Source organism: Bacillus sp. J41TS8 (genome assembly GCF_018333035.1).
Lineage (GTDB): Bacteria > Bacillota > Bacilli > Bacillales > Bacillaceae > Bacillus > Bacillus paralicheniformis.
The window spans coordinates 1-55887 of record NZ_BORF01000022.1; the positions used below are offsets into that span (position 1 = coordinate 1).

Below are 55887 nucleotides of genomic sequence, written 5' to 3' on the forward strand. Positions count from 1 at the left end.
CCGTTCCCATGCCGAACACGGAAGTTAAGCTCTTCAGCGCCGATGGTAGTTGGGGGCTTCCCCCTGTGAGAGTAGGACGCCGCCAAGCACTTAAAAAGACCAGCTGATATCAGCTGGTCTTTTTTGTCGGAACTTCATTGATACAAACACCTAACCTTTCCTGACTACATATACTAATCTAACCTTCAAAAACATTCTTAATTTTGTATACAAATGTTGTTCTTTGGGCATACTGAAACCCATGGAGGTGGAATGGATGAGTAAGTCTAATCATGGGGAAACGTGTATCATTTGTGAGGAAAATAAAACCGAAGGCATTCACCTTTATACGAAATTTTTATGTTCGGATTGTGAGAAAAAGATTATATCTACATCAACATCAGATCCTGAGTACTCTGACTATGTCAAAAAATTAAAGAGTCTCCGGACACCGCCATTATATTCTTAGACCGTTTTAGGTCTTTTTTTTAAGCCTTTAAGTCTGTATGGATCAAAGGTATAATGAAAGTGATGAAGACACGGTTAAGGTGTCTTTTTTGCTATACACCATGATTTTCGAGCTGAAACTTTGTTTAGCCGATATCCGTATAAGAAAGTAGTATAAAGAAACGACCGATTTATCATAAAAAAAGAAATTTATATATTAGGAGTAGTGGTGTAATGAAACCGATTCTTCATTTTATGCTTCGTGCAACTGCTGCAAGTGCATTGTCCGTGCTCCTTTGGTTCACCAGCTTCTTCGCGCTTAACCAGACTTTTCTGCTGTCTTCCGCTTATGCAGCCGGAACCTGGGTTGCCGTTTATCTTGGCGGGAAATGGTACGGAACCTATTTGTTTTTAAAAGAAAACCAGCTTACACGGCGGGAATATACCTATATAAAGCAAAATCTGCGGGAAGCTAAGCTGAAAATCGCCCGGTTAAGAAAAGCCTTGTTCGCAGTCAAAAACATTCAAACGATTAAACAAAATATAGAAATTCTCCGTATCGTCAGAAAAATTTACAGCATCACAAAGAACGAACCAAAGCGTTTTTACCAGGTTGAACGCTTTTATTATCAAAGCCTTGATTCAATTGTTGAACTGACGGAAAAGCATGCGTTTTTGGCGTCACAGCCAAAACGTAATGCGAAGCTTGAAGTTTCTTTAAGCGAAACACGCATGATGATCGATAAGCTTGCCAAGCAATTGGAAGACGACCTTTATGACTTGCTGAAAACAGACATTGACCACTTGGAGTTTGAACTGGACGTCGCAAAGCATTCAATGAAAAAAGGCTGACGGAGGAAAGCTGAAAATGAGCGAATATAAACCATCGTTACACAAAACTGGCGCACAGCTTAAAATTGATGATTTGCTTTCCGATCCTTTTGGACAAGGAGAAAAGTCTGTTTCCGGCATGGAGGAAGAACACCGCGGGCAGCAAGTAAATCTGGTTGATACGTTATCCGAAGAAAAACGCCGGCAAGCATTCCAACTGGCCGAACAGATCGATCCAAAACAACATGACAGCATGACTCTGTATGGAACGCAAGCTCAATCCAAACTCTTGAATTTTTCACACGAGATGCTTGAGCACGTCCAAAAAAAAGATATTGGTGAAATTGGGCAGGTCTTAAGCGACCTAATGAAAAAGCTTGAACAGGTCAGCCCTGATGAATTGAAAACTGAAAAAAGGAACTTTTTTTCCCGTTTTTTCGGAAGAGTATCCCATTCTGTTCAAGAAGTCTTATCAAGGTATCAAAAAACCGGCGCCCAAATAGACAGAATCAGCGTAAAACTTGAGCATTCCAAAAGCACGCTGATCAATGATAATAAGATGCTCGAACGGCTGTATGAAAAAAATAAAGAATATTATGAAGCGCTGAATGTCTATATTGCAGCCGGTCAGCTGAAGCTTGAAGAATTAAAACATCAAACCATTCCCGAATTAAAAGAGAAATCGAAAACAGAACATCATCATATGGCCGTTCAGGATGTAAATGATATGATTCAGTTTGCCGACCGGCTGGAAAAGCGGGTTTATGATTTAACATTGAGCAGACAAATTACACTGCAGAGCGCCCCGCAAATCCGTTTAATCCAACACACAAATCAAGTGCTGGCGGAAAAGATCCAATCATCGATTATGACAGCAATTCCTCTTTGGAAAAATCAGGTTGCCATTGCGCTTACTCTGTTGAGGCAGCGCCGAGCCGTAGAAGCTCAAAAAAAGGTGTCAGCCACAACAAACGAACTGCTCTTGAAAAATGCCGAGATGCTGAAGGCCAACACGATCGAAACTGCCAAGGAAAATGAGCGCGGCTTTATCGATATCGAAACATTGAAACAAGTGCAGGACAATCTGATCGGAACGCTTGAGGAGACGCTTAAAATTCAAGAAGATGGCCGTTCAAAGCGCCTTCAGGCAGAAGAAGAAATAAGGGCAATGGAAGATGGTCTCAAGGCTAAGCTGCTGGACATGAAAGAAAACCAAAACCGTTTATCATAAGCAAGATAAACATTTACCAAAACGTCCGCCCTTTATGTAATCCGCCTTGAAGGGTATAATAAATGCAGAATGTCATACCGTCATCCGGGAGCACGAGGGTGACGAAGAAAATAGAGAAGATGACTAAAGGATCGGTTATATGAAGACACCTTTATATACAGCATTGGTGAACCATGCTGAAGGACATCATTATTCTTTTCACGTTCCGGGACATCACAATGGAGATGTCTTTTTTGATGAAGCGAAAACCTTTTTCGAAACGATTCTCAAAGTTGATCTAACTGAACTGACGGGTCTGGATGATTTGCATGAGCCATCAGGCGTCATCAAAGAAGCGCAGGATTTAGTTTCGCGGCTTTATGGCGCGGAAGAAAGTTTTTTTCTCGTCAATGGTTCGACCGTCGGGAATCTGGCGATGATCATGGCTGTTTGTCAGCCGGGTGACACGATACTTGTTCAGCGGAACTGCCATAAGTCTGTATTTCATGCGATTGAACTTTCAGGCGCCCATCCGGTTTTTTTGACGCCGGAAATTGATGAGGCGATGGCCGTTCCCACACATATATTGTACGAAACGGCAAAAGATGCAATTTCACAATATCCGCACGCTAAAGGAATCGTGCTGACATATCCCAATTACTACGGACATGCTGTTGATCTGAAGCCGATCATAGAAGAGGCCCATCAACACGACATTCCCGTTCTAGTCGACGAGGCTCACGGCGCTCATTTTGTGCTGGACCATCCATTTCCCCAGTCGTCGCTGAAAGCGGGCGCCGATGTTGTCGTTCAGTCTGCGCACAAAACGCTCCCGGCGATGACAATGGGATCTTATCTGCATATTAACAGCCGCAGGGTGAACAGGGACAGACTGGCATACTATCTCTCTGTACTTCAAAGCAGCAGTCCTTCTTATCCAATCATGGCATCTTTGGATATAGCTAGGGCATACGCCGAAAATATCTTGAAAACAAATCGAACAGCCGATATTGAGAAAGAGCTCCTCAACATGAGAGAAGCCTTTTCTCAAATAAACGGAGCCGAGATCGTCGAGCCGGCTGATGCCGGTATCCAGCAAGATCCGCTTAAGCTGTCTGTCAGATCAGCGTATGGCCACTCCGGTTTTGAACTGAAATCCATATTTGAAGCAAACGGCATCCATCCTGAATTGGCAGATGAAAGGCAAGTCCTGTTGATCCTGCCGCTTGAAGGAAAAAACAAGCCTGCGCCGGAACTGATCAGCACAATCGGCAAAGAAATCAGAGATACAGCTGTTCAACACGATTATCCTGCCGGAATCGGAATCCCTTCTGAAAAAGTCACAGCTTTGCCTTACCGGAAAAGCAAGTTGTCAGCCTTCAAAAAAGAATCGGTTCCTTTTACGGAAGCCGCGGGCAGAATAAGCGCGGAACCGGTCATACCGTACCCTCCGGGTATTCCGTTGATTATGGCGGGTGAGAGAATAACAAAAGAGACGATCAGCCGGCTGACGCGGCTCGTCGACCTGAATGTACACATTCAGGGCAGCAATCAGCTCAAACAAAAGCAATTAACTGTATATATAGAAGAGGAGAAATCATGAACGGATTATTTATTACTTTTGAAGGGCCTGAAGGTGCGGGGAAAACGACAATCCTTCAGGCTGCGGCAGACCAATTGACGAAAAACGGCTATTCTGTTCTCGCGACAAGAGAACCGGGCGGCATTGAAATATCTGAACGAATTCGCGAGGTTATTTTAAATCCAAGTCATACGGCTATGGATCCAAAAACCGAAGCCTTATTATATGCAGCCGCAAGAAGGCAGCACCTTGTCGAAAAAGTAAAACCGGCGCTTGAAAAAGGAAAAATCGTCTTATGCGACCGGTTCATCGACAGTTCACTTGCTTATCAGGGGTATGCCAGGGGACTCGGCATTGATGAAGTATTTTCTGTTAATCAATTTGCGATCGGCAATATGATGCCTAATATGACGATTTATTTCGACATCGACCCGGAAGAGGGAATGAAGCGGATCAATATAAATCATGCCAGAGAGAAGAACCGGCTTGATCTGGAAAAACTCCATTTTCATCAACTTGTTCAAAAAGGCTATAAAGAAGTTATGAACCGGTTTCCCGGCCGATTTCGGATCGTGGATGCCAGTCAGAATGTTGAACATGTGTTAAAAAGGGTAAATAACATCATTAAGGAAGCATTAAAAGAAAATCAGTTGTGACCTGTTTACCATTCATTGTTATAATGGTAGCAAGAGTATCCTTAAGTGTTTCCATCCAAAAGGGGGCTTTTCATATGAAGTTAATTATCGCTGTTGTTCAAGACCAAGACAGCAATAGGCTTTTAAAGGCTTTAACCGATCACAATTTTCGCGTGACTAAACTGGCGTCAACCGGCGGCTTTTTGAAATCGGGAAACACAACCTTCATGTTGGGTGTAGATGATATTCGAGTAGACAAAGCTTTAAGCTTGATAAAAGAAAACGGAAGCAAGCGCGATCAGCTGATTGCCCCTGTTTCTCCAATGGGCGGAAATGCCGATTCATATGTTCCTTATCCCGTTGAAGTTGAAGTGGGCGGAGCAACCGTTTTTGTACTGCCGATCGAGCAATTCCATCAATTTTAAGGGTTGAGGATATGAAAATAAGTCAAGAACTGCGTACAATGATAGAGAAACAGCAGACTCCGCCTGCAAGAGGAGAAAACGTTTCTGCTTCATTTAAAGAGAAGATGAATATACAAAGCGGCAAGCTACGAGTTGAACAGTTGACAATGCTTTTAACAGATATTGAAGCGTTCGGAAAACGCTTATCAAAGTCGAGGAACTTCAAGGATTTGGCCAGATTCAAAGGCTTGATCAAACGATTTGTAAAAGAGACCGTTGAAAACGGGCTGACGGTGGAGAATTCAAGAAGCTTCGATCTGTACGGAAACAGCCGGACATTGAGCATTGTAAAAGAACTGGACGAAAAGCTTGTGCAATTAACAGAGGACCTGATGGACCAAGAAAAATCTTCTATCGAACTTTTAGAACAGATTGGCGAAATCAAGGGTTTACTGATAAACCTTTACACATAGAGAGTGATGGTATGGCTACAACCTGGACAGAAATGCAGAAGCTTCAGCCACGGGTCATGAAGCTTTTGCAAAATAGTATAGAAAGAAACCGGCTTGCCCATGCCTATTTATTTGAAGGGCGCAAAGGGACGGGCAAATTAGACGCGGCAACCCTTCTGGCAAAAAGCTTTTTTTGCCTTGAAGACGGAGCGGAGCCATGTGAGTCGTGCCGGAACTGCCAGCGGATTGAATCAGGAAACCATCCGGACGTTCACGTCGTGCATCCGGACGGACTTTCGATTAAAAAGGGACAAATTCAGGCGCTTCAGGAAGAGTTTTCAAAGACCGGTTTGGAATCGCATAAAAAGCTGTACATTATCTCCCATGCCGATCAAATGACGGTCAATGCGGCGAACAGCCTTCTGAAGTTTTTAGAGGAGCCGAGCAGCGATACAATCGCTGTTCTTTTAACGGAACAGCCGCAAAAATTGCTCGATACGATCATATCGAGATGCCAAGTTTTATCCTTTCAGTCGTTGCAGCCCGAATCAATTGAAAAGGAACTGATCAAACAAGAGGTCTCACCGAATATTGCTGCCCTTTTGTCGAATATGACAAACAATTTATCGGAAGCGCTCGAATTGAGTCGAAATGATCAGTTTGCAGAGTCGCGAGCGAAAGTGATAAAATTGTATGAAGTCTTACACCAGCGAAAAGGACATGCTTTTTTCTATATTCAAGATCAGTGGATGCCCTTTTTCAAGGAGAAAGACCACCAAGAAATGGGTCTTGATATGCTTTTATTTATATATCGCGACGTGTTGTCCATTCAGTTGGGACATGAAGATAAAATACTATTTCAGGACTTATTCCAATCATTAAAACAGCATGCGCTGCAAACAACACAACAAAGAGTGACAAACCAGATACTTGCTGTTTTAGAAGCAAAAAAACGGCTTTATTCCAATGTGAATGCTCAAGGATTAATGGAGCACTTGGTTTTAATGCTGCAGGAGGGATAAGCTTGTACAACGTTATTGGTGTCCGTTTTAAAAAAGCGGGCAAAATATATTATTTCGATCCGAACGGATTTCAGATAGATAAAGACAGCTGTGTGATCGTCGAAACGGTTCGCGGTGTTGAATACGGGCAGGTTGTCATCGCCAACAAGAAAGTAGACGAGAACGATGTCGTACTGCCTTTAAGAAAAGTGATCAGAGTTGCGGATGAGCGCGACCGCCTGATCGTTGAAGAGAATCAAGAAGCTGCGCTGTCCGCCTTTGATGTCTGCCAGAAAAAGGTTAACGAGCACGGCCTTGAGATGAAGCTGGTCGATGTGGAATTCACTTTTGACCGCAACAAAGTCATTTTTTATTTTACGGCTGACGGAAGAGTCGATTTTAGAGAACTCGTCAAAGATTTGGCGTCAATCTTTAAAACGAGAATCGAACTGAGGCAAATCGGCGTCAGGGATGAAGCGAAGATGCTGGGCGGCATCGGACCGTGCGGAAGAATGCTTTGCTGTTCAACATTTTTAGGTGATTTTGAGCCCGTGTCTATTAAAATGGCAAAGGATCAAAATCTGTCGCTGAATCCGACGAAGATTTCCGGACTATGCGGACGGCTGATGTGCTGTCTGAAATATGAAAACGATGAATACGAAACAGCAAAAGAACAGCTTCCGGATATTGGGGAAGTGATCGCCACGTCCAACGGCCCGGCAAAAGTCGTCGGCTTGAATATTCTTGAACGCATTCTCCAAGTTGAACTGACAGACTGTGACAAAGTCGTTGAATATACGTGGGATGAGCTGTTGCAAGAAGGTGTCGTATCTGCACAAACCACAGATTAACGAGGTGTGAAACCTTGGATAAAAAAGAATTGTTTGATACAGTGATAAGTTTAGAAGAACAAATCGGGTCCCTTTACCGCCAGCTTGGAGATCTCAAGCAGCATATCGGGGAAATGATTGAAGAAAACAATCATTTACAGCTTGAAAACGAGCATTTGCGCAAGAGGCTGGAGGAAACGGATCAAAGGCTAAAAAACGCAAAATCCGATGAAAAAGAGATAAAAGCAGAAAAGACAGGGCATGCTGATATTGGAGAAGGCCATGATAATTTGGCGCGCCTGTATCAGGAGGGTTTCCATATTTGCAACATCCATTACGGAAGTGTTCGCAAAGAAGGAGACTGCCTGTTCTGCCTCTCGTTCTTAAATAAAAAATAAGAAAGGCTTCCGGCGGAACGGAAGCCTTTTTAACGGTACAATGTGTTTAGGAAAGGGAAAAGACATGATTCAATTAAAAGACGATGAACGACTGGATTATTTACTTGCAGAAGATATGAAAATCGTGCAAAGCCCGACAGTTTTTGCGTTTTCCTTAGACGCCGTTCTGCTGTCGAAATTTGCATATGTTCCGATACAAAAAGGAAACATCATTGATCTGTGCACAGGGAACGGGATTGTTCCGCTGCTTCTCAGCACCCGCACAAAAGCCGCGATCACCGGGGTGGAAATTCAGGAAAGGCTGTATGACATGGCTCTCCGCAGCGTGGAATACAATAACCTACAAAAACAGATTCATCTCATCAGGGACGACTTGAACAATATGCCGCAGGTGCTCGGATATAATAAAGCTGATGTCGTCACATGCAATCCTCCTTATTTCAAGACGCCGCAAAAAACGGAGCAAAACTTAAATGAACATCTGGCCATTGCCAGACATGAAATTTACTGCACGCTTGAAGACGTCGTTCGCGTCAGCAGCAAGCTGTTAAAGCAGGGCGGCAAACTCGCTCTCGTTCACCGGCCGGGGAGGCTGCTCGAAATCTTTGAATTGATGAAGGCCTTCCAAATCGAGCCGAAGCGCGTCCAGTTTGTTTACCCGAAAAAAAGTAAAGAGGCCAACACCATTTTAGTGGAAGGAATAAAAGACGGCCGGCCTGACCTGAAAATTCTGCCTCCTTTATTCGTATATGATGAACAAGATCAATATACACCTGAAATAAGGAAGATTTTATATGGAGACGAGTAGCCATTATTTTTACGTGCTTTCGTGCCGGGACGGTAGCTTGTACGCCGGCTATACAAACAATATCGAGAAGCGCCTGAAAACCCATAATGACGGGAAAGGCGCGAAGTATACGAGGGCAAGGCTGCCGGTAAAACTCCATTATGCAGAGTGCTTTTCAACAAAGCGAGAGGCGATGCAGGCCGAATACTATTTTAAAAAATTATCGAGAAAGAACAAAGAACGTTATATAGAAGAAAAAAGACGGGAGGGTGTTGATTATCAACCGGCAAAAGAGCTTTGACCAAAAATCAGACATGGGCATGTTATATCTCGTTCCGACACCCATCGGCAATTTGGAGGATATGACATTTCGAGCGGTTTCTGTGTTGAAAGAGGCGGACATTATCGCTGCGGAGGATACGAGGCAGACGAAGAAATTGTGCCATGTATACGAAATCGAGACACAGCTTGTCAGCTACCATGAACACAATAAAGAAAGCAGCGGACACAAAATTTTGGAATGGCTGAAAGAAGGTAAAAATGTCGCGCTGGTCAGTGACGCCGGAATGCCGACAATATCTGACCCCGGGGCTGAAATCGTCCGCGATTTTATCGAAATGGGCGGTTATGTCGTGCCTTTGCCCGGTGCAAATGCCGCTTTGACCGCACTGATAGCCTCAGGCATTGCGCCGCAGCCGTTTTTCTTTTTCGGTTTTTTGGACCGTAACAAACGGGAAAGGAAAAAACAGCTCGAGGCTTTGAAAAACAGACAGGAGACGATGATTTTTTACGAGTCCCCGCATCGGCTGAAAGAAACCTTGTCAGCCATCAGAGAGGTATTCGGCAACCGGCAAATCGCATTGACAAGGGAACTCACGAAAAAATTTGAAGAGTTTATCAGAGGTTCGATCGAAGAAGCACTCAAATGGGCTGAACAGGAACAGGTGCGCGGAGAGTTTTGCCTTGTGATCGAGGGAAGCCGTGAAGAAACGATCGAAGAATCGTTCTGGTGGGAGCACCTTTCAGAAAAAGAACATGTCGAGCATTATATCAGCGAAGGATATCATTCAAAAGAAGCCATTAAAAAAACCGCGGTAGACCGCGGCGTTCCGAAACGGAAGATTTATGACGCTTATCATATTCAATACTAAAAAAACCGCCCTTGCTTCGGCAAGAGCGGTTTTTGTATAATCAAAATAATTATTTTTGAGATTGAAGTTGTGCTTGAATTTCGTTAATGATTTGCTCAGCACCTTCAGGGCTAAGAACCAATTTACCGCCTGCAAGTTTAAGGTTGTCATCAGAAACTTCACCTGTAACTTGGCAAGTCATGTTTGGTTTATATTTTTTCAAGATGATTTTTTCGTCATCTACATAGATTTCAAGAGCGTCTTTTTCCGCGATTCCAAGCGTACGGCGAAGTTCGATCGGAATCACCACGCGTCCTAGCTCATCAACTTTACGTACAATACCTGTAGATTTCATATTCATTCTCCTCCCGAAAGATTGTTATTTTTATAGGTGTTTATTATCTTCGTCATTATTCGACAAAATCCTTACAGTCCTAGCATAACAAGGTTTCCAATAAACGTCAATCATTTTCTTTTCTATTGTTTGTAAAAATTAGATCATATAGTCAAAAGACCTTGGAAGAACTGATGTAACAAGGGAAATGAAGATGATAAAACAGTAGGATCAATCAAAAAAAAGCCCTTAAATCAAGACTTTCGAACTAAGGTTTTTCCTCATATCGATTATATACGACATTATTCGACAATGAAAGCATTTTTTTGTCGAAGTATAATATTTCTTTCTGTTAAAAAATTTGTAATCGACCGTATTCATGATGGATCGACAATGTATATTTTCTTGAACTTGAAGGCTAAGATGGTATCATATAAAGAGGGATTATATATTGAGTATATACTGAATGAATACACATGCCGCTCTCGTCCTTTGGGCGGGAGTTTTTTGACATTTTAATTGGGAGGTTCCATCATGCCGCAAGAAAAAAATACGTTTTACATCACTACACCCATTTATTACCCAAGTGGAAAGCTACATATTGGACATGCCTACACAACCGTTGCCGGTGATGCGATGGCTCGGTATAAAAGACTGAGAGGCTTTGATGTCAGGTACTTAACAGGTACAGATGAGCACGGACAAAAAATCCAGCAAACGGCGGAGAAGGAAAATATTACTCCGCAGGAATTGGTCGATCGTGCGGCAGAAGACATTCAGCAGCTTTGGAAAAAGCTCGACATATCCAATGACGATTTCATACGGACGACAGAGGAACGTCATAAAAACGTGATCGAAAAGGTTTTTCAGAAGCTGCTTGACAATGGTGATATATATCTTGATGAATATGAAGGCTGGTACAGCATACCTGACGAAACGTTTTACACCGAAACCCAGCTCGTTGATGTTGAGCGAAACGAAAAAGGCGAGGTAATCGGAGGAAAAAGTCCTGACAGCGGCCATCCCGTTGAGTTAATCAAAGAGGAATCTTACTTCTTCCGCATGGGAAAATATGCGGACCGGCTGCTCGCTTTCTATGAAGAAAATCCTGAATTCATTCAGCCTGAATCCCGCAAAAATGAAATGATCAACAACTTTATCAAACCGGGTCTTGAGGATTTGGCTGTTTCCCGGACGACGTTCGACTGGGGAATAAAAGTGCCCGGCAACCCGAAGCATGTCATCTATGTTTGGATAGACGCGCTGTTTAATTACATTACGGCACTTGGCTTTAATACGGCAAACGATGAAAATTATCAAAAATATTGGCCGGCAGACGTTCATCTTGTCGGTAAAGAGATCGTCCGTTTCCATACCATTTACTGGCCGATTATGCTAATGGCATTGGACCTTCCGCTGCCGAAAAAAGTTTTTGCCCACGGATGGCTGCTGATGAAGGACGGAAAAATGTCTAAATCAAAAGGAAATGTGGTCGATCCAGTCACATTAATCGACAAATACGGACTTGATGCATTGCGTTACTATCTTCTTCGCGAAGTGCCGTTCGGTTCTGACGGCGTATTTACACCGGAAGGATTTGTCGAGCGGATTAACTATGATTTAGCGAATGATTTAGGCAACCTGTTAAACAGAACGGTCGCCATGGTCAACAAATACTTTGACGGCCGGGTTCAGTCATACGAAGGCCCGGTTACCGCTTTTGACGAACAGTTGTCATCATTCTCACAAAAGACAATTGAAGCGTACGAACAGGCGATCGAAAATATGGAATTTTCTGTAGCACTTTCTTCATTGTGGCAGTTTGTCAGCAGAACGAATAAATACATTGACGAGACAGCCCCATGGGTACTGGCAAAAGATAAGGACAAAGAAAAAGATCTTCAATCGGTCATGTACCATTTGGCAGAGTCGTTGCGCATCACTGCTGTATTGCTGCAGCCGTTCTTAACGCAGACGCCTGAAAAGATTTTTGCACAGCTCGGTGTTACGGATGCGTCATTGAAAAACTGGGACAGCATTAAAAGCTTCGGCCAGCTGAAATCGGTCAAAGTTCAAAAAGGAGAACCGTTGTTCCCGCGTCTTGAAGCGGAAGACGAAGTCGCTTATATCAAATCAAAAATGCAGGGAACGGCTCCAAAAGAAGAACCGAAACAAGAGGAAAAAGCAATTGAAAGGCTTCCGGAAATCACGATAGACGATTTTATGAGCACGGAGCTGAGAGTGGCTGAAGTCATCCATGCCGAACCCGTCAAAAAAGCGGACCGTCTGTTAAAGCTTCAGCTTGATTTGGGCTTTGAAAAACGCCAGGTCGTTTCAGGAATTGCCAAGCACTACAAACCTGAAGAGCTTGTCGGCCGGAAAGTCATTTGTGTAACAAACTTAAAACCGGTCAAACTAAGAGGAGAACTTTCTCAAGGCATGATATTGGCTGGAGAAGACAACGGCGTTCTGTCGCTTGCAGCGGTAGACAGTTCATTATCAAACGGAACGCGAATCAAATAAATGTTGGCAAAGGGTGTTCCACGTGTAACATTTCGTCGAACACCTTTTGTTTTTCGACAATATCTAAAAAAGGTGGCATTTTGATGTTATTTGATACACATGCACATTTAAATGCCGAGCAATTTAATGAGGATTTGGAAGAAGTCATTGCTCGGGCAAAGGAAGAAAAAGTGGAGCACATTGTTGTTGTGGGATTCGATCGTCCGACGATTAAGCGCGCAATGGAATTGATTGAAGCATACGATTTTATTTATGCTGCCATCGGGTGGCATCCGGTTGATGCAATTGATATGACCGATGAAGATTTGGCTTGGATCAAAGACCTCTCTGCCCATGAAAAAGTTGTGGCGATCGGTGAAATGGGACTTGATTATCATTGGGATAAGTCGCCGAAGGACGTTCAAAAAGAGGTGTTCAGAAAACAGATTGCTTTGGCAAAAGAAGTCGGCTTGCCAATCGTGATTCACAACCGTGATGCAACAGAGGATGTCGTTTCTATTTTGCGGGAAGAAGGGGCCGAGGAAGTCGGCGGGATCATGCACTGTTATACCGGAAGCGCCGAAATTGCACAAGAGTGCATAAACATGAATTTCTACCTATCTTTCGGCGGTCCCGTCACATTTAAAAATGCCAAAAAGCCGAAGGAAGTGGTCAAACAAATACCAAATGACCGACTTTTAATTGAGACGGACTGCCCGTATTTAACGCCGCATCCATACAGAGGAAAGCGGAATGAACCAAGCTATGTGAAGCTTGTCGCCGAACAAATTGCTGAATTGAAAGGGATGACTTATGAAGAAATAGCGGCCATCACCACAGAAAATGCAAAAAAACTTTTCGGCATCAGCTGACACGATTTGATATCGAGCCTTGTTCAAGCTTGTCTCTTCGGGGGACGGTTCTAAAAAGTTCTACATGTCTGTTTGCACTCATAGGATATCTTTGTCGACAAGTCTTTCTTTCTTTTATGAGGTGGTTTTCCCATAATAAAAGAGATGGCGGGCTTGCGGAGAAATAGAGAGGAGGGTTGACAGGCTTGTAGATACTCTATATAATCTCCCCGAGGAGAAGGAGGCGTTTTTCATCATACAAAAAATGAAAAAGCTGTTTTCCGTAAAGCTTAGCAAAAGCAGATGGATACTGATTGCTGCTGGACTGCTTGTCGCAGGAAGCGGAACTGCTTACGGAGCACATGAGCTCGCTAAACAGCAAGTCACCATTTCGATAAACGGGAAAAAGCAGGATGTTCGCACGAATGCTGAAACCGTAGGTGAACTGCTGAAAAGCTTAGACATCGAGACGAGGAAAGAAGATCACATCTCTCCCGCTGAAGATACAAAATTAACGGCGAACACGAATGTTGAGTATGTTGCCGCAAAACCTGTTCATTTCGCGGTCGACGGACAGGAAAAAGAAATCTGGACAACAGCGGGTACTGTCGGCAAACTGCTGAAAGATTTAAATCTAGAGTTGGCGGAACACGATCAAATTGAACCCTCAGTTGATAAAGAAATAACGAAAGACATGAAGCTGACTTTGCAAAGGGCTTTTAAAGTAACCGTAAAGGATGCCGGTAAAGATAAAGATATATGGACGACTTCGACTACGGTCGCTGACTTTTTAAAACATCATAAGATCAGCATAAAAGGCGATGATGAAGTTAAGCCTGCGCTTGATAAAAAGCTGACAAAAGATCAGGCGATTCACATTACTCGTATCAAAAAAGTCACCGATGTAGTGGAAGAGAACATCCCTTTTGAAGTCCGCAAAAAAGAGGACGATTCACTTGAAAAGGGGAAAGAAAAAGTTGTACGGGACGGTAAACATGGCAAGCTTAAAAAGCACTATGCCGTTGTGATGAAAAACGGCAAGGAAGTTTCCAGAGAACTGGTTAAAGAGGAAACAGCCGCTGAAAGCAAAGCCAAAATCATTGCTGTCGGTACAAAGCAAGCCGCAGTGGCTACAGTCAGCGCGAATGTATCGCGCGGAAATCAATCCTCAGGAAAAGAATTTTATGTATCCTCTACAGCTTATACGGCAAGCTGCAACGGATGCTCTGGCCACACTGCGACCGGCGTTAACTTGAAAAATAATCCGGGTGCTAAAGTGATCGCTGTCGATCCGAGCGTCATTCCGCTGGGTTCTAAAGTACATGTAGAAGGATATGGCTACGCGGTTGCAGCCGATACAGGCTCAGCCATCAAAGGCCGTAAAATCGATGTATTCTTTCCGAGTAAGTCTACAGCTTACCGCTGGGGTAACAAAAGAGTTAAAATCAAGGTGTTGAACTAAATATCATTTATTACGCTTCTTATATAAGCAGAGGGATTTTGCGCCCTCTGTTTTTTTGGTTATAATAGATCCATCTTGTTTTCTAATTAATTAGACGGTTTTGTTACAAAAAGGTTTCAATAATTTTAAAAATGTAATAAAAGGTTTTTCACTATACGGAGGAAGAAATGAAGATTAAAGAAATTATTGTTGTCGAAGGCCGTGATGACACAGCAAAAATCAAATCGGCTGTTGATGCTGATACGATTGAAACGAACGGATCTGCCATAGGGGAAGACGTCATCAAACGGATTCGGCTTGCCCAGGAAACGCGCGGGGTCATTATTTTAACCGATCCTGATTTCCCGGGGGAAAAAATCAGAAAAACGATTGCAGAAAAAGTCCCCGGCTGCAAGCATGCATTTTTACCCAAGCATTTGGCAAAGCCTAAAAATAAGCGCGGAATCGGTGTTGAACATGCTTCGCTTGAGGCAATCCGCGAATGCTTAAAAACCGTTCAGGAGGAAATGGAGGCGACGGAACCTGAGATTGAGGCTCGGGATTTAATCGAAGCCGGCCTGATCGGGGGCCCTCTGGCAAAACAAAGGCGGGAGCGGCTCGGCGAGATATTGAATATCGGCTATACAAATGGGAAACAGCTTCAAAAGCGGCTGCAAATGTTTCAGATCAAAAAGAGTGATTATTTAAGCGCACTGGATGTTGTGCTGCGGGAGGAAGAGCATGAATAAAGATATCGCCACCCCAATTAGAACTAAGGAAATTCTCAATAAATACGGATTTTCATTCAAAAAAAGCCTGGGGCAGAACTTCTTGATTGATACGAACATATTGGACAGAATTGTCGACCATGCGGGAGTGACGGAGCGTACCGGCGTGATTGAAATCGGTCCGGGGATCGGGGCATTGACCGAGCAGCTGGCAAAGCGTGCGAAGAAAGTGACGGCCTTCGAAATCGACCAAAGGCTCCTGCCGATTTTAAAAGATACGCTTTCTCCGTATGATAATGTGACTGTCATTCACCAGGATGTCCTGAAAGCCGATGTCCGGGCGGTAATGGACGAGCAGTTTCAAGACTGCGATGAGGTGATGGTTGTCGCCAACCTCCCGTATTACGTCACGACTCCGATCATCATGAAGCTTTTAGAAGAAAATCTGCCGCTGAAAGGGATCGTCGTCATGCTTCAAAAAGAGGTAGCGGACCGAATGGCTGCGAAACCTTCTACAAAGGAATACGGGTCCCTTTCCATCGCGGTTCAGTTTTATACCGAAGCCAAAACGGTCATGAATGTGCCAAAGACTGTATTTGTCCCTCAGCCTAACGTGGATTCCGCGGTCATCAGGCTGACGCTGAGGGGAGAACCTGCTGTCGCGGTTCAAGATGAAGCCTTTTTCTTTCAAGTCGTAAAATCCAGCTTTGCACAGCGCCGAAAAACGCTTTTCAACAACCTCGTTAACAACCTGCCGAATGGCAAAGAGAATAAATCAAAAATTGAAAGAGCGCTTCAGGATTCACAAATCGACGGAAAACGACGCGGAGAATCGCTGAGCATTGAAGAGTTCGCCGTCTTATCTGACCGCTTGAGAGCAGTCCTTCTTTAATGGAGGGCTTTTTTTATTTGAAGCCGGGCTTTAAGCCTGATCAGGCTTGTCATCCGTTCACCACTTGAAGGGCGGGCACATAGGCTAAAGAAGCACCTTTACTTTTCATTGCTTTATATTCATCAGGATGGGGCTTAGTCTATGTGTGGAGTGAAAAGCATGCAATTTAAAATAGGCGATATGGTCGTCAGAAAATCTTATCGAAGAGATATCTTATTTCGAATTATACGAATTGATCAATCGGCAAATGGAGAACCTGTGGCCGTTTTGCACGGAGATGAGGTCAGATTAATCGCTGACGCATATTTAACGGACCTGGAGATGGTCCGCGAGGCTGAGCGGCAGATGAGAAAGCGGGAAGAAGAATCGAGAATGAAGGAATCCCTCGATCTTCTCCGCCAGGATTACAAACTCCTTCACAATAAACATGAGTATCGCGCCACAAACCAATATAACAATCAACAGCAGTACTTTCATATGCCTGGAAGAGTCCTTCATTTAGACGGGGATTCGGCTTATTTAAAAAAATGTCTGGCGCTCTATGAAAAGATCGGGGTTCCTGTATACGGCATTCATTGTTATGAAAAGAAAATGTCATCGGTCATCGAGGAACTGATCGATGAGTACCGCCCGGATCTTCTCGTCATCACCGGACACGATGCCTATTCTAAGCAGAAGGGTGATATTAACAATCTGGATGCCTACAGGCATTCAAAAGATTTTATCGAAACCGTTCAAAAAGCGAGAAAAAAAATTCCCCATCTTGATCAGCTTGTCATTTTTGCAGGCGCATGCCAGTCCCATTTTGAATCACTGATCAGAGCCGGTGCAAATTTTGCAAGCTCTCCGTCAAGAGTCAACATCCATGCGCTTGATCCGGTCTATATAGTCGCAAAAATCAGCTTCACTCCGTTTATGGACCGCATTAACGTCTGGGAAGTGCTCAGAAACACCCTGACGAGGGAAAAGGGACTCGGAGGCATTGAGACGCGAGGCGTATTGAGAATCGGAATGCCATATAAAACAAAAGAAAACGATTAAACGAGCCCGCCGGATGGCGGGTTTTTGCCATACAGCCGAATGTTTTTACCTTTTTTTAAAAAAACATACATAATGAAACGAAAAATGAGGAAAATAAGGGAAAGTCGGCGTATAATTTGTCACAAATATTTTATTGACAGAGGCTTATGAACGTTGATATAATTTAAATTTTATTTGACAAAAATGGGCTTCTGGTGTATACTGAATATAGTGAGGTGGATGCAATGGCGAAAACGTTGTCCGATATTAAAAGATCGCTTGATGGACATTTGGGAAAAAGGCTGACGTTAAAAGCAAACGGTGGCCGCCGAAAAACGATTGAGCGTTCGGGCATTTTAGCTGAGACGTACCCTTCTGTTTTTGTGATACAACTAGACCAAGACGAGAATTCGTTTGAAAGAGTTTCATACAGTTATGCGGATATTCTTACTGAGACGGTTGAATTGAGATTTTCTGATGATAAAACCAGCTCAGTAGCCCTTTAATAAGCAGCGGACTTTATGTTTGCTGCTTTTTGTTTTGCCTTTTTTTATCCAGAATTTTTCGGGGAAGTTCTGCACAAATCGAGCAAAGCTAATACATGTCACTTGTTTTATGATGAGTCAGACGGATGGTATGATACTTGAAAGGGGCTGTTTCGCATGGGCAGACGTCGAAGCATCATGTCAGAGGAATTCAAAAATGAATTGGCTAAGGATCTTGGATTTTACGACACGGTAAAAACCGAGGGCTGGGGCGGAATTCGGGCCAGAGACGCCGGTAACATGGTGAAGAGGGCCATTGAATTAGCCGAACAGCATATGGCTCAAAACCAGCAAAATCATTAAAACAGTGACATACGGAGGGCGCTTCTGTCCTCCGTTTTTTTCATTGATCTGCATTCAGCCGATCAGGTGCTGCAAACGCCTTAAGGATTCGCTGAAGGGGGCAATCGCGATCTGCGGGAATGACCGCATGCTAAGAGCGCGGTGTCCTGCACGTGCGCATGCATTTGTACTTGTATGGAAAATGACCGCATGCTAAAGGCGCGGCGTCTTGCGCGGGCGCATGCATTTGTACGTCCTGTACTTCAAAATATGTTACAATGTGGATACTTATGTTTAGATGGAGAAGTAGGTGAATGGATTGCGTATTTTAGAGAAGGCGCCGGCTAAAATTAATTTGTCGCTCGACGTTCGCCGCAAACGTCCAGATGGGTATCATGAAGTAGAGATGGTCATGACGACAATTGATTTGGCGGATCGGATTGAATTAACCGAGCTGGCAGAAGATAAAGTAACGGTTTCTTCGCATAACCGCTTTGTTCCCGACGATCAGCGAAACCTTGCTTATCAGGCTGCAATGCTCATGAAAGAACGATACGGCATTAAAAAAGGTGTTTCTATATTTATTACGAAAGTGATTCCCGTTGCTGCGGGGCTTGCGGGAGGAAGCAGCGATGCGGCTGCCGTCTTCAGAGGGCTGAACCGGCTGTGGGATTTGAAGCTTTCGATGAATGAACTGGCTGAGCTTGGCGCTGAGATCGGATCTGATGTCTCCTTTTGCGTACATGGAGGAACGGCTCTTGCAACGGGAAGAGGAGAGAAAATCCGTCATATCGAGACTCCGCCGCACTGCTGGGTTGTGCTGGCAAAGCCGACGATCGGCGTATCAACTGCAGAAGTGTACAAGCAGCTAAAAGTCGATGAGATTGAACATCCGGATGTTCAAGGTATGATTTCTGCGATCGAAGAGAAGAATTTTCAAAAAATGTGCGACAAACTCGGCAATGTTCTCGAATCTGTTACATTGAATATGCATCCCGAAGTCGCGATGATCAAAAATCAAATGAAGCGGTTTGGCGCCGATGCTGTGCTGATGAGCGGGAGCGGCCCCACTGTGTTCGGATTGGTTCAATACGAATCAAAAGTACAAAGAATCTATAACGGATTAAGAGGGTTTTGCGATCAGGTTTATGCGGTGCGGATGATCGGAGAACAAAATGAACTTGATTAAATCCGTATGTTAAGTTATATTATTTTTAAAAATATTCGGATTTTGGAGGTAAGTGCATGAAGTTTCGTCGAAGCGGCAGATTGGTGGATCTGACAAATTATTTGTTGACCCATCCGCATGTCTTAGTGCCATTAACCTTCTTTTCAGAACGGTATCAATCTGCTAAATCATCCATTAGTGAAGATTTAACCATTATTAAGCAGACCTTCGAGCAGCAGGGGATCGGGACGCTTCAGACCGTGCCGGGAGCAGCAGGCGGCGTTAAATACATTCCAAAGGTAAAACGCGATGAAGCGGAGGAATTTGTAAAGTCGCTCGGTGAGTCATTGATCGATTCGGAACGGATATTGCCCGGCGGATATTTGTATTTAACCGATATCCTTGGCAAGCCCTCTGTATTAACGAAGGCCGGCAAGATTTTTGCTTCAGCTTTTTCAGACAGGGAGATCGATGTCGTGATGACGGTGGCGACAAAAGGAATTCCTCTGGCATATGCGGTAGCCAGCTACCTTGATGTGCCGACAGTGGTCGTCAGAAAAGACAATAAGGTAACTGAAGGTTCAACGGTCAGCATTAACTATGTGTCTGGATCTTCCAACCGCATTCAGACGATGTCTCTTGCAAAACGCAACTTGCAGACGGGCTCGCGCGTTTTGATTATAGACGACTTTATGAAAGCGGGAGGAACGATCAACGGTATGATCAATCTTCTCGAGGAATTCAATGCCCATGTAGCAGGCATCGGTGTTCTTGTGGAGGCTCAGGGAGTCAAGGAGCGACTGGTCGATGAGTACATGTCCCTTTTGACTCTTTCTGAAATTGATATGAAGGAAAAAAAGGTGGAAATCCAAAACGGAAACTTTCAGCGTTTTTTTGCAGACAATGAATAGGAAATGGGGAGTTTGAGATGACAAAGGTTGTTCAGACAAAAGAAGCACCGGCGGCGATCGGACCGTATTCACAAGGAATTGTTGTCAATAATATGTTTTACAGTTCAGGGCAAATTCCACTGACCCCGTCGGGTGAAATGGTGACTGGAGACATCATAGAACAGACGCATCAAGTTTTCCGCAATTTAAAAGCCGTGCTGAAAGAAGCGAACGCCTCTCTGGAGACTGTCGTCAAAGCAACTGTGTTTTTGGCGGATATGAATCAGTTCGCAGAGGTGAATGAAGTTTACGGACAGTACTTCGATACCCACAAACCGGCGAGATCATGTGTTGAGGTGGCAAGGCTGCCGAAAGACGCGCTCGTTGAAATAGAAGTCGTCGCATTAGTAAAATAGAAAAAACTCCGAAAAGATGGTTTTGGTCTCCAAAATCATCTTTTTTGTTTGGAAAATTTGTCAATTCAGTGTTTTTTTATCCCAATATTACAAAAATATTTTTAATTATGCAGGAAAACAAAAAAAACCGTTGAATAGTTACACTAATGTTTTTATATTGGGAAAAGGTGGTGAACTACTGTGGAAGTTACCGACGTAAGATTACGCCGCGTGAATACCGATGGTCGCATGAGAGCGATTGCATCCATCACGCTGGATCACGAATTTGTAGTGCATGATATTCGTGTAATTGATGGAAACAATGGTCTTTTCGTTGCGATGCCAAGTAAGCGTACACCTGATGGAGAATTTCGTGATATCGCTCATCCAATCAACTCAAGCACCCGCGGAAAAATTCAGGACGCGGTGTTAAATGAATATCATCGTTTGGGTGACGTTGAGGAAATAGAATATGAAGAAGCTGGAGCTTCTTAAAAAAAGAAGGGCTTATGGATAAGCCCTTTTTGTTTTGAAAAAAAATAATCTTATCATAATAAAATGACAATATATGGTTTGTGATTGCGTATAAACAGAAAAAGGAGGTAAAACATATGGCGGTTTGAGAATCCCATCCCGAAGGAATCAATTTGTCTCCCTGATCAGTGAATCCTAAATATACTCTGAATATCCAAAATATGCTGTATTGATTTTCTGATTTCTCATTTTGGCTTGCTTGAAATCAACTCATATTTAGGATATATTTTTCTATGGATAATAGGGATAATGGAGGCCAATACATGGATAAGCGGTTTGCAGTTGTGTTAGCAGCTGGTCAAGGAACAAGAATGAAATCAAAGCTTTATAAAGTTCTTCATCCGGTTTGCGGAAAACCTATGGTCGAGCATGTTGTCGACGAAGCTCGCAAGCTATCATTAGAAAAACTTGTCACAATAGTTGGACATGGAGCCGAAGATGTCAAAAAACAGCTCGGGGAAAAAAGCGAATATGCCCTGCAGGCTGAACAGCTCGGAACAGCCCATGCCGTTAAGCAGGCCAAGTCGATTCTTGGAAGCGAAAAAGGAACGACTATCGTCATTTGCGGAGATACACCGCTTTTAACTGCCGAAACGATGGAAGCCATGCTCAATGAGCACCAGAAAAAAGCAGCAAAAGTGACGATTTTAACCGCTGTAGCGGAGGATCCGACAGGCTACGGACGCATTATTCGCAATGAAAACGGCGATGTTGCAAAAATTGTCGAACATAAAGATGCAACAGACGAGGAAAGACTTGTCAAAGAAATTAACACAGGAACTTATTGTTTTGACAACGAAGCTCTTTTTCAAACGATCGAGCAGGTTTCCAATGACAACGTACAAGGGGAATATTATCTTCCGGATGTCATTGAGATCTTGAAAAATCAAGGTGAAACTGTAGCCGCTTATCAGACTGGCAACTTCCAGGAAACGCTCGGAGTCAATGACAGAGTCGCCCTTTCACAAGCGGAAATTTATATGAAGCAGCGGATCAATAAACGCCACATGCGAAACGGCGTAAGCTTAATCGACCCCGACAACACATATATTTCACCGGAAGCCGTCATCGGCAGAGATACCGTGATTTATCCCGGCACCGTTATTAAAGGGCGGGTTGTCATCGGTGAGGACGCGGTCATCGGACAGAACAGCGAACTCGAAAACAGTACGATCGGCAGCAGAACGGTTATTAAGCAGTCCGTTGTCGTGAACAGTGAAGTCGGTGACGATGTTACGATTGGGCCGTTTGCTCATATCAGACCCGATTCAAAGATCGGCAATGAGGTAAGGATCGGGAATTTCGTCGAAGTGAAAAAATCGGAATTTGGTGATCGCAGCAAAGCATCTCATTTAAGCTACATAGGGGACGCGGAAATCGGAACGGATGTCAATCTTGGCTGCGGGTCGATTACCGTAAATTATGATGGGAAACATAAGTTCAAAACGAAGATTGAAAATGGGGCATTTATCGGCTGCAACTCCAATTTGGTCGCTCCGGTGACAATCGGCGAAGGCGCATACGTAGCTGCGGGTTCAACGATTACCGACGATGTACCAGGCAGGGCTTTGTCTATTGCCAGAGCAAGACAAGTCAACAAAGAAGACTACGCTGAGAACATACACAAAAAATAATCCTAAATCGGAGGTTTACCATGTCTAAATATGAAGACGACAATTTGAAGATTTTTTCTTTAAACTCAAATCCGGGTCTTGCGAAGGAAATCGCAGATGCCGTCGGAGTTGAGCTGGGAAAGAGTTCTGTTAAACGCTTTAGCGACGGTGAGGTCCAAATTAATATTGAAGAAAGCATCCGCGGCTGCGATTGCTATGTCATCCAATCGACAAGCGCACCGGTGAACGAGCATATTATGGAGCTTTTGATTATGGTGGATGCGCTGAAACGCGCGTCGGCGAAAACGATTAATATCGTGATGCCTTACTACGGCTATGCCCGTCAGGACCGTAAAGCCCGTTCCCGTGAGCCGATCACAGCCAAACTGGTGGCAAACCTGCTGGAAACCGCCGGAGCTACCCGTGTGATTGCACTTGATCTGCACGCGCCGCAAATCCAAGGTTTCTTTGATATACCGATCGATCATTTAATGGGTGTTCCGATTTTAGGTAATTATTTTGAAGAGAAAAATTTCAAGGATGTCGTGATCGTGTCCCCTGACCACGGCGGTGTGACGCGTGCCCGCAAATTGGCGGACCGCTTGAAAGCGCCGATTGCGATTATCGATAAACGCCGACCTAAGCCGAATGTAGCCGAGGTTATGAATATCATCGGACATATTGAAGGAAAAACAGCCATTTTAATTGATGATATTATTGATACGGCAGGAACGATTACGCTTGCGGCCAATGCGCTCGTCGAAAGCGGCGCAGAGGAAGTGTATGCATGCTGTACACACCCGGTTCTTTCCGGTCCGGCAATCGAAAGAATCGACAATTCGAAAATTAAAGAGCTCGTTGTGACCAACAGCATTGAGCTTCCTGAAGAAAAGAAAATCGCGAAGTTCAAGCAGCTTTCTGTTGCACCGCTTCTGGCAGAAGCGATTATTCGTGTGCATGAAAAACAATCTGTCAGCTTCCTGTTCGATTAATTTGCTGATTCTGGTTTAAAGTTTTGTCGTTATGGGTATGGTTTTAGAAAGACCAATCTAACGATAGGATGGTGCTGAACATGGCAATTTTAAAAGCGGAAGAAAGAACGGATTCCAGACGGTCTTCTTTAAGGAAGATCCGGCAATCCGGGTATGTGCCGGGTGTCATTTACGGAAGAAACCTGGAAAACAAATCCGTTGCGTTAGACAGTATCGAGCTTTTAAAAATCTTGCGCGCTGAGGGCAAAAATACGATTATCAACTTGGATATAAACGGAGACCAGCACTCTGTTATGGTGACTGAGCTGCAGACGGATCCATTAAAAGATTCAATCGTACATGCCGATTTTAAAGTGGTTGATATGGAAGCGGAAATGGAGGCGACGGTTCCTGTAAACCTTACGGGTGAAGCAGAGGGCATTAAACAGGGCGGTGTTCTTCAGCAGCCGCTTTACGAGCTGTCTGTCACAGCGAAGCCGAAGAACATTCCGCAAACGATCGAGGTCGAGATTTCCAGTCTCGAAGTCAACGATGTTCTAACCGTCGGCGATATTCCGTCTACAGGCGATTATTCATACAACCATGAGCCTGATGAAGTTGTTGCATCCATTCTTCCTCCTCAAAAGCAGGAAGAAACGGAAGCCGAATCAGCCGCTCAAGACGTTGAGGAACCAGAAAAAGGCACTGAAGAGGAAAAAGAAGAATAAATACGCAAGACGTAATCCTCCCGCGGTTACGTCTTTTGTGCTAGAATGAGGGGAAATTAGGATGCTCCCCCTCAGTATGCTGAGGCAGGGTTTTGCTTAAGGGAGGATATAGAATAATGCTTGTGTTTGCAGGATTGGGCAATCCGGGTAAAACATATGAAAATACGAGACACAATGTAGGTTTTATGACAATCGACGAGCTCTCAAAAGAGTGGAACATTCCGCTAGATAAAACAAAGTTCAACGGTCAATACGGAATCGGATTTGTTTCCGGCAAAAAGGTTCTACTTGTTAAGCCGCTTACATATATGAATTTATCGGGAGAATGTTTGAGGCCGCTTTTGGACTATTATGAAATCCCTGTTGACAATATGAAAGTGATTTACGATGACTTGGATCTTCCGACCGGAAGAATCCGTCTGAGGACGAAAGGAAGCGCAGGAGGCCATAACGGCATCAAATCGATGATTCAGCATCTGGGAACAACGGAGTTTAACCGGATCAGAATCGGAATCGGCCGTCCGGTCAACGGCATGAAAATCGTCGACTATGTGCTTGGCGCTTTTACAGATGAAGAAGAGCCGGCGATACAAGAGGCCGTCAGACAATCGGCCAAGGCCTGTGAAGCTTCTCTGGAAAAACCTTTTTTAGAAGTTATGAATGAATTTAATGCCAAGGTATAAGGCAAAAGGGAACGGAACATACTAGTTTTAAAAAGACTCGGTATGGAGGTTCCTTTATGGCTTTACATTATTATTGCCGGCATTGCGGCGTTAAAGTCGGAAGTCTTGACCATTCTTATGTAAACAGTGAACAGTTAGGCTTTAACCACTTAACAAACGATGAAAGAAACGATATGATTTCTTATATGGATAATGGGGATTTACATGTGAAGACGATATGTGAAGATTGTCAAGAGGCGCTTGAGCGAAACCCGGATTATCACCAATATCATTCGTTTATTCAATAAATAGCTTTGGTGTAGAGACTAGACCAAAGCATTTTTCTATTTGAGGAAGAGAGGAGGGGCTCATTTGAACAATATTCAATCCTATATTACAAAAAGCGATGATTTTAAATCCATCGTCAACGGCTTGAACGAAGGGCTGAAGGAACAGCTGCTTGCGGGGCTCTCCGGATCTGCCCGGTCGTTATTTACAGCCGCTCTTACAAAAGAAACGAGACGGCCGGTATTTTTAATTACGCATAACCTTTATCAGGCTCAAAAAATTACAGATGACTTGACAGGGCTGATAAAAGATCAGCCTGTCCTTTTATATCCTGTCAACGAATTGATTTCTTCTGAAATTGCGGTGGCAAGCCCTGAGCTGCGCTCGCAAAGGCTTGATGTCTTAAATCGGCTTGCAAGCGGTGAAACGCCAATCGTTATTGCTCCGGCAGCAGCCGTCAGAAGAATGCTGCCCCCTGTCGAAGTATGGCAAAACAGTCAGATTCGCATTGAGACGGGGCGCGACATCGACCCGGAACAGCTGCTTCAGAAGCTTGTTCAAATGGGGTATGAGCGTACGGATATGGTGGCGGCTCCAGGCGAATTCAGCATTCGCGGAGGGATTATCGATGTCTATTCATTGACCGAAGAAAACCCTGTCCGGATTGAATTGTTTGATACAGAAGTTGACTCGATTCGTATATTCAATACGGATGATCAGCGCTCACTGGAAACGCGCGATGAAGTAACGATCGGCCCTGCGAAGGAACTGATCGTGCGGGATGAAGATCGGCAAAGAGCGCTTGAACAAATCGATAAAGGCCTTGCCAACAGTCTTAAAAAGCTGAAGCTTGATAAACAAAAGGAAATTCTCGACCAAAATATCGCGGAAGATAAAGAGCGGCTCAAGGAAGGGCATATCGGCCAGGAAATGGTTAAATACCTTTCTTATTTCTATGAGAAGCCTGCTAGTTTACTAGATTATTTCCCGAAAAATACTTTGCTGATACTAGATGAGATCAGCCGTATTCATGAAATGGAAGACCAGCTGCAAAAGGAAGAGGCAGAATGGGTAACGAGCCTGCTGGAAGAAGGGAAAATCCTTCATGATTCGGCAATGTCATTTCCTTTTCACAGCCTCATTTCAAAACAGTCCCGCCCGATTTTGTATTACTCGCTGTTTTTAAGGCATGTGCAGCACACCAGTCCGCAAAACATCGTCAATGTTTCAAGCAAGCAAATGCAGAGCTTTCACGGACAAATGAATGTGCTCAAAAATGAGATTGAACGGTTTAAGAAATCGAAATATACAACGGTTTTTCTAGGGGACAGCAAAGAGCGCGTCGAAAAACTTGCGTCTGTATTGTCCGATTATGACATCGAAGCCGCCCAGGCCGACCAGGATGCAGCGCTTGCCCAAGGCCAGATTTACATTATGGAAGGCGGTCTTCAATCCGGCTTTGAACTTCCGATGATCAAGCTGGCCGTCATTACCGAGGAAGAGCTGTTTAAAAAGCGTGTCAAAAAGCAGGCGCGCAAACAAAAACTGACCAATGCCGAACGGATCAAAAGCTACTCGGAGCTTCAGATCGGCGATTATGTCGTCCATGTGAACCACGGTATCGGAAAGTATTTAGGGATCGAAACGCTGGAGATCAACGGCATTCATAAGGATTACCTGAATATTCACTACCAGGGAAGCGACAAGCTTTACGTACCGGTTGACCAAATTGATCAGGTGCAAAAATACGTCGGTTCCGAAGGCAAAGAGCCGAAGCTTTATAAACTCGGGGGAAGCGAATGGAAACGGGTTAAGAAAAAGGTTGAAAGCTCTGTCCAGGATATCGCCGATGACTTGATCAAGCTTTATGCCGAAAGGGAAGCAAGCAAAGGTTACGCGTTTTCTCCCGACCATGAAATGCAGCGTGAGTTTGAAGCCGCATTTCCTTATCAGGAGACAGAGGATCAGCTGAGATCGATTCATGAGATTAAAAGAGACATGGAAAAAGAAAGACCGATGGATCGGCTCCTTTGCGGCGATGTGGGCTACGGCAAAACGGAAGTGGCGATCCGCGCCGCCTTTAAAGCGATTGCAGACGGAAAACAGGTCGCGATCCTTGTGCCGACTACGATCCTCGCACAGCAGCACTATGAAACGATATTGGAACGCTTCCAGGACTACCCGATTAATATCGGTTTGCTCAGCCGGTTCCGGACGAGAAAAGAAGCAAATGAAACGATCAAGGGCTTGAAAAACGGAACGATTGACATCGTAATCGGCACTCACAGACTGTTGTCCAAGGATGTCGTGTACAAAGATCTTGGACTGCTTATCATCGATGAAGAACAAAGGTTTGGTGTCACGCACAAGGAAAAGATTAAACGCATTAAAGCGAATGTCGACGTTTTGACATTAACGGCAACTCCGATACCTCGAACCCTTCATATGTCCATGCTCGGTGTCAGAGATTTGTCAGTCATTGAAACGCCTCCGGAAAACCGCTTCCCGGTACAGACGTACGTTGTCGAATACAACGGAGCCCTGGTCAGAGAAGCGATAGAACGCGAGCTGGCCAGAGGCGGTCAGGTTTACTTCTTGTACAATCGGGTGGAGGATATTGAAAGAAAAGCGGAAGAAATCTCGATGCTTGTGCCTGACGCCAAGGTGGCCTATGCCCATGGGAAGATGACAGAAAACGAACTCGAATCGGTCATGCTGAATTTCTTAGAGGGAGAATCGGATGTGCTCGTCAGCACAACGATTATTGAAACGGGCGTTGATATTCCAAACGTCAATACCCTGATCGTATTTGACGCAGATAAGATGGGGCTTTCCCAGCTGTACCAGCTGAGGGGCCGCGTGGGCCGCTCAAACCGTGTAGCTTACGCTTACTTTACGTACCGGAAGGACAAAGTCCTTACGGAAGTGGCCGAAAAAAGGCTTCAGGCGATTAAAGAATTTACAGAACTCGGGTCAGGATTTAAAATCGCGATGCGCGATTTGACGATCCGCGGCGCCGGAAATCTTTTAGGTGCGCAGCAGCACGGGTTCATCGATTCTGTCGGTTTCGATTTATATTCGCAAATGCTCAAGGAAGCAATAGAAGCTCGCAAGGGAGATGTACCGCAAGCTGAAAAATTTGAGCCGGAAATCGATTTGGAGCTTGACGCATATATTCCGCAGACTTATGTGACAGACGGCAAGCAAAAAATAGATATGTATAAACGGTTCAGAGCGATTTCAACCATTGAAGAAAAGAGCGAGCTTCAAGATGAGATGATCGACCGCTTCGGCGAATACCCGAAAGAAGTCGAATATTTATTCGCCATCGCAGAGGCGAAGGTATATGCCATCACAGAACGCGTCGAGCTGATCAAACAGGATAAAGACGCCGTCAGACTGACGATTGACGAAAAAGCGAGTGCCGAAATTGACGGCCAAAAACTGTTTGAACTCGGCAGCAAGTACGGCAGACAAATCGGCCTCGGGATGGAAGGGAAGAAATTGAAAATTTCGATTCAAGTGAAAAACCGACAACCGGAAGAGTGGCTTGAAACGCTTCTCGAAATATTGAAAGGCCTTCAAAACGTTAAAAAGCAAACGATCGCTTCATCATAAAAATTTGTTGTTTCTCGCGTATATTACATTTGATGTGAAGGATACTAAAACCAATCAAGAGTGGAGAGTGTTACATAAGTACACAGCTCTATTTATATCCACCAGATATATCATCAAATGAAAGAGAGGCAGCAGAGATGAAAGCAACTGGTATCGTACGTCGAATTGATGATTTAGGCCGGGTCGTGATCCCGAAGGAAATCCGCAGAACTTTGCGCATTCGTGAAGGAGATCCTTTGGAAATATTTGTGGATCGGGATGGGGAGGTTATTTTAAAAAAATATTCTCCGATCAGCGAGCTCGGCGACTTTGCAAAGGAGTATGCTGATGCGCTTTATGACAGCATGGGCCATTCCGTGCTGATTTGCGACCGGGATGTGTATATCGCAGTATCCGGGGGGTCTAAAAAAGACTATTTAAACAAATCGATCAGCGACATGGTCGAAAAGGCGATGGATCAGCGCAGTTCTGTTTTGGAAGGAGACGCGAAGACAATTCAGCTTATTGATGGTATTGACGAAGAGGTTGCTTCTTATACCGTCGGTCCGATTGTTGCAAACGGTGATCCGATCGGAGCGGTTGTCATTTTTTCGAAAGACCAGTCAATCGGCGAAGTGGAACATAAAGCGGTTGAAACCGCCGCCGGTTTTTTGGCCCGTCAAATGGAACAATAGGTCTCATTCCTTTTATTTTGACATTCCTGCTCGAACGAATGAGCTGGAATGCCGAAAGCGTTTTTCTCAGCTTGAATCAGCATCAGCAGTTGGAACAGCACCTTTTGGGCTGTTCTTTTTTAATTCACAGTTGCAGGCGGGGTACGAGCCCTGAATATGGTATAATAAGCACGTTTCGTGCGCTTTTTAGAAAGCGGAGAGAAAGCGCATTGGAAGGAGCTTAAAGGAATGGGGTTTTTAAGAGGCCAAAGACAATGGATTTGGCAAGGTGCCTTTGTATTATCATTGGCGGGGATATTATCAAAGATATTAAGCGCTGTATATAGAGTGCCTTTTCAAAATATAGTTGGAGATGTCGGTTTTTATATTTTTCAGCAGGTGTATCCGATGATCGGAATATCTGTGATGCTTGCCACCTCCGGGTTCCCGGTCATCATTTCAAAGTTATTGAATGATTACGGGTCGGCAAACCGGGCAAAAATTCTCCGGGTGTCTATGCTTTTTTTATCGGCTGTGGGCCTTGGCTTTTTTCTTCTCTTGTTTGCCGGAGCCGGAGCCATCGCAGGGTTTATGGGTGATCCCGACCTTGCCGGAGTGATCCGCGCCGTGTCGTTTTCTTATTTGCTGCTGCCGTTCGTGTCTTCGCTGAGAGGCTATTTTCAAGGAGGCGAACGGATGCTTCCGACGGCACTTTCTCAAATTGGAGAACAGACACTCCGGGTCGGGGCGATCCTCATTTTGACGTGGTGGCTCGTCAAAAACGGCTTTTCCTTATATGACGCCGGGGCAGGGGCTGCTTTTGGCTCCCTTGTCGGCGGCCTTGCGGCGTTTTTCATTCTCGCCGTGTTTTGGGCCAAGCGTGAAAAGCATTCCGCGGCCGCCGGGATAGAGGCCGGTACAGGCGATATTTTGAAACATCTGTGTCTGTACTCGGTTACGATTTGCACCGCCGGCCTCATGCTGATTCTCATCCAGCTCGTCGACGCATTGAACTTGTATTCATTGCTGGCCGGACAAGGAATGGACGAACTTCAGGCGAAACATACAAAAGGGGTGTATGACAGGGGACAGCCGCTTTTGCAGCTGGGAACCGTTTTTGCTGCGAGCATTGCGACAGCTCTTGTCCCGTCCCTTACAAAAGCGAAGAAAAAGGGAGAAACGGCGGTTCTGGAGGAAAAGATCCGGTATTCGCTAAAAATGAGCTTCGTCATCGGGGCTGGAGCAGCCGTCGGTCTGATATGCATTTTGGAGCCGGTGAATGTCATGCTGTTTAAGAACAGCGATGGAACGGCTGCTCTTCAAATTTTCAGCGTGTCGATTCTGTTTGCATCGTTGGCGATCACGATGACTGCTGTTTTGCAAGGACTCGGCCATACATGTCTTCCGGCTGTTTCCGTCTGCTGCGGCTTTTTTGTGAAAGCCGTATTGAACGAGCTCCTGATCCCCGGTTTCGGTATTTCCGGCGCCGCTTTTGCGACTATGATGTCATTCGCCGCTGTCGCTGGTCTCAATTTTTTTCAGCTGAAAAGGAAAGGCTGGATCAAGCTGCCTGAATACAGGATAGCCGGTGTTTTGCTGTCGGCTCTGATCATGTCGGCCGCTCTGGCGGTGTGGCTTTTTGCTTTTGAAGCGGCCATACCTCATAAAAGCAGATGGATCGCGGCGGCGGAAAGTCTTAGCGCCGTTTTCGTCGGCGGCGTTGTCTTTTTGTCCGGTATCTTCACATTACGCGTGTTTTCAGAAAAAGAACTTGAGCTTGTACCTTTTGGCAGCAAGCTCCTGACATTAAAACGAGAAAGGGGCGGCAGGCATGGCCGGTAAAATCACGGTAGTCGGCCTGGGGGCAGGCGATATGAATCAATTAACCCTCGGTGTTTATAAACGGCTTACACAAGCGGAGGTTCTTTTTGTCAGGACGAAAGACCATCCATTAATAGAAGACCTGAAAAAAGAAATAGCGGAGATTCATTTTTTTGATGAGGTCTATGAAAAGCATGATCAATTCGAAGATGTTTACGAGGAGATCGTAGATAGGCTGTTTGAGGAGGCGAAGCAGCGCGATGTGCTCTATGCCGTTCCGGGCCATCCGTTCGTCGCTGAAAAAACGGTCCAGCTTTTGCTTGAGAGGCGGGGCGCTTATCAGGCCGATGTCGTTGTCGAGGGAGGCCACAGCTTTATTGATGCGACGTTAAATGCTTTGCAGATCGATCCGATTGACGGGTTTCAGTTTGTCGACGCCGTCCGGTTTTCCGCTGACGAAGTCGAGCTCCGTCATCATTTGATTATTTGCCAGGTGTATGATCAAATGACGGCATCAGAGGTCAAGCTGACATTGATGGAAAAGCTTCCTGATGACTATGAAGTCGTCATTGTCACAGCGGCAGGAAGCAGTATGCAAGACATTCGGACAGTGCCTCTTTACGAATTGGACAGAAGCGTGGGCATCAACAATTTAACGAGCGTCTACGTTCCGCCTGTCAGAGACGAAGAAATTCTGTACCAGGAGTTTTCGATGTTCCGCAGCGTCATCAGGAAGCTGCGCGGACCGGACGGCTGCCCGTGGGATCAAAAACAAACCCATGAATCGCTCAAAAAATACTTAATTGAGGAATGCTATGAGGTGCTCGAGGCGATTGATGAAGAAGATCCAGACCACCTTGTGGAAGAGCTCGGCGATGTGATGCTCCAGGTTCTGCTGCATGCGCAGATCGGCGAGGATGACGGCCTTTTTGCAATTGACGATGTGATTCGCGGGATCACCGCAAAAATGATCAGAAGACATCCGCATGTCTTCGGAGAAGTATCTGTTCGTGATGAGGCCGACGTCATGGTAAACTGGGAAGAGATCAAGAAGCAGGAGAAACAAGCGGACGATCCATCCCTCCTCGACGACATTCCAAAGCCGCTTCCCGCTTTGTCAAAAGCGAACAAACTTCAGAAAAAGGCGGCAAAGACCGGGTTCGACTGGTCGAATGTCCAGGATATTTGGGATAAAGTCCACGAGGAAATGAAAGAGTTTTCTTCAGAAATTTCGGAAACCGAACAGACCAGCGAAAAAATGAAAGAAGAGTTCGGCGACCTTTTATTCGCGCTCGTCAACATCGGCCGGTTTTATAAAATTGAACCGGAAGAGGCCCTTGCGATGACAAATGCCAAGTTTTACAGAAGGTTCACGCATATTGAACAATCTGCAAAGCGCATGGGCAAGGATCTGGAAAGTATGACGCTTGAAGAAATGGACGAATTGTGGAATGAAGCGAAAGACATTGAAAGGAGCTGACAAGTGATGAGACTCGACAAATTTCTCAAAGTATCAAGGCTGATTAAAAGACGGACGCTTGCAAAAGAAGTGGCTGACCAGGGAAGAATTTCGATCAATGGCCAGCAGGCGAAAGCAAGCTCTGTTGTCAAAGCGGGAGACGAGCTTGCGGTGCGTTTCGGCCAAAAGCTTGTAACCGTCAAAGTCAATGAATTGAAGGATACGACAAAAAAAGAAGAAGCCGCTGATATGTATACCGTTCTCAAAGAAGAGAAGCTGGGAGGAGAATAGGCTTGTTCTAAAAAAATCCCCCGTCTCATACAATGCAATATCGAATCTTTAGTATGAGGATATGGGGGATGAATCGATGAATGTATATTATGATCAGCACAACCCTTCCGGCGGGGCATCTGGTCCTGAACATAATGTGACGATGAAGGGCCGCAAGCTGCTGGATATATCCGGTGTCAAACAGGTCGAGAGTTTTGACAATGAGGAATTCTTACTTGAGACGGTCATGGGCATGCTGGCGGTCAGAGGCGAAAACCTGCAGATGAAGAATCTTGATGTGGAAAAAGGCGTTGTCTCCATCAAGGGAAGAGTGCTTGATCTCGTCTATTTGGATGAGCAGCAGGGGGAGAAAGCTAAAGGATTTTTTAGCAAGTTGTTTAAATGACGCTGACCACTCAGTTCTATACGATGCTGGCCATGGCCGGAATGGGGGCATGGCTTGGCGCTTCTCTTGACACCTACACCCGTTTTGTCGTCCGCTCGAAAACAGCAAGGTGGCTGTTGTTTTTCCATGACTTTTTGTTTTGGGTGGTACAAGGTCTCCTTTTTTTCTATGTTTTGCTGAGCGTGAATGAAGGGGAATTCCGAATTTATATCTTTCTGGCGGTCATGCTTGGATTTGCCGCTTATCAAAGCCTTTTTAAGCAGATCTATATCAAGCTTTTGGAATGGATGATTTCCTTTTTTATATTCATCTCCAGGCTGGTCTCAAAGATGATGCGGATGATGGTGTTTCGGCCTGTTGTATGGGCGTTTCAAGCTATTTTAGCCATCATTCTCTTTACAATGAGAAATATCTATGTTCTTTTTCGTTTTTTTGCGGTATGTTTATATAAGATATTAAAATTTGCAGGATATCCGATTTATTTTATACTATATCAATGCTGCAGGCTTCTTCCCGCCCCGGTTCGGGGATTGTTGAGACGCTTTTTGCAAAAAGGAGCAGGATTTTTCGAAAAGGGGAAGAAACTATTCATAACCATTAAGGCAAAACTTTTAAAAAAATGAAGGGAGGCCGTCTGGAATGAATGATCCCACGAGACGCAACATATCGCAAATACAGAACGAATACAAAGAGCAGATGGAGCGAAAACAGCAGCAGCTGAAAAGAAAAAGACGCGGTCTATACAGACGGTTGATGGTTTTCGGCGCCGTTGTGCTGCTGTCGGCGATTGTGATTGTCAGTTCGCTTTGGTCGCAGACTTCGGATATCAGCGCGAAGCAAGAGAAGAAAGCAGAGCTTTTGAAACAATTGGAACAACTGGAAGCAAAAAAATCGGATTTGAAAGATGAGATTGTGAAATTAAAGGATGAGGACTACGTTGCAGAGCTTGCCAGAAAGGATTATTACCTCTCAAAAGATGGCGAAATCATCTTCAAGTTTGAAGATAAGAGCAAGTAGCCTTGTTGACACTTAATTTTTTCTTTATGTATAATTAAACAAATGATCTTTTTTAAGTCTAAGGAGGAGCACTTTTTTTATGTCGATTGAAGTTGGCAGCAAGTTGCAAGGGAAAGTAACAGGTATTACAAATTTCGGAGCGTTTGTTGAACTGCCTGGAGGATCAACAGGTCTTGTTCATATCAGCGAAGTAGCCGATAACTATGTGAAGGACATTAATGATCATCTGAAGGTTGGTGATCAAGTAGAAGTTAAAGTCATCAATGTTGAGAAAGATGGGAAAATCGGCTTGTCGATCAAAAAGGCTGTAGACCGTCCTCAATCATCAAGACCTGCGAGACCTAAAAATGATTTCCGCTCTAAAGAAACGTTTGAACAGAAAATGAATAAGTTTTTAAAAGACAGTGAAGATCGCTTATCGTCTCTAAAACGCAACACGGAATCAAAACGTGGAGGGCGCGGAGCAAGAAGAGGTTAACTTGCTGCTTTCTATATATACGAAAGGCATTCGTCTTATCCCAACGGATGCCTTTTTATTTTCTCATAAAATTTTTATTAAAATTTCTATTGACGGATAGGACAATCCTTTGTATTATAGAACTTGTGCGTTAAAAGAAATTAACAACATGGCGGTGTAGCTCAGCTGGCTAGAGCGTACGGTTCATACCCGTGAGGTCGGGGGTTCGATCCCCTCCGCCGCTACTTATATGAAGGCCCGTTGGTCAAGTGGTTAAGACACCGCCCTTTCACGGCGGTAACACGGGTTCGAATCCCGTACGGGTCATTCCGGAAACCGGCTTCTTCTGAAGCCGGTTTTTTTGCTGCCTAAAAATACGCAAAATAACGGGAATGGACTCGACTTATCAAGAGTGATTGAAGCATGCTACAAAAAGCGTCGAACAGTTCTTTGAATTCATTACCTTCTTTTGACAAAATCCTATTTCATCTTTCGCTATAATGGCAAGCAACGAATAAACGAGTGGGAGATGAGAGCATGGAAAAAGCGGAAAGAAGAGTGAACAGCCCAATAGCTGGACCTGCTGTTCAAAAATTGTATTCATGGTTTGGCAGCACGACGAAGCTTGTGATGCAGCATTTATATTCCCTCTTTTTTTATAAAGGGCTGATCTATATGGTCATCGGTTTTTTATTGGGACGAGCCTTCATTCTGTCAGAGGTCATTCCCTTTGCTCTTCCATTTTTCGGAGCGATGCTTTTAATTAAAAAAGATAAAGCTTTTCTTGCATGCCTGGCGCTTCTTGCCGGGGCTCTGAGCATATCGCCTCAGCATTCGCTGTTCGTGCTTGCGGCTCTGTTTGCATTTGCGATATGTTCCAAAATGACGTCTCTTATTATAAAAGACCGCGTCAGAACGCTGCCTGTCGTCGTCTTTTTAGCGATGGCTGTGACAAGATGCGGATTCGTATATGCCGAATACGGAACAGTTTCGGGTTATCACTATATTATGGCTTTTGTTGAAGCCGGGTTATCGTTTATCCTCACACTGATTTTTTTGCAAAGCCTGCCGATAGTCACCTCAAAGCGGGCGAAACAGTCGCTGAAAATCGAAGAGATCATTTGTTTTATGATTTTAATCGCCTCTGTTCTCACAGGTTTGACAGGCGTTTCTTTTCAAGGCATGCAGGCTGAACTGATATTGGCCCGTTATGTCGTGCTCGCTTTCGCGTTCATCGGGGGCGCGAGCATCGGCTGTACAGTCGGGGTTGTGACCGGGCTGATCCTCAGTCTTTCAAATATCGGCAATTTATATCAGATGAGCCTGCTGGCTTTTTCAGGCCTTCTCGGCGGTTTGTTAAAAGAAGGAAAAAAATTCGGTGCAGCGGTCGGCTTATTGATCGGATCTCTATTGATTTCTCTGTACGGAGAAGGTTCAGCTGAACTTGTGCCGACACTTTATGAATCACTGATTGCAATCGGCCTGTTCCTTTTAACTCCTCAGTCGATTACGAAAAAAGTGGCTAAGTATATACCGGGAACGACTGAACACGCTCAGGAACAGCAGCAGTATGCAAGAAAAATCCGCGATGTCACCGCGCAGAAGGTTGATCAGTTTTCGAGTGTTTTTCACGCATTATCCGAAAGCTTCGCTACCTTTTATCATTCGGTTCCAGATGATGAAGGAAAAGAAAAAGAGATCGATCTGTTTTTGAGCACGGTGACAGAACACTCCTGCCAGTCCTGTTATAAGAAAAACAAGTGCTGGGTTCAGAACTTTGATAAAACATATGACTTGATGAAACGAGTTATGCAGGAAACAGAAGAAAAGCAATATTTTAAAAACCGCAAGCTGAAAAAGGAGTTTCATCAGCACTGCTCCAAATCAAAGCAAGTAGAAGCGCTGATGGAAGACGAGCTGTCTCATTTTAGGGCAAACCAGACATTAAAACAAAAGGTGCATGACAGCAGGCGTCTCGTCGCAGAGCAGCTGCTCGGAGTTTCTCAGGTTATGGCGGACTTTTCTCGGGAAATAAAAAGGGAGAGGGAGCAGCATTTTATTCAAGAAGAACAAATTCGGGATGCGCTGCAGCATTTCGGCATTGAAATTCAACAAGTCGAAATTTACAGTCTTGAGCAGGGAAATATCGATATCGAAATGAGTATCCCGTATTGCAACGGCCACGGGGAGTGTGAAAAAATCATCGCTCCGATGCTGTCCGATATTTTGGAAGAACAAATTATCGTCAAAGCGGAACAGTGTGCCGGCCATCCGAATGGATATTGTCATGTTGCTTTCGGTTCGGCAAAGTCATACAGGGTGGTGACGGGAGCCGCGCATGCAGCAAAAGGAGGAGGGCTTGTCTCCGGCGACAGCTACAATATGATGGAGCTCGGCACCGGCAAATATGCGGCCGCCATCAGCGATGGTATGGGAAATGGCGCAAGGGCCCATTTTGAAAGCAATGAGACGATCAAGCTGCTGGAAAAGATTCTTCAGTCGGGCATCGACGAAAAAGTGGCGATTAAAACGATCAACAGCATTCTTTCATTAAGGACGACAGATGAAATATATTCGACATTGGATTTATCGGTCATCGATCTTCAGGATGCGAGCTGCAAGTTTTTGAAAATCGGCTCCACCCCGAGCTTTATTAAAAGAGGCGATCAGATTATCAAAGTGCAGGCCAGCAATCTGCCGATCGGCATCATTACAGAATTCGATGTTGATGTAGTCAGCGAGCAATTAAAAGCGGGAGACCTTTTGATCATGATGAGCGACGGAATCTTTGAAGGGCCTAGACATGTTGAAAATCATGATCTGTGGATGAAGCGCAAATTGAAATCTCTGAAAACCGAGGAGCCGCAGGAAATCGCCGACTTGATCATGGAAGAAGTGATTCGGACAAGGTCGGGTCTGATTGAGGACGATATGACGGTGATTGTTATCAAGCTGGACCATAATACGCCAAAGTGGGCCTCCATTCCGGCGCCGTCTTTTTTCCAAAAGAATCAAGAGATTTCTTAGCTTTCGTATAAATCAAATTTCTTCTGGCGATGATGGAACTAAATCAAGATATCTTTGTCCAGGAGGAATAAAAACGATGAAAAAGGGGCACTTGAATCAAATCCTGCTTTTGACGGACGGCTGTTCAAACCGCGGCGAAGACCCGCAGGCCATGGCCGCCTTTGCGAAGGAGCAGGGGATTACCGTGAATGTGATTGGGATTATGGACGAGCATGAAATGGATCAGGAGGCGATGAAAGAAGTTGAAGGGATCGCTCTCGCAGGCGGGGGAGTTCACCAGGTTGTTTACGCGTCGCAGCTGTCGCAGACCGTTCAAATGGTGACCAAAAAGGCGATGACGCAAACCCTTCAAGGCGTTGTCAATAGTGAGCTCAAACAAATTCTCGGCAAGCATACCGAAATGGATGAACTGCCTCCTGATAAACGCGGTGAAGTTATGGAAGTCGTAGATGAGCTCGGCGAGACCGTACATCTTCATGTATTGGTTCTTGTCGATACAAGCGCGAGCATGAATCCGAAGCTGCCGACTGTTAAAGAAGCATTGATAGACCTTTCCATCAGTCTCAATTCAAGAATCGGCGAAAACGAATTTGCGATGCTTATATTTCCCGGGAAAAAACAAGAGGTCGAGCTTGTGCTTGATTGGACCCCGAAGTTTGAATCTCTTTCTTCAATATTTTCCAAGCTTTCAGCCGGCGGCATTACGCCGACAGGACCCGCAATACGAGAGGCGATTCAGCATTTTAACAAAATCGGCTCAAGAAGGAGAATGTTAGAAGACGATGAAAAACGCTTCGACGAGTTTGGCGGCTAGTTTAAAGCCGGGTGCAGCCGTTGTTGGAAAGTGGAACAATCATTCCTACAAGATCATCAGACAGCTTGGAAAGGGGGCGAATGGCGTTGTGTATCTGGCCGATTCAGGAAAGGGCCGCGTTGCATTAAAAGTGAGCGATGACAGCCTGTCCATTACCTCGGAAGTGAATGTTCTGAAATCTTTCTCAAAGGCCCAGGCAAAAGCAATGGGGCCTTCTTTTTTTGATGTGGATGACATGATGGTTGCGGGTGCGGGCAAAAAACTTTCATTTTATGTGATGGAATATATTGAAGGTCCGCTTCTTTTAAGATATGTAAACGAAAAAGGCGAGGAATGGATACCGGTGCTGATCAGCCAGCTTCTCTCAAGTTTGTCGGCCATTCATCGCGAAGGATGGGTGTTTGGAGATTTAAAGCCCGAGAATTTAATCGTGACGGGCCCGCCGCCGCAAATCCGCTGCATTGATGTAGGCGGGACGACAAAAGAAGGCCGGGCAATTAAGGAATATACTGAGTTTTTTGACAGAGGCTATTGGGAATTCGGAACCCGTAAGGCTGAGCCGTCGTATGATCTGTTTTCAGTCGCCATGATTATGGTGAACTGTGCGGTGAAAAAAGAATTTAAAAAGACAGCAAGACCTCAGGAACAGCTTATGTCAGTCATCGACGGACATCCGTTTTTAAAGCGGTATAAGCCGATTCTTGCTTCTGCTTTAAAAGGAAGCTATCGAACAGCTGATGAAATGAAGGGAGACCTCCTGGCAATCGGACGGCCGGCCAGAATGCAAAGCAGCCGCCAGTCGAGAGCCGCCCGCTCTTCATCGGCATCCGCCCCGTCTCAAGGCCCGCGGCATAAGCGGGGGACGCCTCAGCAGCAAAGGTTAAGGAGCGGGCGCAGAAAGCAAAGAAACAGTTCTAAATCCGGCGGTGTTTTTGAAACGCTGCTGATCGTCGTAAGCGTTCTTGCCCTTTACTTTGCGTATATCGTTCTCTTTTTTATTTAGCTCTGCTTTGCCGGCGGATAGCTCTTCTTTGCAGGGACCGATTGAAAGTGTTAGGATATTTATATCTTTTGAAATACACCCTGCTCTTAGTGGGAGGACATTGTGAAAAGTATTGAAGATTTCATGAGAAAATACGAACTGTCATTTGATGGAGCGACACTGGTTGCAGGTGTCTCCGGCGGGCCTGACTCGATGGCGCTGCTGCATGCTCTGCAACGTACGGTTCCTGCCTCGGCGACGTTGATTGCCGCACACGTCGATCATATGTTCAGAGGCGAAGAGTCTGAGCATGATATGCGGTTCGTTCAGGACTACTGCGAGGCGGAAGGCATACAATGCGAGGCGGTGCAAATCGATGTCCTGACATTTGCCGCGGAAAACAATCTGAATAAACAGGCTGCTGCGAGAGAATGCCGGTATGCGTTTTTTCAAGAATTAATGAAAAGGCGCCGGGCTGAATACCTGGTTCTGGCTCATCACGGAGATGATCAGGTGGAAACGATGCTGATGAAGATGGCAAAAGGCACCGTTGGGCTCGGGCTTGCCGGAATTCAGCCAAAGCGCCGTTTTGACAGGGGCTGGCTGCTCAGGCCGTTTCTAAGGCTGTCAAAGGATGATCTTTTGGCTTACTGCAAAGAGAATCGATTACCGTATAGAACCGATCCGAGCAACAGTGAGGATGATTACACCAGGAACCGGTTCAGGCACCATGTTCTCCCTTTTCTGAAGAAAGAGTCGGAAGATGTCCATAAAAGGTTTCAATCCGTCAGTGAATTCCTGACAGATGACGAATTATACTTACAGGCATTAACGAAAGACAAAATGAATACAGTAATCACAAGCAAGTCAAGTTCCGGTGTCGAAATCAGCATCGATCGGCTTCTTGCACTCCCTATGCCTTTACAAAGAAGGGGAGTTCATCTAATATTAAACTATCTTTATGAAAACGTTCCATCAGCGTTTTCAGCCCATCATATTCAAGTGTTTCTGGATTGGATTTCACAAGGTGGACCATCCGGTTCCCTTGATTTTCCGAATGGGTTAAAAGTTGCAAAATCTTATCATACATGTTTGTTTACATTTCAGCGTTTACAATGTGAAAATGTTTCCTATCATTATGAAATAAGCGGGGCAGACGAAGAAGAACTGATGCTTCCCGACGGCTCCTCCCTTCATGTGAGCGGACCCGGTTCAACCCGGAAGCTGCAAGGAAACGATGTTTTTGCAACAAGTCCCAAGCAGGTTCAATTTCCCCTTTATGTACGGACAAGGCAAAATGGAGACCGAGTCAAACTTAAAGGGATGAACGGCTCAAAAAAGGTTAAAGATATATTTATTGATGAAAAAGTGCCTCTTGCGAAAAGAGACAGCTGGCCCATTGTAACAGACGCGGTTGGAAACATTATTTGGATACCTGGTCTGAAAAAAACCATTTTTGAGGAACTTGATGTTACAAACAATGATCGCATTGTATTACAATATAGACAGCATGAAAAGTGTAGGGGGCTAGCAAAGAATGAAACAGGATATTGAAAATATCTTGATCTCAGAAGAAGAGATCCAAAAGAAAGTCAAGGAGCTGGGCGCGACTCTGACAGAAGAGTACAGCGGCAAGTTTCCGCTGGCAATCGGTGTGTTAAAGGGAGCCATGCCGTTTATGGCTGATCTTTTGAAGCATATTGATACATATTTGGAAATGGATTTCATGGATGTATCAAGCTACGGCAGTTCAACGGTTTCTTCCGGAGAGGTAAAAATCATTAAGGATTTGGACACATCTGTAGAGGGCCGTGACATCTTAATTATTGAGGATATCATCGACAGTGGGCTGACCTTGAGTTATCTTGTAGAGCTTTTCCGATACCGCAAAGCTAAATCGATTAAAATCGTAACCCTTCTTGATAAACCAAGCGGACGAAAAGCGGATATCAAAGCGGATTACGTCGGCTTTGAAGTTCCCGATGCTTTCGTTGTCGGATACGGTCTCGATTATGCTGAACGCTATCGTAACCTTCCGTACATCGGAGTGCTGAAACCTGCGGTTTATGAGAGCTGATACGGGCTTGTTAGCGAAAGGGATATCTGTTGTATTGGAACGATTTTCTATGATACTATTGAACATAGTTGTGCTTACTGTGGGAGGAGGTAAGGAATGAATCGGGTCTTCCGTAATACCATTTTTTATTTACTTATTTTATTAGTTGTGATCGGAGTTGTGAGCTACTTCCAAACCGCAAATCCGAAAACAGAAAATATGACGTATAGTGACTTTGTTTCAAACCTAGATAACGGGAAGGTTGAAAATGTCTCCATCCAGCCTGTCAGGGGTGTGTACGAGGTTCGGGGACAGCTGACGACCTATGAGAAAGATCAATATTTCCTGACCCATGTTCCTGAAGGAAAAGGGGCAGATCAAATCATTGATCAAGTGAAAAAAACGAAGATACAAGTAGAACCTGCACAGGAAGCAAATGGATGGATGACGTTCTTTACCACCATCATCCCTTTTGTTATTATCTTCATTCTTTTCTTCTTCCTGCTTAATCAGGCTCAAGGCGGCGGAAGCCGTGTTATGAACTTTGGAAAAAGCAAGGCGAAGCTCTATACAGAAGAAAAGAAACGCGTCAAATTCAAAGATGTGGCAGGAGCGGATGAAGAAAAGCAAGAGCTTGTGGAAGTCGTTGATTTCCTCAAGGATCCCCGCAAATTCGCCGAACTCGGAGCAAGGATTCCGAAAGGCGTGCTTTTGGTCGGACCTCCGGGTACCGGTAAAACATTGCTGGCGAAAGCTTGTGCCGGTGAAGCAGGGGTGCCTTTCTTCAGCATCAGCGGATCTGACTTCGTTGAAATGTTCGTCGGGGTTGGTGCATCACGTGTTCGCGACTTGTTCGAAAACGCCAAGAAAAATGCACCGTGTCTGATTTTCATCGATGAAATTGATGCTGTCGGACGCCAGCGGGGAGCAGGTCTTGGCGGAGGGCACGATGAACGTGAACAGACGCTCAACCAGCTTCTTGTTGAAATGGACGGATTCAGCGCCAATGAAGGAATCATCATTATCGCTGCGACAAACCGCGCCGATATTTTAGACCCTGCATTGCTGCGTCCGGGACGTTTTGACCGTCAAATTACCGTTGACCGCCCAGATGTCAAAGGCCGTGAAGCTGTACTTCAAGTACACGCAAGAAACAAGCCGCTTGATGAATCCGTAAACTTAAAAGCGATCGCGATGCGGACGCCTGGATTCTCAGGTGCAGATCTTGAAAACCTTCTAAATGAAGCGGCTCTCGTAGCGGCGCGTCAAGATAAGAAAAAGATCGATATGCGAGACATCGATGAAGCGACAGACCGCGTCATCGCCGGACCTGCAAAGAAAAGCAGGGTAATTTCGAAAAAAGAACGCAATATCGTGGCTTATCACGAGGCGGGACACACCGTAATCGGACTTGTCTTGGATGAAGCGGATATGGTGCATAAAGTAACGATCGTACCGCGCGGCCAAGCGGGCGGATACGCCGTCATGCTTCCTAAGGAAGACCGTTATTTCCAAACCAAACCCGAACTTCTCGATAAGATCGTCGGCTTGCTTGGAGGCCGTGTAGCTGAAGAAATCATCTTCGGCGAGGTCAGCACGGGTGCCCATAACGACTTCCAGCGCGCTACAGGCATTGCCAGACGAATGGTAACCGAATTCGGTATGTCTGAAAAGCTCGGTCCTCTTCAATTCGGACAATCGCAAGGCGGGCAAGTGTTCTTAGGACGCGATTTCAACAATGACCAGAACTACAGCGACGCGATAGCGTATGAAATCGATAAAGAAATTCAGCGCTTCATTAAGGAATGTTATGAACGTGCGAAAACAATCCTTACTGAAAATCGCGACAAACTTGAGCTGATCGCTCAAACGTTACTGGAAGTTGAAACGCTCGACGCTGAGCAAATCAAACATTTGTCTGAGCACGGAAGACTTCCTGATCGCACATATTCTGATGATCAGGAAAAGACAGACGATGTGAAAGTTAACATCAATAAACGAGATGACGAAGAGAAAAATGAGGATGAAAAAGAGTAACGACTCTATTCCGCCTCTTCAGGAAAACTGCCAAGCGCTGCTTTTGGCAGTTTTCTTTTTTATGGTTGAAAAAACCTCTTTGGAAAATCTTTGTTCACTACGATTTGATTCGTTTACAAACAGAATCGGCATCGTGTATTGTATGATGGTAGAATGTTTTATGCCCAAGTAAGAGAAACTAGTCAAAAGTGGTGATCAGAATGTTGCTTGTTATAGATGTGGGAAATACAAACACCGTCCTCGGCATCTACCACGAAGGAGAGCTCGAATATCATTGGCGGATTGAGACAAGCCGCCATAAAACGGAAGATGAATTCGGCATGCTTCTTCGTTCTTTATTTGATTATGTCGGACTGATGTTTGACCAGATCGAAGGAATTATTATTTCATCAGTTGTACCTCCGATCATGTTCTCCCTCGAAAGAATGTGTATTAAATATTTTCAGATCGAGCCTCAGATTGTCGGTCCGGGAATGAAAACAGGATTAAACATAAAATACGATAATCCGAAAGAAGTCGGAGCAGACCGCATTGTCAATGCAGTGGCGGCTATTCATCTCTATGGAAGCCCCCTGATTGTCGTTGATTTTGGAACCGCTACAACGTACTGTTATATTAACGAGCGCAAGGAGTACATGGGCGGTGCGATCGCGCCGGGTATCACGATTTCAACTGAAGCGCTTTATTCGAGAGCTGCCAAGCTTCCCAGAATTGAAATTGCACGGCCTGATCATATTGTCGGCAAAAGTACGGTCAGCGCGATGCAGTCCGGAATCCTTTACGGTTATGTCGGACAGGTTGAAGGCATTGTCAAACGGATGAAGTGGCAGTCCAAGAAAAATCCGAAAGTCATTGCGACGGGCGGTCTTGCTTCATTGATAGCAGACGAATCGGACTGCATCGATATCGTTGACCCGTTCCTTACGTTGAAGGGACTAGAGCTTATTTATGAACGGAATCGTGTTGAAAGTGTATAGGAGGATGAGGTATGGATTATTTAGTGAAAGCCATCGCATATGACGGCAAAGTGAGAGCATATGCAGCGAATACAACAGAAACAATTCATGAAGCCCAAAGAAGGCATAACACATGGCCTACCGCTTCCGCCGCTTTAGGAAGAACGATGACGGCGGCTGTCATGCTCGGTGCCATGCTGAAAGGCGAAGACAAGCTTACCGTCAAGATTGAAGGAGGCGGACCGATCGGCGCGATTGTCGCTGACGGAAATGCAAAAGGAGATGTCAGGGGCTACGTGTCCAATCCGCACGTTCATTTCGACTTAAATGAACACGGCAAACTGGACGTCAGAAGAGCCGTTGGCACGTCCGGCACACTAAGCGTAGTAAAAGATCTCGGTCTCCGCGATTTATTTACAGGCCAGGTTGAGATCGTTTCCGGAGAAATCGGCGAGGATTTTACATATTATCTCGTATCTTCTGAACAGGTTCCTTCTTCGGTGGGTGTAGGGGTGCTCGTCAATCCCGACAATACGATTTTAGCTGCAGGCGGATTTATCCTTCAGCTGCTGCCGGGCACGGACGATGAAACCATCACGAAGCTTGAAACAAACCTTTCTCAAGTGGAGCCCATTTCAAAGCTGATACAGAAAGGTCTGACACCTGAGGAAGTGCTGGCTGCGGTATTGGGAGAAGAACCGGAAGTACTGGAAACCGTTCCTGTCCAGTTTACATGCAATTGTTCAAAAGAGCGTTTCACAAGAGGCATCATCGGTCTTGGCAAAGATGAAATTCAACAGATGATTGATGAAGATGGCCAAGCTGAGGCTCAATGCCATTTTTGCAATGAAACGTATCTGTTTACAAAGGAAGAGCTAGAAGCGATTCGAGATGAAATATAAGCCCGCTATGCAGTAGCGGGTCTTTTACAATGGGGAAAGGGGAGACACGATATTGAAATCAAGAACACTTTGGCCGATTATTTTAGGTGTGATTTTTGTCAATTGTATCGTGATCGCGTATGTTCTGACGAAATCGCAGACAGCTTCTTCACCGTCCGCTCAAGAAGTCATTGCACATATCGGAAAAAACGGCATCACGCGTGAAGAATGGCTGAGCGAAATGGAAGAGCGCTACGGAAAATCAACGCTTGAAGATATGATCAACGACCGCGTTGTCACCCAAATGGCCGAAAAAAATAAGATCAAAGTGTCTGATGAAGACATTGAAAGAGAATTTCTGCTGATTAAAGCTGTGTACAATTCCTTCTACGAAGACGAAGACACGACAGAAAAAGAATGGAAAGAGCAGATCAAGCATAATATTCTTCTAGAAGAGCTCCTGACAAAAGATATTGTCATTTCTGACAGCGAATTGAAGTCATTCTATAACAAGAATAAGGACTTATATAAATTCGATGATTCTTATCGCCTCAAGCATATCGTTGTCAAAGATAAAGACGAAGCAGAACAAGTTCTTAAAGAGCTGAAAGAAGGATCCAGCTTTGAAGCGGCTGCGGCTGAACACTCGACTGACCGGTACACGGCTCCTTACGGCGGCGACCTCGGGTTCGTCAATGATCAGCACGAAAACATTCCGGCCGAATATTTAGAGAAAGCTCAGCAGCTAAAGGAAAATCAATGGGTGGATGAACCGATAAAAACGAGCCAGGGCTATGCAATCATCCAGCTCAAAGAAAAGCTCCCGGGGCAAGCTTTCACTTACAGCGAAGTGAAAAATCAAATCAGAAGGCAGATCGCGATGGATCAATTAGGCGACAAAGCTTCGGTGAAGACGCTTTGGAAAGATGCGAAAGTATCTTGGTTTTATGATGATAAAAAATAAAGATTGACAAAATATTTTGATATTGATAAATTAGATATAATCCCAATAAAATTACTCGGAAATTGAGGTGTTCAAATGGTTCGCGTTGCAAACTCTGTTTATGACTTAATCGGAAATACACCTGTCGTTAAATTAAATCGACTAGTTGATGAAGACAGTGCTGAAGTATATGTGAAACTGGAGTATATGAACCCTGGAAGCAGCGTAAAAGACCGGATTGCGCTTGCCATGATAGAAGACGCTGAAGAGAAAGGCCTTCTGAAAGAAGGAGATACACTGATTGAACCGACCAGCGGAAATACGGGAATCGGACTTGCCATGGTCGCTGCAGCGAAGGGCATCAAAGCGATTCTTGTTATGCCTGATACAATGAGTTCTGAGCGTCGCAACCTTCTGCGTGCATATGGAGCTGAGCTTGTGCTGACTCCGGGTGCAGAAGGAATGAAAGGCGCGATTAAAAAAGCGGAAGAACTGGCTGAGGAACACGGCTATTTTATGCCTCAGCAATTTAACAATCCTGCGAACGCAGAAGTTCACCGCCGCACGACGGGAAAAGAAATCGCCGAACAATTCGGAGACGGTTTAGATGCATTCATTGCAGGTATCGGAACCGGCGGAACGATAACAGGTGCCGGAGAAGTCCTGAAAGAAAAAAATCCGTCCATCAAGATTTTCGCGGTGGAACCGACTGATTCTCCCGTTCTTTCCGGTGGAAAACCAGGTCCGCACAAAATTCAGGGAATCGGAGCGGGATTCGTTCCGGAAATCTTGAATACGGAAATTTACGATGAAATCATCACAGTGAAAAACGAAGAAGCCTTTGAATTTGCCCGTAAAGCGGCGAGAGAAGAAGGAATTCTCGGAGGAATTTCTTCAGGCGCGGCGATCTATGCTGCTCTTCAAGTCGCTAAAAAGCTTGGGAAAGGCAAAAAAGTTCTCGCTGTGCTTCCTAGTAACGGAGAGAGATACTTAAGCACGCCTCTTTATCAATTTGAATAGGCTCAGCTGAAACGGGAGGCTGCCGACGATGTCGGCGGCCTTTTGTTATTCACGGGCGAAGAGCTCGGTGTCCTTGAGTGAACATGCTCAAGGACTTTTTTCTATATTGGAAATGAAATTCTCTTTTCCTAGAAAAAAGATATGCATTACAATAAGGACATTAGACTAACGGCAGAGGAATGATATGATGAGACAACGAAGGCCTGTAGCCAGAGCGTTCCCATTTTCCAATCAACGGTTTTTAGAGCAATTTGAAAGCCTGTCGAAAGGAAAGCAATACCGCGTTCTGCTCGAAAGTGCGAGAGGCGGAGAATACAGCATAGCCGGGCTCGACCCTGTCGCAATAGCAAAAGGGAAAGACGGCATCACGACGATTCAATACAAAGGGGACATCATATTCAAAGAGGGGGATCCGTTTCAGCAGTTTTCTCAGTGGTTTGAAACGCTGAAAACGGAGACGGTTGCAGATTTTCCCGACTTTCAGGGCGGGGCTGTCGGTTTTCTAAGCTATGACTATGCCCGATATATTGAGAAATTCAAAATCCTGTCTATCGATGATCTGCAAACGCCGGATTTATTCTTTCTCGTATTTGATGATATAGCCGTCTATGATCATAAGCAGCAGCAGCTTTGGGTGATTACCCACACCGTTGAAGAATCGCCGGCCGCTTCGGAAGAGAAACTGGACAGGCTTGAGCAAATGTGGAAGACGGAACATCCGAAGACCGCTGGCGGTCATCAATCAAATGATAATAAAAGCCCGTCATTCGCAGCTTCATTTACAGAAGCCGGCTTTTCTCAGGCTGTTGAGAAGGTGAAGCAATACATTGCAAGCGGCGACGTATTTCAGGTGAACCTTTCTGTTCGCCAGTCGGAGCGCCTGTCTGCGCCTCCTTATGAGGTATACAAAATGTTAAGAGAAATCAACCCTTCGCCGTACATGTCCTACTTGGAAACCCCGGATTTTCAAATCATCTGCGGGTCGCCCGAACTGCTCATTAAGAAAAAGGGCACCAGGCTTGAGACAAGACCGATTGCCGGGACGAGATCCCGCGGGGCGGATGAAGCGGAGGATGAAGCGCTCGCGAACGAACTGATCATGAATGAAAAAGAGCGCGCCGAACATGTGATGCTCGTTGATTTAGAGCGTAATGACCTCGGCAGGGTCTCCAAGTACGGTTCGGTCAGGGTCGATGAATTCATGGTGATTGAGAAGTATTCCCATGTCATGCATATCGTCTCTAATGTGTGCGGGGAACTAAGGGACGAATGCGATGCCGTGGATGTCATCCATGCCGTGTTTCCCGGCGGTACGATTACAGGAGCGCCGAAAGTTAGAACGATGGAAATTATAGAGGAGCTTGAGCCGACGAGACGGGGGCTTTATACTGGTTCTATAGGATGGTTCGGATATAATCAGGATATGCACTTTAATATCGTTATCCGAACGATATATGTGAAAGCGGGCCAGGCGTTCATGCAGTCCGGAGCTGGAATCGTCATCGATTCCAACCCTAAGCATGAATATAAAGAGTCAATTAAAAAGGCCCTGGCGATGAAAAAGGCGCTGCAGTTGAGTGAAGAAGAGAAAAAAGAGCAGAGGAGAGCTGAGATATGATTCTAATGATCGACAATTACGATTCATTTACGTACAATTTGGTTCAGTATTTAGGCGAGCTTGGCGAGGAGTTAGTCGTCAAGCGGAACGATGAGATCACGCTTCAGGAAATAGAGGATATGTCGCCTGACTTTTTGATGATATCTCCCGGTCCTTGCAGTCCGGATGAGGCTGGGATCAGCCTTGAAGCGATCCGCCATTTTGCCGGGAAGATACCGATTTTCGGGGTCTGTCTCGGACATCAGTCGATCGCCCAGGTTTTCGGAGGCGATGTCGTCAGGGCGGAACGGTTAATGCATGGGAAAACTTCCGAGATCTTGCACGACGGGTTGACGGTCTTTAAAGACTTGGAACATCCGCTCACGGCCACGAGGTATCATTCGTTGATCGTCAAACCGGATACGCTGCCCGGTTGTTTTGTGACATCGGCTTGGACAGAAGAAGGGGAGATTATGGCCATCAGGCATAAAGAACTGCCTATTGAAGGCGTTCAGTTCCATCCGGAGTCGATTATGACTGCCTCCGGAAAAGAAATGCTGAAGAATTTTATTGAGACTTACCGAAAGAAAGTGAACACATGATCATTTACCTGAACGGTCAATATGTGAAGGAGGAGGAAGCAAGACTTTCTCCTTTTGACCATGGTTTTTTATACGGAATCGGGGTATTTGAAACGTTCCGCCTTTATGAAGGGGAGCCCTTCCTTTTAGACTGGCATATGGACAGACTGAACAACGCTTTGGAACAGCTGAGAATTGAGCTTGAGCTGACAAAAAGCGAAGTGCTTGCCATTCTTGACAGGCTGCTTCAGTTGAATCAGCCCCCAAATCTGAATGCCAAGGTCCGTTTAAATATATCTGCTGGTCCCGGTGACTCAGGTCTTTTTCCTGATTCATACAAAAAACCCGGTGTTATGGTAATGATGAATCCTTTTCATCCTGAATCGATTCCGGTTGAAAAGGAGGGTGTCATTTTACAGGTCCGACGCAATACGCCAGAAGGTCCGTTCCGCTTGAAATCACATCACTTTTTAAATAATCTGTTCGGAAAAAGAGAGCTCGGACCAGACGCTGCCAAAGAAGGGATTTTTCTTACCGAAGGCGGAGCTGTAGCCGAAGGGATCATTTCCAACATTTTTTGGGAAAAAGACGGTTGTGTGTATACACCTTCTCTTGATACCGGCATATTAGGCGGCGTCACCCGGCGTTATGTCATCGAGCGCCTTGCAGATATGGGGATCGAAGTTATGCAGGGGGTATACCCTTTAAAGGAGCTTCTCTTTGCGGACGAAGCATGGATGACCAATTCCGTTCAGGAAATCGTTCCATTCCGGAGAATCGGCAGCACTCAATTTCCGGGAAAGGATGGAAATTTGTCGAAACGTCTGCAAGAGGCATACACTAACGATAGAAAAGCAGCAAAAGACTATATTTCAATTAAAGGGTGAAGGATATGGCGCTTCAAACAGCGGTGCGTTCAAAGAAGTTGACCGCAAAGCAATACACATTGTCTTATGAAGATAAAACATTGATCATGGGGATTTTAAATGTGACGCCCGATTCTTTTTCAGACGGCGGAAAATATAACAGCATCGACCGCGCCGTTATTCATGCAAAGCAAATGATCGAAGACGGCGCCCATATCCTTGATATCGGAGGAGAATCAACGAGGCCGGGGGCGGAAAAGGTTTCTCTTGATGAGGAGCTGTCAAGGGTCATACCTGTAATTGAAAAACTTGTTCAGGAAATCGACGTGCCGATTTCTGTTGACACTTATAAAGCAAAAGTGGCGGATGAAGCCCTTAAGGCCGGTGCAACGATTATCAATGATGTCTGGGGAGCAAAAGCAGACCATGACATGGCCCGGGTTGCGGCCGCTCATAATGTGCCGATTATCTTGATGCATAACCGCGAGGAACGAAATTATAAGGACTTGATCCCGGACATGCTGTCTGATTTGATGGAATGTGTGAGCATTGCAAAATCAGCAGGCGTTCAAGATCATCACATCGTACTTGATCCGGGTATCGGCTTTGCCAAAACGTATCATGACAATCTGGCGGTCATGAACCAGCTTGAGAAATTCAGCGAACTCGGATACCCGGTTTTATTGGGGACGTCACGCAAAAAATTTATCGGCCGCGTTCTGGATCTGCCGCCTGAGGAGAGGGCGGAAGGCACGGGCGCGACGGTATGCCTCGGTATTCAAAAAGGGTGCGATATCGTCAGGGTGCATGACGTCAAGCAAATTTCCAGGATGGCAAAAATGATGGATGCCATGATTGATAAAGGAGGCGTTTATCATCGATAAAGTGTATGTAGAGGGCATGGAGTTTTACGGATATCACGGTGTTTTCAAAGAAGAAAACAAACTTGGCCAAAGATTCCGCGTTGATCTGACAGCATTTCTAGACTTAAGCGAAGCCGGAAAAACGGATCGTATTGATGCCACCATTAATTATGCTGATTTGTATAAGCTGTGCAAAGAGGTTGTGGAGGGAGAGCCGGTCAACCTTGTGGAGACCCTCGCAGAAACGATTGCCGCAAAAGTGCTGAAGCATTTTGAAGCGGTTCAGGAATGCACGGTCAAAGTCGTCAAGCCTGACCCGCCTATACCGGGACACTATAAATCGGTGGCCATCGAGATGACGAGGAAACGACAATGAACAATTCGGCATATATAGCGCTCGGCTCGAATATCGGCCAGCGGGAAGAATATTTAAAAAAAGCTGTCTCTCTCCTCCATCAACATCCGTCTGTACAGGTGACAGACATCTCGTCGATTTATGAAACAGATCCTGTCGGGTATACAGACCAAGATCTATTTTTAAACATGGCTGCAGCTGTTAAAACATCTCTTTCACCGTTTGAATTGCTTGATTTGACTCAGCGTATTGAAAAAGAACTCGGCCGCAAACGCGACATCAGATGGGGGCCGAGAACTGTAGACCTTGACATTTTGTTGTATAATCGTGAAAATATTGAGACAGAGCAACTTATCGTTCCTCATCCTAGAATGCATGAACGTTTGTTTGTGCTCATCCCGCTGCTGGAGATTTATCCCGAGCTTGAGGGAGCTGTCAATCATGCGAAAAATCAAGAAGGTGTAAGAGTATGGAAGCAGAAATCTGGGGTAGACGAATTCGTGCATATCGAAAGCTGAAGGGTTATACTCAAGAAGGGTTTGCAAAAGCATTGGGTATATCCGTTTCTGTGCTTGGTGAAGTAGAACGCGGGAATCGTATGCCGTCGGAAAGCATGCTCAGGGATGTAGCCAATACTTTAAATATAACAGTGGAGGAATTATCTCCATCAGAAGAATAAGAAAGGAGGACTAAAAATGTTTAAAATCGGTGATATAGAATTAAAAAACAGGGTTGTGCTTGCGCCGATGGCCGGTGTCTGCAACTCCGCCTTCCGCTTGACGGTTAAGGAATTCGGAGCGGGTTTAGTCTGCGCCGAAATGGTCAGCGATAAAGCGATCCTTTACAATAATGCAAAAACGATGGGAATGCTTTATATCGATGAACGTGAAAAACCGCTCAGCCTGCAGATCTTCGGCGGCGAAAAAGAAACGCTTGTCGAAGCGGCGAGGTTTGTTGACCAAAACACAACTGCGGATATTATTGATATAAACATGGGATGTCCGGTGCCAAAGATCACAAAATGTGATGCAGGAGCCAAATGGCTGCTTGATCCGAATAAAATTTATGAAATGGTTTCAGCAGTAGTGGAGGCTGTTGACAAGCCGGTGACCGTAAAAATGAGAATGGGCTGGGATGAAGACCATATCTTTGCCGTTGAGAATGCGAAAGCTGTAGAGCGCGCCGGCGGAAAAGCGGTCGCTCTTCACGGGCGGACCCGCGTACAAATGTACGAAGGAACGGCGAACTGGGATATTATCAAAGAAGTGAAGCAGTCCGTTTCAATACCGGTAATCGGAAACGGTGATGTCAAAACTCCGCAAGATGCAAAACGCATGCTTGATGAAACAGGGGTTGACGGTGTCATGATCGGCCGTGCAGCGCTGGGTAACCCGTGGATGATTTACCGTACGGTTCACTATTTGGAAACAGGCGAATTGAAAGATGAGCCGAAAGTGCGTGAGAAAATGTCTGTCTGCAAACTTCACCTTGACCGATTAATCGGGCTGAAAGGCGAAAATGTTGCGGTCCGCGAAATGAGAAAGCACGCAGCCTGGTATCTAAAAGGCATAAGAGGAAACGCAAAGGTCCGGAATGAAATCAACCATTGCGAAACGAGGGATGAGCTCGTTCAGCTTTTAGACGCGTTTACGATTGAAGCCGAGGCAAAAGAGCTTCAGGATGCAAAAGTAGGATAAATCCGACCTCTGCTCACTGCCAGTTTTCACTGGCAGTTTTTCTGCTTTTTTCCTGAAAGACTAAAAGTAACGGAGTGATATATGATGAGTCATGAAGAGCATAACCATGAAGAATTAAACGACCAGCTGCAAGTCAGACGCGATAAAATGAATCAATTGAGAGAAAACGGGAAAGATCCTTTCGGGCAGCGTTTTGACCGCACCCATCAATCAACTGATCTCATTGAATCGTATAATGAGTTCTCAAAAGAGGAATTAGAGGAAAAAGCAATTAAAGTGACGATTGCCGGCCGGATGATGACAAAGCGCGGAAAAGGAAAAGCGGGATTCGCGCACATTCAGGATTTAAAGGGCCAGATTCAGATCTATGTCAGAAAAGACAGTGTCGGTGAAGAGCAGTACGAATGGTTTAAAAGCTCTGACCTCGGGGACATCGTCGGCGTTACAGGCGTCATGTTTAAAACGAATGTAGGCGAATTGTCTGTAAAAGCTACATCTTTTGATTTATTAACAAAAGCACTTCGTCCGCTTCCAGACAAATATCACGGATTAAAAGACATCGAACAGCGCTACCGTCAGCGTTATTTAGACTTGATCGTAAATCCGGAAAGCAAAAATACGTTTATTACACGCAGCAAAATCATTCAATCGATGAGAAGATACTTAGATGACCACGGATACTTAGAAGTTGAGACGCCTACGATGCACGCGATTCCGGGCGGAGCGTCTGCCCGTCCGTTCATTACGCATCATAATGCGCTTGATATGCCGCTTTACATGAGGATCGCTATCGAGCTCCATTTGAAAAGGCTGATTGTCGGCGGATTGGAAAAAGTCTATGAAATCGGACGTGTATTCCGAAATGAAGGTGTTTCCACACGACACAATCCTGAATTTACGATGATCGAACTTTACGAAGCTTATGCTGACTATAAAGATATTATGAGCTTGACGGAAAACCTTATCGCTCATATTGCACAAGAAGTGCTTGGCACTACAACCGTTCAATACGGAGATTATGAAGTTGACCTCAAGCCTGAATGGAAAAGACTTCATATGGTCGATGCTGTTAAAGAAGCCACCGGTGTAGACTTCTGGAAGGAAGTATCGGTAGAAGAAGCAAGAGCATTCGCGAAAGAACACGGAATTGAAATTTCTGAAAGCATGTCAGTAGGACATATCATTAATGAGTTCTTCGAGCAAAAAGTTGAAGAAACGTTGATTCAGCCTACTTTTATATACGGACACCCTGTGGAGATTTCTCCGCTCGCTAAGAAAAACCCTGAAGACCCTCGATTTACCGACCGTTTTGAGCTGTTTATCGTAGGCCGTGAACACGCGAATGCATTTACTGAATTAAATGATCCTATCGACCAAAAAGAACGCTTTGAAGCGCAATTAAAAGAACGTGAAGAAGGAAACGATGAAGCGCATATGATGGATGAAGACTTTGTCGAAGCACTGGAGTACGGAATGCCTCCTACCGGCGGTCTTGGAATCGGCATTGACAGACTGATTATGCTTTTGACGAATTCTCCTTCAATCAGGGACGTTTTACTATTCCCGCAAATGAGACATCGTTAAATGACGTTTGCGCAGCAGCCGCGTAATAAGCGGCTGCTGCCCATTTAAAACAAATTAAATTTTTTCTCGAAAAAGTATTGCACAATCATAAATACGGTGGTATATTATTATTCGTTGCCGCAAAACGGCGGCGAAAGAAAAAAAGAACTCAAAAAAAGTTCTTGACTTAATATCCGAGATTGGATATAATATAAAAGTCGCTTTAATAATGATCTTTGAAAACTAAACAAGACAAACGTACCTGTTAATTCATTAAATAAATCGCACACATGTTGTGCGTAGTCATTATCAAACTTCATGGAGAGTTTGATCCTGGCTCAGGACGAACGCTGGCGGCGTGCCTAATACATGCAAGTCGAGCGGACAGATGGGAGCTTGCTCCCTGATGTTAGCGGCG

58 protein-coding genes, 2 tRNA genes, 2 rRNA genes and 1 pseudogene are annotated in these 55887 nt (G+C 45.0%); 62 read left to right on the plus strand and 1 reads right to left on the minus strand.

Annotated elements, in window-relative coordinates:
- The 14 genes from rrf to rsmI form a co-directional block, all read left to right on the plus strand.
- A 5S ribosomal RNA gene (rrf, locus tag KI350_RS21405) occupies positions 1-88 on the plus strand; the annotation flags it as partial.
- A gap of 168 nt (positions 89-256) precedes the next feature.
- Entirely contained in the window at positions 257-448 is a 192-nt protein-coding gene (locus KI350_RS21410; protein WP_020449787.1) for a sigma factor G inhibitor Gin, read from the plus strand.
- Between the two features lie 212 nt (positions 449-660).
- Complete coding sequence (locus KI350_RS21415; protein ID WP_023855986.1) at positions 661-1278, plus strand: 5-bromo-4-chloroindolyl phosphate hydrolysis family protein; 618 nt, start codon at positions 661-663, stop codon at positions 1276-1278.
- Positions 1279-1294: 16 nt separating this feature from the next.
- Positions 1295-2488, plus strand: coding sequence for a toxic anion resistance protein (locus KI350_RS21420; RefSeq protein ID WP_025809577.1), 1194 nt, complete (start codon positions 1295-1297; stop codon positions 2486-2488).
- A gap of 139 nt (positions 2489-2627) precedes the next feature.
- Positions 2628-4070 carry an aminotransferase class I/II-fold pyridoxal phosphate-dependent enzyme gene (locus KI350_RS21425; protein WP_025809576.1) on the plus strand — a complete coding sequence of 481 codons (1443 nt, stop codon included), beginning with the start codon at positions 2628-2630 and terminating at the stop codon, positions 4068-4070.
- The gene (gene tmk, locus KI350_RS21430; protein WP_020449791.1) at positions 4067-4705 is read left to right on the plus strand and encodes a dTMP kinase; all 639 of its coding nucleotides are present in this window, start codon (positions 4067-4069) and stop codon (positions 4703-4705) included. Before KI350_RS21425 ends, tmk begins: the two co-directional genes overlap by 4 nt.
- A gap of 74 nt (positions 4706-4779) precedes the next feature.
- Complete coding sequence (locus KI350_RS21435; RefSeq protein WP_003178156.1) at positions 4780-5109, plus strand: cyclic-di-AMP receptor; 330 nt, start codon at positions 4780-4782, stop codon at positions 5107-5109.
- A gap of 11 nt (positions 5110-5120) precedes the next feature.
- Positions 5121-5561: a YaaR family protein gene (locus tag KI350_RS21440; RefSeq protein WP_020449792.1), complete on the plus strand. Its 441-nt coding sequence runs from the start codon at positions 5121-5123 to the stop codon at positions 5559-5561.
- A gap of 11 nt (positions 5562-5572) precedes the next feature.
- Positions 5573-6562 (plus strand): DNA polymerase III subunit delta', encoded by a 990-nt coding sequence (gene holB, locus KI350_RS21445; RefSeq protein ID WP_020449793.1) that lies wholly within the window; start codon positions 5573-5575, stop codon positions 6560-6562.
- A gap of 2 nt (positions 6563-6564) precedes the next feature.
- Positions 6565-7392 carry a competence/sporulation regulator complex protein RicT gene (gene ricT, locus KI350_RS21450; RefSeq protein WP_020449794.1) on the plus strand — a complete coding sequence of 276 codons (828 nt, stop codon included), beginning with the start codon at positions 6565-6567 and terminating at the stop codon, positions 7390-7392.
- A gap of 14 nt (positions 7393-7406) precedes the next feature.
- Positions 7407-7769, plus strand: a complete 363-nt coding sequence (gene yabA, locus KI350_RS21455; RefSeq protein WP_020449795.1) for a DNA replication initiation control protein YabA — start codon at positions 7407-7409, stop codon at positions 7767-7769.
- Positions 7770-7833: 64 nt separating this feature from the next.
- Positions 7834-8577, plus strand: coding sequence for a tRNA1(Val) (adenine(37)-N6)-methyltransferase (locus KI350_RS21460; RefSeq protein WP_020449796.1), 744 nt, complete (start codon positions 7834-7836; stop codon positions 8575-8577).
- Positions 8564-8857, plus strand: coding sequence for a GIY-YIG nuclease family protein (locus KI350_RS21465; protein ID WP_020449797.1), 294 nt, complete (start codon positions 8564-8566; stop codon positions 8855-8857). The genes KI350_RS21460 and KI350_RS21465 overlap by 14 nt, the downstream gene beginning before the upstream one ends.
- The gene (rsmI, locus tag KI350_RS21470) at positions 8832-9707 is read left to right on the plus strand and encodes a 16S rRNA (cytidine(1402)-2'-O)-methyltransferase (protein WP_065644010.1); all 876 of its coding nucleotides are present in this window, start codon (positions 8832-8834) and stop codon (positions 9705-9707) included. Before KI350_RS21465 ends, rsmI begins: the two co-directional genes overlap by 26 nt.
- A gap of 49 nt (positions 9708-9756) precedes the next feature.
- Here rsmI and KI350_RS21475 read toward each other — a convergent pair whose 3' ends face one another.
- A complete protein-coding gene (locus KI350_RS21475) occupies positions 9757-10047 on the minus strand; it encodes a transition state genes transcriptional regulator AbrB (RefSeq protein ID WP_085959887.1) in 291 nt (96 codons plus the stop codon).
- A 507-nt stretch (positions 10048-10554) separates the two neighbouring features.
- Between KI350_RS21475 and metG the strand changes: the two genes are divergently transcribed.
- The 48 genes and pseudogenes from metG to KI350_RS21715 form a co-directional block, all read left to right on the plus strand.
- The gene (gene metG / locus KI350_RS21480) at positions 10555-12543 is read left to right on the plus strand and encodes a methionine--tRNA ligase (protein ID WP_035337513.1); all 1989 of its coding nucleotides are present in this window, start codon (positions 10555-10557) and stop codon (positions 12541-12543) included.
- A gap of 83 nt (positions 12544-12626) precedes the next feature.
- On the plus strand, positions 12627-13394 hold the full coding sequence (locus KI350_RS21485; protein WP_020449800.1) for a TatD family hydrolase: 768 nt from the start codon (positions 12627-12629) through the stop codon (positions 13392-13394).
- 244 nt (positions 13395-13638) lie between these two features.
- The gene (locus KI350_RS21490; protein WP_020449801.1) at positions 13639-14835 is read left to right on the plus strand and encodes a G5 and 3D domain-containing protein; all 1197 of its coding nucleotides are present in this window, start codon (positions 13639-13641) and stop codon (positions 14833-14835) included.
- Positions 14836-15002: 167 nt separating this feature from the next.
- Positions 15003-15563 carry a ribonuclease M5 gene (rnmV, locus tag KI350_RS21495; RefSeq protein WP_020449802.1) on the plus strand — a complete coding sequence of 187 codons (561 nt, stop codon included), beginning with the start codon at positions 15003-15005 and terminating at the stop codon, positions 15561-15563.
- Entirely contained in the window at positions 15556-16434 is an 879-nt protein-coding gene (gene rsmA / locus KI350_RS21500) for a 16S rRNA (adenine(1518)-N(6)/adenine(1519)-N(6))-dimethyltransferase RsmA (RefSeq protein ID WP_020449803.1), read from the plus strand. The genes rnmV and rsmA overlap by 8 nt, the downstream gene beginning before the upstream one ends.
- 159 nt (positions 16435-16593) lie before the next feature.
- Positions 16594-17475 (plus strand): sporulation peptidase YabG, encoded by an 882-nt coding sequence (gene yabG / locus KI350_RS21505; RefSeq protein ID WP_023855980.1) that lies wholly within the window; start codon positions 16594-16596, stop codon positions 17473-17475.
- 224 nt (positions 17476-17699) lie between these two features.
- Positions 17700-17960 (plus strand): biofilm formation stimulator Veg, encoded by a 261-nt coding sequence (veg, locus tag KI350_RS21510; RefSeq protein ID WP_003178187.1) that lies wholly within the window; start codon positions 17700-17702, stop codon positions 17958-17960.
- Positions 17961-18116: 156 nt separating this feature from the next.
- Positions 18117-18302: a small, acid-soluble spore protein, alpha/beta type gene (locus KI350_RS21515; RefSeq protein ID WP_003178189.1), complete on the plus strand. Its 186-nt coding sequence runs from the start codon at positions 18117-18119 to the stop codon at positions 18300-18302.
- Between the two features lie 298 nt (positions 18303-18600).
- On the plus strand, positions 18601-19470 hold the full coding sequence (gene ispE, locus KI350_RS21520) for a 4-(cytidine 5'-diphospho)-2-C-methyl-D-erythritol kinase (protein ID WP_025809574.1): 870 nt from the start codon (positions 18601-18603) through the stop codon (positions 19468-19470).
- 56 nt (positions 19471-19526) lie between these two features.
- A pseudogene (purR, locus tag KI350_RS21525) lies at positions 19527-20380 on the plus strand (pur operon repressor); the annotation flags it as partial.
- The gene (ridA, locus tag KI350_RS21530) at positions 20378-20755 is read left to right on the plus strand and encodes a 2-iminobutanoate/2-iminopropanoate deaminase (protein ID WP_065643993.1); all 378 of its coding nucleotides are present in this window, start codon (positions 20378-20380) and stop codon (positions 20753-20755) included. The pseudogene purR and the gene ridA, both read left to right, overlap by 3 nt.
- Positions 20756-20935: 180 nt before the next feature.
- Positions 20936-21229: a septation regulator SpoVG gene (gene spoVG / locus KI350_RS21535; protein ID WP_003178198.1), complete on the plus strand. Its 294-nt coding sequence runs from the start codon at positions 20936-20938 to the stop codon at positions 21227-21229.
- Positions 21230-21531: 302 nt separating this feature from the next.
- Positions 21532-22902, plus strand: coding sequence for a bifunctional UDP-N-acetylglucosamine diphosphorylase/glucosamine-1-phosphate N-acetyltransferase GlmU (gene glmU, locus KI350_RS21540; protein ID WP_035337507.1), 1371 nt, complete (start codon positions 21532-21534; stop codon positions 22900-22902).
- A gap of 20 nt (positions 22903-22922) precedes the next feature.
- On the plus strand, positions 22923-23873 hold the full coding sequence (locus KI350_RS21545; protein WP_043926224.1) for a ribose-phosphate diphosphokinase: 951 nt from the start codon (positions 22923-22925) through the stop codon (positions 23871-23873).
- Positions 23874-23953: 80 nt separating this feature from the next.
- Positions 23954-24580, plus strand: coding sequence for a 50S ribosomal protein L25/general stress protein Ctc (locus tag KI350_RS21550; protein WP_065643994.1), 627 nt, complete (start codon positions 23954-23956; stop codon positions 24578-24580).
- A 116-nt stretch (positions 24581-24696) separates the two neighbouring features.
- Positions 24697-25263, plus strand: a complete 567-nt coding sequence (pth, locus tag KI350_RS21555; protein WP_065643995.1) for an aminoacyl-tRNA hydrolase — start codon at positions 24697-24699, stop codon at positions 25261-25263.
- A gap of 56 nt (positions 25264-25319) precedes the next feature.
- Positions 25320-25550 carry an anti-sigma-F factor Fin gene (gene fin / locus KI350_RS21560; protein ID WP_003178210.1) on the plus strand — a complete coding sequence of 77 codons (231 nt, stop codon included), beginning with the start codon at positions 25320-25322 and terminating at the stop codon, positions 25548-25550.
- Between the two features lie 64 nt (positions 25551-25614).
- A complete protein-coding gene (gene mfd, locus KI350_RS21565; RefSeq protein ID WP_065643996.1) occupies positions 25615-29148 on the plus strand; it encodes a transcription-repair coupling factor in 3534 nt (1177 codons plus the stop codon).
- A 137-nt stretch (positions 29149-29285) separates the two neighbouring features.
- Entirely contained in the window at positions 29286-29822 is a 537-nt protein-coding gene (gene spoVT / locus KI350_RS21570; RefSeq protein WP_065643997.1) for a stage V sporulation protein T, read from the plus strand.
- Positions 29823-30050: 228 nt separating this feature from the next.
- Positions 30051-31643: a putative polysaccharide biosynthesis protein gene (locus tag KI350_RS21575; RefSeq protein WP_065643998.1), complete on the plus strand. Its 1593-nt coding sequence runs from the start codon at positions 30051-30053 to the stop codon at positions 31641-31643.
- Entirely contained in the window at positions 31633-33102 is a 1470-nt protein-coding gene (yabN, locus tag KI350_RS21580; RefSeq protein WP_065643999.1) for a bifunctional methyltransferase/pyrophosphohydrolase YabN, read from the plus strand. The genes KI350_RS21575 and yabN overlap by 11 nt, the downstream gene beginning before the upstream one ends.
- Positions 33103-33108: 6 nt before the next feature.
- A complete protein-coding gene (locus KI350_RS21585; protein ID WP_003178218.1) occupies positions 33109-33372 on the plus strand; it encodes an RNA-binding S4 domain-containing protein in 264 nt (87 codons plus the stop codon).
- A gap of 76 nt (positions 33373-33448) precedes the next feature.
- Complete coding sequence (gene yabP, locus KI350_RS21590; RefSeq protein WP_011197470.1) at positions 33449-33757, plus strand: sporulation protein YabP; 309 nt, start codon at positions 33449-33451, stop codon at positions 33755-33757.
- Positions 33754-34380 (plus strand): spore cortex biosynthesis protein YabQ, encoded by a 627-nt coding sequence (gene yabQ / locus KI350_RS21595; protein ID WP_065644000.1) that lies wholly within the window; start codon positions 33754-33756, stop codon positions 34378-34380. The genes yabP and yabQ overlap by 4 nt, the downstream gene beginning before the upstream one ends.
- Positions 34381-34396: 16 nt before the next feature.
- Positions 34397-34774 (plus strand): FtsB family cell division protein, encoded by a 378-nt coding sequence (locus KI350_RS21600; protein ID WP_003178224.1) that lies wholly within the window; start codon positions 34397-34399, stop codon positions 34772-34774.
- A 79-nt stretch (positions 34775-34853) separates the two neighbouring features.
- Positions 34854-35252, plus strand: a complete 399-nt coding sequence (locus KI350_RS21605) for a S1 domain-containing RNA-binding protein (protein WP_003178226.1) — start codon at positions 34854-34856, stop codon at positions 35250-35252.
- Between the two features lie 150 nt (positions 35253-35402).
- Positions 35403-35476 (plus strand) — tRNA-Met (locus KI350_RS21610).
- A 10-nt stretch (positions 35477-35486) separates the two neighbouring features.
- Positions 35487-35558: transfer RNA gene (locus KI350_RS21615), tRNA-Glu, on the plus strand.
- A gap of 210 nt (positions 35559-35768) precedes the next feature.
- Positions 35769-38258: a stage II sporulation protein E gene (spoIIE, locus tag KI350_RS21620; protein ID WP_065644001.1), complete on the plus strand. Its 2490-nt coding sequence runs from the start codon at positions 35769-35771 to the stop codon at positions 38256-38258.
- A 76-nt stretch (positions 38259-38334) separates the two neighbouring features.
- Entirely contained in the window at positions 38335-39072 is a 738-nt protein-coding gene (locus KI350_RS21625) for a vWA domain-containing protein (RefSeq protein WP_023855976.1), read from the plus strand.
- Positions 39041-40075 (plus strand): protein kinase domain-containing protein, encoded by a 1035-nt coding sequence (locus tag KI350_RS21630; RefSeq protein WP_065644002.1) that lies wholly within the window; start codon positions 39041-39043, stop codon positions 40073-40075. The genes KI350_RS21625 and KI350_RS21630 overlap by 32 nt, the downstream gene beginning before the upstream one ends.
- A 102-nt stretch (positions 40076-40177) precedes the next feature.
- Positions 40178-41608, plus strand: a complete 1431-nt coding sequence (gene tilS / locus KI350_RS21635) for a tRNA lysidine(34) synthetase TilS (protein WP_065644003.1) — start codon at positions 40178-40180, stop codon at positions 41606-41608.
- Positions 41592-42131, plus strand: a complete 540-nt coding sequence (gene hpt / locus KI350_RS21640) for a hypoxanthine phosphoribosyltransferase (RefSeq protein WP_003178236.1) — start codon at positions 41592-41594, stop codon at positions 42129-42131. Before tilS ends, hpt begins: the two co-directional genes overlap by 17 nt.
- Before the next feature lie 96 nt (positions 42132-42227).
- Positions 42228-44147, plus strand: a complete 1920-nt coding sequence (gene ftsH, locus KI350_RS21645) for an ATP-dependent zinc metalloprotease FtsH (RefSeq protein ID WP_065644004.1) — start codon at positions 42228-42230, stop codon at positions 44145-44147.
- Between the two features lie 200 nt (positions 44148-44347).
- A complete protein-coding gene (locus KI350_RS21650; RefSeq protein ID WP_003178242.1) occupies positions 44348-45124 on the plus strand; it encodes a type III pantothenate kinase in 777 nt (258 codons plus the stop codon).
- Positions 45125-45135: 11 nt separating this feature from the next.
- Positions 45136-46005 carry an Hsp33 family molecular chaperone HslO gene (gene hslO, locus KI350_RS21655; RefSeq protein WP_065644006.1) on the plus strand — a complete coding sequence of 290 codons (870 nt, stop codon included), beginning with the start codon at positions 45136-45138 and terminating at the stop codon, positions 46003-46005.
- Between the two features lie 52 nt (positions 46006-46057).
- Positions 46058-46948, plus strand: a complete 891-nt coding sequence (locus KI350_RS21660; RefSeq protein WP_065644007.1) for a peptidyl-prolyl cis-trans isomerase — start codon at positions 46058-46060, stop codon at positions 46946-46948.
- A 75-nt stretch (positions 46949-47023) separates the two neighbouring features.
- The gene (cysK, locus tag KI350_RS21665; protein ID WP_065644008.1) at positions 47024-47947 is read left to right on the plus strand and encodes a cysteine synthase A; all 924 of its coding nucleotides are present in this window, start codon (positions 47024-47026) and stop codon (positions 47945-47947) included.
- A gap of 187 nt (positions 47948-48134) precedes the next feature.
- Positions 48135-49565: an anthranilate synthase component I family protein gene (locus KI350_RS21670; RefSeq protein WP_025809565.1), complete on the plus strand. Its 1431-nt coding sequence runs from the start codon at positions 48135-48137 to the stop codon at positions 49563-49565.
- Positions 49562-50146, plus strand: coding sequence for an aminodeoxychorismate/anthranilate synthase component II (gene pabA / locus KI350_RS21675; RefSeq protein WP_023855970.1), 585 nt, complete (start codon positions 49562-49564; stop codon positions 50144-50146). The genes KI350_RS21670 and pabA overlap by 4 nt, the downstream gene beginning before the upstream one ends.
- Positions 50143-51012 (plus strand): aminodeoxychorismate lyase, encoded by an 870-nt coding sequence (pabC, locus tag KI350_RS21680; protein WP_033155006.1) that lies wholly within the window; start codon positions 50143-50145, stop codon positions 51010-51012. The genes pabA and pabC overlap by 4 nt, the downstream gene beginning before the upstream one ends.
- Positions 51013-51017: 5 nt before the next feature.
- The gene (gene folP, locus KI350_RS21685; protein WP_025809561.1) at positions 51018-51875 is read left to right on the plus strand and encodes a dihydropteroate synthase; all 858 of its coding nucleotides are present in this window, start codon (positions 51018-51020) and stop codon (positions 51873-51875) included.
- The gene (gene folB / locus KI350_RS21690; protein ID WP_023855968.1) at positions 51868-52230 is read left to right on the plus strand and encodes a dihydroneopterin aldolase; all 363 of its coding nucleotides are present in this window, start codon (positions 51868-51870) and stop codon (positions 52228-52230) included. Before folP ends, folB begins: the two co-directional genes overlap by 8 nt.
- Positions 52227-52727 (plus strand): 2-amino-4-hydroxy-6-hydroxymethyldihydropteridine diphosphokinase, encoded by a 501-nt coding sequence (gene folK, locus KI350_RS21695; RefSeq protein WP_025809559.1) that lies wholly within the window; start codon positions 52227-52229, stop codon positions 52725-52727. The genes folB and folK overlap by 4 nt, the downstream gene beginning before the upstream one ends.
- The gene (locus KI350_RS21700) at positions 52679-52888 is read left to right on the plus strand and encodes a helix-turn-helix domain-containing protein (RefSeq protein ID WP_031304995.1); all 210 of its coding nucleotides are present in this window, start codon (positions 52679-52681) and stop codon (positions 52886-52888) included. The genes folK and KI350_RS21700 overlap by 49 nt, the downstream gene beginning before the upstream one ends.
- 16 nt (positions 52889-52904) lie before the next feature.
- Positions 52905-53906: a tRNA dihydrouridine synthase DusB gene (gene dusB / locus KI350_RS21705; RefSeq protein WP_020449833.1), complete on the plus strand. Its 1002-nt coding sequence runs from the start codon at positions 52905-52907 to the stop codon at positions 53904-53906.
- A gap of 84 nt (positions 53907-53990) precedes the next feature.
- Positions 53991-55490, plus strand: a complete 1500-nt coding sequence (lysS, locus tag KI350_RS21710; protein ID WP_212930586.1) for a lysine--tRNA ligase — start codon at positions 53991-53993, stop codon at positions 55488-55490.
- Between the two features lie 294 nt (positions 55491-55784).
- Positions 55785-55887, plus strand: a 16S ribosomal RNA gene (locus KI350_RS21715); the annotation flags it as partial.

Coding starts and splice junctions, on each gene's coding strand:
- folP (WP_025809561.1), top strand. CDS start 51,018: ATGGCGCTTCAAACAGCGGTGCGTTCAAAGAAGTTGACCGCAAAGCAA.
- KI350_RS21585 (WP_003178218.1), top strand. CDS start 33,109: ATGAGACTCGACAAATTTCTCAAAGTATCAAGGCTGATTAAAAGACGG.
- hslO (WP_065644006.1), top strand. CDS start 45,136: ATGGATTATTTAGTGAAAGCCATCGCATATGACGGCAAAGTGAGAGCA.
- yabP (WP_011197470.1), top strand. CDS start 33,449: ATGAATGTATATTATGATCAGCACAACCCTTCCGGCGGGGCATCTGGT.
- KI350_RS21435 (WP_003178156.1), top strand. CDS start 4,780: ATGAAGTTAATTATCGCTGTTGTTCAAGACCAAGACAGCAATAGGCTT.
- holB (WP_020449793.1), top strand. CDS start 5,573: ATGGCTACAACCTGGACAGAAATGCAGAAGCTTCAGCCACGGGTCATG.
- KI350_RS21460 (WP_020449796.1), top strand. CDS start 7,834: ATGATTCAATTAAAAGACGATGAACGACTGGATTATTTACTTGCAGAA.
- KI350_RS21485 (WP_020449800.1), top strand. CDS start 12,627: ATGTTATTTGATACACATGCACATTTAAATGCCGAGCAATTTAATGAG.
- KI350_RS21630 (WP_065644002.1), top strand. CDS start 39,041: ATGAAAAACGCTTCGACGAGTTTGGCGGCTAGTTTAAAGCCGGGTGCA.
- spoIIE (WP_065644001.1), top strand. CDS start 35,769: ATGGAAAAAGCGGAAAGAAGAGTGAACAGCCCAATAGCTGGACCTGCT.
- KI350_RS21670 (WP_025809565.1), top strand. CDS start 48,135: ATGAGACAACGAAGGCCTGTAGCCAGAGCGTTCCCATTTTCCAATCAA.
- KI350_RS21515 (WP_003178189.1), top strand. CDS start 18,117: ATGGGCAGACGTCGAAGCATCATGTCAGAGGAATTCAAAAATGAATTG.
- yabN (WP_065643999.1), top strand. CDS start 31,633: ATGGCCGGTAAAATCACGGTAGTCGGCCTGGGGGCAGGCGATATGAAT.
- tmk (WP_020449791.1), top strand. CDS start 4,067: ATGAACGGATTATTTATTACTTTTGAAGGGCCTGAAGGTGCGGGGAAA.
- glmU (WP_035337507.1), top strand. CDS start 21,532: ATGGATAAGCGGTTTGCAGTTGTGTTAGCAGCTGGTCAAGGAACAAGA.
- veg (WP_003178187.1), top strand. CDS start 17,700: ATGGCGAAAACGTTGTCCGATATTAAAAGATCGCTTGATGGACATTTG.
- dusB (WP_020449833.1), top strand. CDS start 52,905: ATGTTTAAAATCGGTGATATAGAATTAAAAAACAGGGTTGTGCTTGCG.
- KI350_RS21465 (WP_020449797.1), top strand. CDS start 8,564: ATGGAGACGAGTAGCCATTATTTTTACGTGCTTTCGTGCCGGGACGGT.
- KI350_RS21625 (WP_023855976.1), top strand. CDS start 38,335: ATGAAAAAGGGGCACTTGAATCAAATCCTGCTTTTGACGGACGGCTGT.
- yabG (WP_023855980.1), top strand. CDS start 16,594: ATGCAATTTAAAATAGGCGATATGGTCGTCAGAAAATCTTATCGAAGA.
- KI350_RS21425 (WP_025809576.1), top strand. CDS start 2,628: ATGAAGACACCTTTATATACAGCATTGGTGAACCATGCTGAAGGACAT.
- KI350_RS21700 (WP_031304995.1), top strand. CDS start 52,679: ATGGAAGCAGAAATCTGGGGTAGACGAATTCGTGCATATCGAAAGCTG.
- yabQ (WP_065644000.1), top strand. CDS start 33,754: ATGACGCTGACCACTCAGTTCTATACGATGCTGGCCATGGCCGGAATG.
- cysK (WP_065644008.1), top strand. CDS start 47,024: ATGGTTCGCGTTGCAAACTCTGTTTATGACTTAATCGGAAATACACCT.
- KI350_RS21550 (WP_065643994.1), top strand. CDS start 23,954: ATGGCAATTTTAAAAGCGGAAGAAAGAACGGATTCCAGACGGTCTTCT.
- pth (WP_065643995.1), top strand. CDS start 24,697: ATGCTTGTGTTTGCAGGATTGGGCAATCCGGGTAAAACATATGAAAAT.
- KI350_RS21475 (WP_085959887.1), bottom strand. CDS start 10,047: ATGAATATGAAATCTACAGGTATTGTACGTAAAGTTGATGAGCTAGGA.
- ftsH (WP_065644004.1), top strand. CDS start 42,228: ATGAATCGGGTCTTCCGTAATACCATTTTTTATTTACTTATTTTATTA.
- spoVT (WP_065643997.1), top strand. CDS start 29,286: ATGAAAGCAACTGGTATCGTACGTCGAATTGATGATTTAGGCCGGGTC.
- rnmV (WP_020449802.1), top strand. CDS start 15,003: ATGAAGATTAAAGAAATTATTGTTGTCGAAGGCCGTGATGACACAGCA.
- metG (WP_035337513.1), top strand. CDS start 10,555: ATGCCGCAAGAAAAAAATACGTTTTACATCACTACACCCATTTATTAC.
- ridA (WP_065643993.1), top strand. CDS start 20,378: ATGACAAAGGTTGTTCAGACAAAAGAAGCACCGGCGGCGATCGGACCG.
- pabC (WP_033155006.1), top strand. CDS start 50,143: ATGATCATTTACCTGAACGGTCAATATGTGAAGGAGGAGGAAGCAAGA.
- KI350_RS21415 (WP_023855986.1), top strand. CDS start 661: ATGAAACCGATTCTTCATTTTATGCTTCGTGCAACTGCTGCAAGTGCA.
- lysS (WP_212930586.1), top strand. CDS start 53,991: ATGAGTCATGAAGAGCATAACCATGAAGAATTAAACGACCAGCTGCAA.
- folK (WP_025809559.1), top strand. CDS start 52,227: ATGAACAATTCGGCATATATAGCGCTCGGCTCGAATATCGGCCAGCGG.
- KI350_RS21490 (WP_020449801.1), top strand. CDS start 13,639: ATGAAAAAGCTGTTTTCCGTAAAGCTTAGCAAAAGCAGATGGATACTG.
- hpt (WP_003178236.1), top strand. CDS start 41,592: ATGAAACAGGATATTGAAAATATCTTGATCTCAGAAGAAGAGATCCAA.
- rsmA (WP_020449803.1), top strand. CDS start 15,556: ATGAATAAAGATATCGCCACCCCAATTAGAACTAAGGAAATTCTCAAT.
- KI350_RS21650 (WP_003178242.1), top strand. CDS start 44,348: ATGTTGCTTGTTATAGATGTGGGAAATACAAACACCGTCCTCGGCATC.
- KI350_RS21410 (WP_020449787.1), top strand. CDS start 257: ATGAGTAAGTCTAATCATGGGGAAACGTGTATCATTTGTGAGGAAAAT.
- KI350_RS21575 (WP_065643998.1), top strand. CDS start 30,051: ATGGGGTTTTTAAGAGGCCAAAGACAATGGATTTGGCAAGGTGCCTTT.
- KI350_RS21420 (WP_025809577.1), top strand. CDS start 1,295: ATGAGCGAATATAAACCATCGTTACACAAAACTGGCGCACAGCTTAAA.
- fin (WP_003178210.1), top strand. CDS start 25,320: ATGGCTTTACATTATTATTGCCGGCATTGCGGCGTTAAAGTCGGAAGT.
- KI350_RS21605 (WP_003178226.1), top strand. CDS start 34,854: ATGTCGATTGAAGTTGGCAGCAAGTTGCAAGGGAAAGTAACAGGTATT.
- KI350_RS21545 (WP_043926224.1), top strand. CDS start 22,923: ATGTCTAAATATGAAGACGACAATTTGAAGATTTTTTCTTTAAACTCA.
- KI350_RS21440 (WP_020449792.1), top strand. CDS start 5,121: ATGAAAATAAGTCAAGAACTGCGTACAATGATAGAGAAACAGCAGACT.
- pabA (WP_023855970.1), top strand. CDS start 49,562: ATGATTCTAATGATCGACAATTACGATTCATTTACGTACAATTTGGTT.
- KI350_RS21600 (WP_003178224.1), top strand. CDS start 34,397: ATGAATGATCCCACGAGACGCAACATATCGCAAATACAGAACGAATAC.